Origin of the sequence: Nitrosospira lacus (genome assembly GCF_000355765.4) — a bacterium.
GTDB lineage: Bacteria > Pseudomonadota > Gammaproteobacteria > Burkholderiales > Nitrosomonadaceae > Nitrosospira > Nitrosospira lacus.
Window position 1 is genome coordinate 173,015 of the sequence record NZ_CP021106.3, and the last position, 57,671, is coordinate 230,685.

Here is a 57,671-nt window from a genome sequence, read left to right on the forward strand (position 1 = left end):
ACCGGCATAATGGAAGGAAGCATTTTTTTCTTGAGCCTGTCTTGCATCAACACGGAATCCAAGGCACCAAACTTGTCGGCCCGATCATCCAGAATGAGCGACAGTTCCTGGATTTTATTGCTGACTTCCAGAAGTGACATTTCCTGAGACGGTAAGGAAGAAGCGACTCCTCCCTGCCCCGGACGCTGGTTGAACAAAAATTCCTGCGGCTTGATTCCTGACAATTCCGCCAGACGGGCGCCCACCGAATCGAGCCGTAGCAGTTGAGCCTGCATCTGGCCCATTCTGACCGCCATCGCGTTGAGGCTATCACGCAAATACGATTGGGTCTTTTGCTGTTCTTCCGCCTGCACGCTCAAAACCAGCGATCGCAAGGTGGGGCTGTCGATCTTGTCAGCGTAACGCAGGGAAAGATAATTCAGCGCCATCGCCAATAACACAGCGCTTAACAGGAATGCTCCCGCGGCAAGGGCAAGATGCAAGCGGGTTAAGGTCAGTGTTCGCGCCTTTGCCAAATTATTGGAAACTAGAATAATATTCATCTTTATTCCCTGATTGTCATTCAGCCATGGCCGCACGCAAGATTACTTTTTACCTCGGCGCCCTCAGCACTATGTCCGATCATCAACGGTTATTCGGCTACCTGGACAAACTAACCGCGATGCAACGGGTATTCATGGATATCGCTCCGCCGCAATTGGCTCAACGCTGCACTCTGGGCGGGTTCTTCGAAGGGAACCTGACCCTGTGTGCGCACAACGGTGCGATCGCAGCGAAACTCAGGCAAATTTTGCCGTCGTTATTATTAAAATTCCGGGCGAGAGGTTATGAGGTTACTGCAATTCGGGTTACTGTGCAAGCAGATTACCGTTCTGTTACAGGGCATGGGCTATCCGCAAACGGGCCAGCTGGAAAGCAGAAAATAGGCCAGGCCGGTGTGAAAAGCCTGATCGGACTGGCTGCGGAATTGCCTCCATCGCCTCTGAAAACGGCGGTCGAATCGTTGCTGAAGAAGCAGAACGATTAAAAATATGCCGAAAAACCATATGGCGGAAATAATATGGAAAGGGGGAAACAGCGCATGAATTGTAACCGCTTGCCTGCCTGAGTATCGCCCCAGCTGACAAAACGTGAGCCAGGCATTACATACTGATTGTTTTCTACCGTTTCCGTACTGGCAGTATTGCCAATTTCCAACCCCAAGAAGTGCAGTATGATGTTGCTTAAATCGAATGCGTCGGGCGTGAATAACTCTGCGGGGTACTTGAAGTCTAGCGACTTTTGCGGTGTGGTTCAGTTACCAAGCGCGTTCGTCCAGTTCCTCTTGCGTGAAGCGATTCATGTCACTGCCCTTGGGCAGCTACTGCCGCAGCAAGCAGTTGACACTCTCGTTGGTGTCCGCTGCCATTTCTCGCTCCTGATTGTCTTCCACCTAGCTCCGATTGCGTACATGACCAAATCCCTCCCCCGCCGATTCCGCGCTGGCTTGCCTACCTTGACCAGCACCGCTAACAGAGTGATGTGTTCCAATAGCTTGCGTTGTGCCCCTTACATGAATATGATCCCGATCATTGAAAGATCTTCTCAATTTGGGTTTAATAGTCGACCAAGGAGGAATTGGATATGCTTAAATTCTCAGTGTTGACTGTCGCGCTATCGATGGCGATTACGCCAGATATGGCCTCTGCTTCGGTCATTGGTTTTTTGGGAAATTTTGACGTAATCAATGATACCGGTAAAACCGCGCATGGCTTTGAAATTGATCTCGAAGGCCTGCATAGCTCCGATATCACCGACACGTTTGGCGGAGCTGGCCGAGGCTTTCCAAGTGGTCGCGGCTTTGACCCTTTAACAAGCGTAGAACGTTATGGCGCCCCTACTATTTCTGAGTACGCGAATGGTGCGACGTTCGGTACAAAAGTAACCTATCGCGGTCTTTTCGATGGGGCGAGCTGGGATTTCGGTACGCCAAGCGGAACTTTCATTACACCTGGAGATAATTGCTGGTCTGGTGGCGGCGTCGGTTATGGTCCAGGTACGCCTTGCGATCACTTTGGTGTCGGTACGACCCATAACGCAACCAAGACCACCTATAGCTGGCTGGTCGAGACTGCAACGCCCGGTGTATTGACCAATGGGGTTGTCAATCTTCCTGCGCCAGTTTGGAATGTAACTCCCTCACCCGTCCCCGCTGCACCCCCTGTGGTGGCAGCCCACATTCAGGCCCCTGCCCCCGAAAATAATGTTGAGTTTGGAGATGCGCTATGGGTTAAGGTTTTTACAACAGAGTTTGATGCTCCGGTTGGTCTGGAAGAGCTGGTGGGCGACAATTCCAAAATCAAGGAGGTCGAAAACCATACCGAAGTCGAGTGGGCATTATTGCAGATAGATAACAAGAATCCCGATGTCGGCATATTGGATAATGGAGGGGATGCTCCGGTCGGAGTGAATGCAGAATCGGTGATTCGTCGTTATGAATTCTACAATTATATAGGTGCGTATGATCCGGAAACTCATGAAGCAAAATTTATTAGAGACCCGGTTTTGGGCTATGGTGACTCAAACCCCGCCCCGAGCGACATCGGCAACTACTTGGGCGCTCAGAATGCAGCGGTCAACTTGAATATAGCTGTCGTGCCTGAACCGGAAACCTATGCCATGCTGTTGGCCGGTTTGGGCTTGTTGGGCTTTATGACACTTCGTCGCAAGATTGCTTAAGCTAGGGCCGCTTCGTATGTGGCTTTTCGTTTTTAGCACCTGAGCGTCTCTTCCTGTCACATTTCCACCTGTGGCGAAAGTCTAAGACATTTAATTCGAGCCTCGCCCCGGTTAGCTTTAACCTTTATTTACACATCAACAGATATCATGTTGGTCTCTATCTCATCTTTTACAAATGGTGGCGGCACCTCAAGTGGGACAATACGCACCTTGGCGTAAACTTCTCCGTTCATCACCTCCGTGTTTACCACTTCCCACTTGAAAGCAAAATTAAAGCTGACATCCTTGTGAAGCCTGTTAGCAAGGAATGTTCGAGCATTTGAACCAATTTTATCATCCAAGAGATCGGCATTTTCCATGAACGTAACGTCTAAAAACCAATGTGTATTCATCTCATGAGGCAGAAAATCGATAGATGCCGCTATGTTGAAGTATACGAATGAATCGTCCTTTGAATACCCAAGGGTACAATTTTTGAATTGAGCCATTTTGGTTCTCCCCTGTGTCGAATTAGGCATGCGTTATGCATACATACGAATGGAAAAAGTCTTTGTCAGCCAAGATTCAGCCTGTTGCCGTACACGTGAAGACGGCTTTGAAGCTAACACTCGACCGCACCTGACGGCTGTCCGATCCAGCCGGAGCCAACTTGCAAAATCCTTAATCCGCTTGTTTCCTCAAAAACGCCGGAATATCCAGCATATCCACTCCCGACTGTTTCATGGCTTCCACGGTGGCATCGCGCCTCCTGTTCGAACGAATCGCGGCGGGAGCATCCAGTTCCTTCCAGTTCACGGTGTCCGAGAACATGATGTTGTCCGTCCCGGTGCGTGTGTGAATCACACTCAGCGGTTTGGGCTGCATGCGGTTACCCACGCCGCCAAGGCCTGTCGCCACCATGGTGACCCGCAGGTTGTCCTGCATGTTCTCGTCGATCACGGTACCGACAATCACGGTGGCATCGTCGGCGGTAAACCCCTTGATGGTATTCATGACTTCGTGGACTTCCCGCATTTTCATTCCCGAGCTGGCGGTAATGTTGACCAGTATGCCACGTGCGCCGGAGAGATTCACATCTTCCAGCAGGGGGCTGGCCACTGCCTGCTCCGCCGCTGCGCGCGCGCGTTCGACACCTGCAGCAGTTGCGGAACCCATCATTGCCATACCCATTTCCGACATGACGGTTTTCACGTCAGCAAAATCAACGTTTACCAAGCCCGGGCAATTGATCACTTCCGCGATTCCCGCGACGGCGCCATACAGCACATTATTGGCGGCCTTGAATGCATCCAGCATGCTGACATCGTCGCCCAGCACCACCATCAGTTTGTCATTGGGAATCACGATCAACGAATCGACATGCTGTGACAGCGCTTCCATACCGGCCTGCGCTGCTTTAAGGCGTCTTCCTTCGAAGGAAAAGGGTTTGGTAACCACCGCCACGGTAAGAATATCCAATTCCTTCGCCACCTGCGCCACCACCGGCGCGGCGCCGGTACCGGTACCGCCACCCATCCCGGCGGTGACAAAGAGCATATCGGCGCCTTCAATCAGTTCCGCGATGCGGTCGCGGTCTTCCATCGCGGCGTCGCGTCCGATTTCCGGATTGGCTCCCGCTCCCAGCCCCTTGGTGATCGCGGATCCCAATTGCAACTGGGTACGCGCTTGATTACGCTTCAGTGCCTGGGCATCGGTATTGGCGGAAATGAACTCGACACCTTGCACCCCATTCTGAATCATGTGGTCCACCGCATTGCCGCCGCAACCGCCGATGCCAATGACCTTGATAACGGCTTCCTGAGTTTGTGTATCCATTATTTCGAACATGGCGCTTCTCCTTTAAAAATTGTTAGTTAAACTTTATGCGGGCTCCTGTTTTTTACGCCGCTGTCAAAAATTCCCTTGAAACCAGCTCTTCATTCTTTCAAGAATCCGCTTGAATGAGTTGCCCTGCAGCCTGGTATGCTGATGCCGCTGAAACTGCTCCATGCCGGCCATGATCAGCCCCACGCCGGTAGAACAGCGCGGCGTGAGCACCACTTCCGCCAATCCGCCGCGATAGTGCGGCAATCCCAGCCGCACCGGCATGTGGAATATCTCCTCGCCCAGCTCCACCATGCCATGCAGGGAGCTGCTGCCGCCGGTGATGACGATCCCGGACGAAAGCAATTCCTCGAAACCGCTGCGGCGCAACTCCGCCTGCACAAGGGAATAGAGTTCTTCCACGCGCGGCTCGATCACTTCCGCCAGCGTCTGGCGGGAAAGCTGGCGCGCGGCCCGCTCGCCCACACCCGCGACTTCCACCATTCCGCGCGGGTCGGCCATGCCGCGCAACGCGCAGCCGTAGCGGCACTTGATATCCTCGGCATCCTTGGTCGGCGTACGCAACGCCATCGCGATGTCATTGGTAATCTGGTCACCGGCAATCGGGATTACGGCGGTATGACGAATCGCGCCATGCGTGAACACCGCGATATCAGTAGTACCCCCGCCGATGTCCACCAGACATACGCCCAGATCTTTCTCGTCTTCCGATAGGACGGCCATTGCCGAGGCCAGCGGTTGCAACACCAGATCACGCACTTCCAGGCCGCAGCGGCGCACGCATTTCATGATGTTCTGCGCCGCGGACACCGCACCGGTAACAATATGCACTTTCACCTCCAGCCGTACGCCGCTCATGCCGATAGGCTCACGCACATCCTCCTGCCCGTCGATAATAAATTCCTGATTGAGGACATGGAGAACTTGCTGATCGTTGAGAATATTCACGGCCTTGGCGGTTTCCATCACGCGCTCGACATCCAGCTGCGATACTTCCTTGTCCTTGATTGCGACCATTCCATGGGAATTGAAACTCTTGATATGACTGCCGGCAATGCCGGTATATACCTCGCGAATTTTGCAGTCGGCCATGAGCTCAGCCTCTTCCAGCGCACGCTGGATCGCGCTCACCGTGGTCTCGATGTTGACGACGACGCCTTTTTTCAAACCGCGCGAGGGATGGCTGCCCATGCCGATAACCTCGAATCCGCCCTCGGGCTTTACCTCCGCGACGATGGCAATGATCTTCGATGTGCCGATATCGAGGCCAACGATCAAGTTCTTGTTTTCATTGATTCTACTCATCTGCTTCATGACCTTAATTTCGTGGAGCTTTCTTCCCGCCTGGCTTTTCCGTCATCCCTTCGGCTCGCACAGCGAAACCGTTGGGGTAACGCAAATCCACATGGCTCAATTGCTGGTTTAGTCGCGCAATGCTGTAGTCATGCGCCCGGGCATACCGCGCCAGCCTCGATTCCATCTGCTCGCGCCCGAGTTCCAGTACGATTCCATTATCCAGGTGAAGCTGCCAGGCACGACGGGGCGAGAGATTCACCCGCTCGATGCGCTGTTGCAAGGGCCGCAGCAATTCAGTAAAGACGGCGTATTGCCGCGCCATGTCATGCGAGCTCCCGGGCGGCCCATCGAATACAGGCAGTATTTCGTCAGACGCGGCGTTGAATGTTTCGCCATGCGTGTTCACCAATGCGTCACCGCCCCAGCGGGCCAGCGCGATATGTTCCTCGAGCGTCACTTCCAGGCTCTGCGGCCAGTGCCGCCGCACGCGTGCAACACGCACCCAGGACAACTTCCCGAACGCATGACGCATGGCATTGAGGTCAAGGGTGAGGAAACTTCCAATGAATTCGCTGTGAACCGCGCTTTCGATCTGTTCCCGTGTCACATGCCTCAGTTTGCCGTCACCGCTGTCGCTACCGCTGACACTCAGCGCCTTCACCGGCAATACCGGCAGACTCAGCGCCCACTGGCTGGCGGTATAAGCCGCCATCAACGCAACTAGCACAAATAGTGAATTGGCCAGCAAGTCCAGCGCCTGATGGTTATCCCACATGGGCCAGCTCCAGTATTCGCAGCACCAGGTCATCAAACGATATTCCGACCGCTTTTGCCGCCATCGGCACGAGGCTGTGGTCGGTCATGCCGGGCGAAGTGTTGGTCTCAAGAAAATAGGGTTTACCGGATTTATCCAGTATCACATCCACCCTTCCCCATCCTTCACACCCCAACGTCTGATGCGCTCGCAGCGCCTGCGCCTGAATTGCCTGCTCATCCGCGGCGGATAAGCCGCTTGGGCAAAAATACCGGGTATCGTCGGAAAGATATTTAGCTTGATAATCGTATAAGCCACCCGCGGTCTCTATCCGTACCAGAGGCAGCGGGGTCTCCCCGAGTATGGCGGCAGTCAGTTCCATGCCTTCGATGAACTGCTCCGCCAGCACCATGGTGTCGTGCCTTGCCGCTGATTCATACGCAGCCGGCAAGTGCGCCACGGCCTTGACCTTGCTCAAGCCGATGGTTGATCCTTCCCGGGATGGCTTGACGATCAGCGGCAAGCCAAGCGTTTTTACCACCGCGTCAAAGTCACTTTGGGCGTTGAGCAGAATGTGGCGAGGGGTATCGATCCCCGCCGCCTGCCACAGCAGCTTGGTACGCCATTTATCCATGGCCAGCGCGCTCGCCATGACCCCGCTGCCGGTATAAGGCAAGCCCATAAGCTCCAGGGCACCCTGCACGGTACCATCTTCGCCATAGCGCCCATGCAGGGCAATATGCGCCCGGTCAAAACCTTGTTGCAGAAGCGCCTCCATGTGGTGTTCAGAGGGATCGAAAGGATAAGCATCCACATTCTGGCGTCGCAGCGCGGCAAGTACCGCGTTACCGCTTTTGAGTGAAATCTCACGCTCGGCGGAACGCCCTCCCAGCAAAACTGCAACTTTTCCAAAATCAGAGCGACTCATGATCGATCATCCCCGATGAGGTTGTCAGTGGCAGACTTTTGAATCTGGCTGGATTCATGAGACGAGCCGATGATTCGCACTTCCTGCACCAGCTCAATCCCGGCCTTTTCCTTCACGGTTTCGCGCACCGCAGCAATCACCGCTTCAATTTCAGCCGCCGTGGCGTCGCCGGTATTTACGATAAAATTCGCATGCTTGAACGAAACCATTGCGCCACCGGCACGAAAGCCCTTCAGTCCGCATGACTCGATCAGCCGCGCCGCGTGGTCTCCCGGCGGATTGCGAAATACTGACCCGGCGTTGGGCAGATTCAATGGCTGAGTGCTGATGCGCCGAGCGAGCAATTCCTTGATCTTTTTGCGCGACGCCGCGTCTTCACCCCGCAACAACCTGAATCCGCCCCCCACAAACCATTCCTCACCGGAGGGATTGCCCCCCTTCTGATCCCTGGTGACCGACTCCAGCTTCAACATGACGTGCCGATAACCAATCTCATAATCCCCCGGCAGGCGTTCGCGCAGTTGACCTGCACGGTTGAGTATCTGCACGTGTTCGACAACTCCCCAGGTTTCAGCGCCATAACAACCCGCATTCATCGCCAGCGCTCCGCCCACCGTCCCGGGTATGCCCGCCAGAAACTCCGCACCCGCCAGACTGTGCAATGCCGCGAAACGCGCGACCTTCGCGCAGGCCACGCCCGCTCCCGCAACTATCAATCCTTCATGTTCATCGTGCTGCTCCAGCCGCAGATCATTAAGCCGTGCATGCAGCACAACGACGGTGCCGCGCACCCCGCCGTCGCGCACCAGAAGATTGCTGCCGAGACCCACCATATAAACGGGCTCGTCCTCCGGCAGACCGCGTATGAATTGAGCCAGATCGGCCAGATCGGCCGGTATATAGAGACGCTCCGCCTCCCCGCCCGCGCGCCAGGAAGTGTATTTTTTCATCGATTCATTCATGCGTATCTCCCCGCGAAGGGCACGCAACCCATGAGTCAATCTAATTTCCGACATGTCCATTCATGCATCCAGATCCAGCGATATATATCTCTTGTGGAGAAAAACAGGACGCCCGTTATCCTTTTCCGCGATCGCGGACATCCTCAGGGTTGGGATCCTTTAACGAGATCAGGCGCCACCGCTCCCACCGATCCCGCTCCCATCACCAATACGACATCATTTTCCCGCGCCACGCCATGTATGGCGGCGGGCAGCTCATCCACCGTCTCGACAAATATCGGCTCAACCTTGCCCAGCACTCTCAGCGCACGCGCAAGCGACTTGCTGTCGGCCGCGACGATGGGCGCTTCGCCCGCCGGGTACACCTCTGTCAATAGCAGCACATCGGTGGTGGAGAGCACTTTGACGAAATCCTCGAACAAGTCGCGGGTGCGCGAATAGCGGTGCGGCTGGAATGCCAATACCAGCCTGCGGCCGGGGAAGGCACCACGTGCGGCCGCGATGGTGGCCGCCATTTCCACCGGGTGATGACCATAATCATCGACCAGCGTAAAACTCCCGCTCCCATTCGCTTCCCCGCTTGCCAGCCTGACTTCACCGTAGCGCTGAAATCGCCGGTCCACACCCCGAAAATTTGCCAGCGCCCTGATTATGGCGGCGTCTTTCACGCCGATCTCGTTACATACAGCAATTGCCGCAAGCGCGTTCTGGACATTATGCAACCCCGGCAAATTCAATACGATCTTGAGCTTGCGGGTCTTGCCATTCAAGCCTACCAGCGCGGTAAAGTGCATCTGTCCTTCACCATGGCGAATATCGGCAGCACGGATTTGCGCGGCATCCGATAAGCCGTAGGTAGTGATGGGCTTGGTCACATCGGGCAGAATTTCACGTACGTTGGCGTCGTCCACGCACAATACCGCCATACCGTAAAAAGGCAGGTGTTGCAGAAAATCAACAAATGCCTGCTTGAGTTTGCTGACATCGTGACCGTAGGTTTCCATATGATCGGCGTCTATATTGGTCACAACCGCCAGCACCGGTTGCAAATAGAGAAAGGAGGCATCGGATTCATCGGCCTCGACCACGATAAACTCGCCCCCGCCCAGCTTGGCATGAGAACCCGCGGCTTCCAGCCTGCCGCCGATAACGAACGTCGGATCCATTCCCGCTTCCGCGAGAATGCTGGCGACAAGGCTAGTGGTCGTGGTCTTCCCATGCGTGCCCGCGATGGCGATTCCCTGGCGCAATCTCAGCAGCTCTGCCAGCATGATGGCACGCGGTACCACCGGTACATTTCGCTCGCGTGCGGCAATCACTTCGGGGTTGTCCGCGCTGATCGCCGTGGATGTCACCACTGCATCCGCCGCTGCAACATGGCTGCTCGCATGGCCCGAATGAATAATCGCGCCCAGTTTCTTCAAGCGCCGGGTAATCGCGGTGCTGGACAAGTCCGAACCACTCACCTGGTAACCCAGATTGAGCAGCACTTCGGCGATTCCGCTCATGCCGGAACCGCCGATGCCTACAAAATGCACATGCTTGACTTTATGTTTCATACCCGGATCTTGTGAAATGTGAAATAAAAGGTAGTGATTAAAAGATGACGGTTTCCTTCATTTTCCACATTTAAGTTCTCATGTCCTTGCCATTCCCATACATGCTTCCGCAACCAGCCGGGTAGCATCCGGTTTCGCCAGCTGGCGAGCGTTCATCGCCATTTCCAGAAGCGTCTCGCGAGTCAACCCCATCAGCAATTCCGCCAATCCTTGCGGGGTCAGTTCACTTTGCGGCAACAGCACTGCAGCCTTCCTGTCACTCAGGAATTTTGCATTCGTCGTCTGGTGATCATCCACCGCATACGGAAAAGGCACCAGAATGCTTGCCACGCCGGAAGCGGTCAGTTCGGCGATGGTGAGCGCCCCAGCCCGGCAAACCACCACATCACTATCGGCGTAACGGGCGGCCATGTTTTCAATGAACGTGACCAGATCACCTTCCACTCCCGCGTCGGCGTAATTCTTTCTCAATATGTCCAGATGCCTTGTGCCTGCCTGATGCGTCACCAGCGGGCGCAGTTCTTCAGGAACCCGCTTCAATGCCTGCGGCACGATAGTATTCAGTGCTTGTGCGCCCAAGCTGCCGCCAATCACCAGCAATCTCAATTTCCCGCTGCGCATGGCGTATCGCTTGTCCGGCGATTCCAACTGGCTGATTTCGCTACGCACCGGGTTGCCGGAAAATATCACCTTCCCGTCGCCCCTCATCACACCGGGGAACCCCAGCAGGACTCTGTCGGCAAGTTTCGCCAATATCCTGTTGGCAAGGCCTGGAATCGAATTCTGCTCATGTATAAGCAATGGCTTATTCAGCAAAAAAGCCATCAATCCACCGGGAAATGCCGGATAACCACCCATGCCCAGCACCACATCGGGACGCACCCGGCCTATCACCCTGGCGCTTTGCCAACATGCACGCAACAGGCGTAATGGAAGCGTGAGCCAAGTCGCAATGTTCTTCCCGCGCAAGCCGGAGAAACGAATAGTCTCCATTTCGTAACCTCGCTGCGGCGCCAGCGTTATTTCCATGCCTCGCTCCGTTCCCAGCCACACCACACGCCAACCCGCCGTTTTCATGTAATCCGCCACCGCCAGCCCTGGAAACACATGCCCGCCGGTCCCTCCCGCCATGATGAGAATGGTGGGGATCAAGCTGAATTCTCCGCACCGGCCCGGCGCTGCGGCGTTATGCTCATATCGCATACCCTTTCATCAGTTGCCGGTTTTCCCAATCCACCCGCATCAGCACCGCCAGCGCGACACAATTGGCGACAATACTGCTGCCGCCAAAGCTCATCAGCGGCAGAGTCAATCCCTTTGTCGGCAATACCCCCATGTTTACACCCATGTTGATCAAGGCTTGTACTCCCAGCCATACGCCGATACCCTGTGCCACCAGCGCGGAGTAATGACGCTGCCGCACAGCGGCCTGACGGCCTATTACGAATGCCCGTATCACCAGCAACGCAAACAGCATCGTTACTGTCATGACCCCGATGAAGCCAAGCTCCTCCGCGATCACCGCGAGCAGAAAGTCAGTGTGTGCCTCAGGCAGATAGAAAAGTTTTTCCACGCTCCCGCCCAGGCCTACACCCAGCCATTCGCCGCGTCCGAATGCAATCAGGGCATGGCTCAACTGATAGCCCTTGCCATAGGGATCGTCCCACGGGTCCATGAATCCAAAAAACCGCTGCATGCGATAAGGCTCCATCCAGATCAGCGCCAGCAGGCAGACGGCTAGAAAGCCGGTCAATCCCGCGAATAGTTTCAGGTCCATGCCGCCCAGAAATAGTATCGCCATCATGATGACGGTGATGACAACGAATGCCCCCAGATCCGGTTCGAGCAGCAGAAGCGGACCCACCATCAGCATGACGATCAACATCGGAAAGAAACCTTTGCGGAAACTATCAAGGTAAGCAGCTTTGCGGACGGTATAGTTGGCGGCGTAAAACACCACGAACAGTTTCATGAACTCCGATGGCTGCAGGTTCACGAGCAGCAGTGGTATCCAGCGCCGGCTGCCATTGACTTCGCGGCCTACCCCGGGAATCAATACCAGCACCAGCAGCACCAGTCCCAGCAAAAACAGGTGCAACGAATACTTCTGCCATGCGGACGCCGGCACCTGGAAAGCAATCAGCCCTGCCAGCAAACCCACTCCCAAGTAAGCTCCATGCCGGACAAGAAAATAGGCAGGATGGCCATTGGTGCCCCGCCCCGCTTCGGCGATGGCGATAGAAGCGGAATAAACCATCACCAGCCCCAGGCTCAGCAACAATATCGCGGACCAGATCAAGGACTGATCAAAATTGGGCAGGCTTCTCTGGTAATTGATATCGCTCTGGTAGATCATCAGCTGGATACCGTGTTAATCATGTCTGAGGCGCCGGTCTGCAGACCTCTTACCGCCGCAACGAATACCTCCGCGCGGTGCACGTAATTCCTGAACATATCGAGGCTCGCACATGCCGGTGACATCAATACCGCATCCCCGTTTCGTGCCAGCGCAAAACTTCTCCGCACGGCTTCTTCCATCGTTGTCGCGTGATGCAGCGGCACCCCGCAGTCCTCAATCGCGGCGTAAATTTTTTTCGCATCGCGCCCGATCAACACCACGGCACGCGCGTGTTGCGTGACTGGCTGTGCCAATGGCGAAAAATCCTGCCCCTTGCCATCGCCGCCCGCGATCAGCACCACGCTTTGCGCCATACCTTCCAGCGCCGCGACCGTTGCGCCCACGTTGGTGCCCTTGGAATCATCGTAGAACGTGACGCCACCGAACGCCGCCACCTTTTCCATGCGATGCGGCAATCCCCTGAATTCACGCAGGGCTTGCAGCAATGGCGTGAATGGCAGGTCGATGGCGCGGCATAACGCCAATGCCGCCAGAGCGTTGGCCGCATTATGCAGGCCGGTGACACCCAGCTCGCCGGTTTTCATCAAGCGGGTTTTCCCCTGCGCCAACCAGATGTCTTCACCCTCGTGGAGCAAACCAAAATCATTATCGCCAACCGGCATATCCAGGCCGAAAGTCATCTGCCTTCTATCGGTCAATGCCATCGCGCGTACAAGAGGATCATCGCGGTTCAAAACCTGAACGCCGCCGCCCCCATGACCATTCCTTGTACCTCCCTGAAATATTCTCGCCTTCGCAGCAGCGTAGTCGTCCATTCCCGCATAGCGGTCGAAATGGTCTTCACTTAGATTCAGCACTGTCGCCGCATCAGGATCAAGATTCCGGGTGACTTCCAACTGAAAACTGGAAACCTCCAGTACCCATGCCTGCGGCTGCTTTCCCGAATCTTCCCGCCGCATCAGCGCATCCAGCACCGCCGGGCCGATGTTGCCTGCCACTTCGACGTCCCATCCCGCTTTCCTCATCATCGTCCCCGTCATGGCGGTTACCGTCGTCTTGCCGTTGGAACCGGTAATGGCCAGGATTCTTGGTTTTTCCACGCCCGGTTGCTTGATTGCCAAAGCGAAAAGCTCCATGTCCCCCATCACGGTCACACCGTCCCTCACCGCCGCCTGCACCAGCGGCTCCGCCACCGGCACGCCGGGACTGATGGCGACAAGGTCAAGACCGGCGAAGACCTCGGCCGCATAGGCGCCGGTGAATATCCGGGCGCGGGGGAGGATCTGTTTTACACTTTCAAGACAGGGGGGTGCTGCACGGCTGTCAGCCGCACGCACATTCGCGCCCATACGCGACAGCCAGTTGACCATGGAGAGTCCGGTTTCACCCATTCCGAGCACCAGCACGGTTTTACCTCGCAAATTCATGCACTGATCTTCTTTATCTCAATTTCAACGACGACAATCCAAACAGCACCAGCATCATGGTGATGATCCAGAAACGCACCACTACCTGGTTTTCCTTCCAGCCCTTCAATTCGTAGTGGTGATGCAGCGGCGCCATGCGAAAAATACGTTTGCCGACCAGCTTGAACGAAGCCACCTGCAGCATCACGGACAAGGTTTCCACCACGAAGACGCCACCCATGATGAGCAGCACAATTTCCTGGCGTACTATCACGGTCACAATCCCGAGTGCGGCGCCAAGAGCGAGCGCACCGACATCACCCATGAATACTTCCGCCGGATAGGCGTTGAACCACAGAAAAGCGAGCCCCGCGCCCGCGAGCGCGCCACAGAAGACCGCCAACTCACCCGCATGGGGGATATGAGGAATGCCGAGATACTTCGCGAATACCGCGTGGCCAGCTACGTAGGCAAAGATTGCCAGGGCGCTGCTGATCATGACGGTGGGCATGATCGCCAGGCCATCGAGCCCATCAGTCAAGTTGACCGCGTTGCTGGTTCCCACGATGACGAAATAGGCGAGTGTCACAAAGCCGGCCACGCCAAGCGGAATTGCCACTTGCTTGAAGAACGGCACAATCATGGTGGTCTGCGCGGGCAGATCGGCCGTCAAGGCAAGGTATAGGGCCACCAAAACGGCAATTGCCGACTGCCAGAAGAGCTTTGCCCTGGCGGATAATCCCTTCGGATTGCGATACACCACCTTGCGGTAATCATCCACCCAGCCGATTATGCCGAAACCCAGCGTAGTCACGAGCACCACCCATACATAACGATTGCTCAGGTCCGCCCAGAGTAAAGTGGAGATGGCAATGGATACCAGTATCAGCGCACCGCCCATCGTGGGCGTGCCCGCCTTGACAAGATGACTCTGCGGTCCGTCATCGCGTACCGATTGGCCTATTTTATAGGCGGTGAGCTTGCGTATCATGGCGGGGCCGATGATGAACGAAATCGCCAGGGAGGTAAGTGCCGCAAGAACCGTACGCAGGGTGATATAGTTAAACACGTTGAATACACGAATATCCTTCGCTAGCCATTGAGCGAGTTCTAGCAGCATGGCGGCCACCCCGATAAGACTTCGTTCCTCGAAACCCGCAAGGAATCGGGCTGGATCCGCTTACTCATGATTTCAACATGATTAGAATTCATAATTCCAACTCCTTGACCACCCGCTCCATTTGCATAAAGCGCGATCCCTTGATCAGAAATGTCACATTGGCTGCCAGATGACTTTTTGCCTCGGCCAGCAATTCCTCGATCTTTTCGAAATGCCTTGCTCCCGGACCAAATTTTGCCGCCGCACAGGCGCTCAATTCGCCCAGCGCAAATAATCTGTCAACTCCTGCGAGACGCGCTTCCTCACCGATGCGCTCATGAAAATCCCGCGCGCTTTCGCCCAGCTCACCCATGTCGCCAAGCACCAGCATTTTCTTACCCGGTGCCTTTGCCAGCACAGCCAGCGCGGCTTTAACCGACTCGGGGTTTGCGTTATAGCTGTCGTCTATCAATATCGCGTCATGCAAGCCACGTTTTTTCTGCAGCCGCCCTTTTACTCCGCGAAACCCGCCGAGTCCTGACGCGATCACTTTTGCATCAATTCCCATGGCTACCGCTACAGCCGCCGCCGCCAGCGCGTTGCGCACATTGTGTTCACCTGGCACCTGCAATTTCACCTCTTCGGCTCCGTCAGGCAGAATCAACGTCATGCTGCTGCCAAGAAAATCGGACTGGTAGCGCGCGCTCACCTTGGGTTCTCCGCCAAGACCAAAATCCACCACCGTTCTGTTACCCGCGAGTTTTCGCCACAGCGGAGCGCTCGGGTCATCGGCATTGATGATGGCTATCCCGTGTGGATCGAGTCCCTCAAAAATCTCACCCTTGGCGCGAGCGACCGCCTCCAATGAACCGAGCCCTTCAACATGCGCCACTCCCGCGTTCGTGATCAACGCTACGCCGGGCTTTGTCAGCCTGGCCAGATACCCAATCTCGCCCGCATGATTCATCCCCATTTCGATCACCGCATAAATATGCCGCTGGCGCAATCGCAATAGCATCACCGGCACGCCGATGTCATTGTTAAGATTGCCTTCCGTCGCCAGTACCCGGTCTGAGCCATCCGCCCCGTCCGCCGCTCGCCGCAATATGGATGCGATCATTTCTTTTACCGTGGTCTTGCCGTTGCTGCCGGTCACTGCAACCACCGGAATACTGAAGCCACTACGCCAATGCGCGGCCAGTTGCCCCAATCCCAGGCGAGTGTTCTCCACCAGGATCAGGGGGATTCCCGATGCCCGGCTTTCAGCTGCTGATTCCAGACAAACCATTGCGGCGGCTGCACCCTTTTTCGTCACGTCGGCTAGAAAATCATGGCCATCGAATTTCTCTCCAGTCAGCGCGACAAATAAATCGCCGCTTCCCACCGTACGGCTATCGGTACTAACGGCTGTGAAGCGCGCATCTTGACCACGCCATTCGCCATGCAACGCCTGCGCCGCTTGCCGCACCGTCATCATGTTTGCATCGTTGCTCTGATTAAGTCCCGCAGCGCCTGTCTTGCGACCTCGGCATCGCTGAACGGGAATTTTTTGCCGTCCACTTCCTGATACGTTTCATGTCCCTTTCCCGCGATTAACACGACATCATTTTTTTGCGCGCTCAGAATCGCCCGGTAGATAGCCGACCTCCGGTCTTCTTCGATGCGGTAACTGGCACCCGCACCCGCCGCGATCTGGCCGATAATGACACCAGGATCTTCTTTCCGCGGATTGTCGCTGGTGATGATGACTTCATCGGCGAGGCGAGTCGCCACAGCGCCCATTAAAGGGCGCTTGCCGCGGTCACGCTCGCCTCCGCAGCCAAATACACAGATCAATTTAGGGAGCGCGGTTCCCGGTTTTTCACTTGCACCTGAACCGGCATGGAGAATTTCGCGCAATGCCACCAGCACTTTTTCCAGGGCATCCGGCGTATGAGCATAATCCACCACTATCAGTGGCTGATCATCCCCCCCTATCTGCTCCATTCTGCCCGCCACCGGCCGTACTTGCCGCAAGACCTGCACAGCGTCGGCGAGCCTGATGCCGCTGGCCAGCAAGGTAGCCAGCACTCCCAGCAAATTTGAAGCGTTAAAGCTCCCCACCACGTTCGTTGCAAATCTCGAATACTCGGTTTCAAACCCCGTTTCAAACTCGATATCAAACTCCAGCCCTTGCGGGCTTAGTTTGAGATTCCGGCCCCGTACCACCCTGAATTTTTCCGAACTTCGAGGCTGAAGCGCCGGTTCGGTAAATCCATACCCGATCACCCTGGTCTCCAAGTCTGAAAGCTGTTGCGACAATTCGACACCGTACGCATCATCAAGGTTGAGTACGGCATATTTGAGTGCAGGCCAATGGAACAATCGTGCCTTTGCGGCGGCATATGCTTCCATGCTGCCGTGATAATCGAGATGATCACGCGAGAGATTGGTGAATACCGCGACCGCGAATGTCGATCCGCTGATACGCCCTTGCACTATCCCATGCGACGACACTTCCATTGCCACGCACTGCGCGCCGCGCAACAAATAGTCCGCCATCTCCCGGTGCAACAGAACCGCATCTGGCGTGGTGTTGGCGGTCGATTCGAGTTCCCCGGGAAAACCGGCTCCCAACGTGCCGATGATTGCCGTCTTTTTGCCCAGCGCGGTCATGGCCTGGGCAATCCAATGACTGCAGGAGGTCTTGCCATTCGTTCCGGTAATGCCTATAAGCCAGAGTTTTTGCGACGGGTGACCATAAACATGATCGGCAATGGCGCCCGCCTGGGCTCGCAATCCGGCTATCGGTAAATTGGGCACTTGCCACTCGGGATCCCATGCGAAACCACGGCGTTCCCACAGTACCGCGTTTGCCCCCGCCGCTATCGCTTGAGGGATGTACCTGCGTGCATCCAGTTGTTCTCCGGCATATGCCAGAAAAGTATCTCCTGTCTTCACCATACGGCTATCCGTAACCAGGCTGCCGATTCTGACACCCAGATGATCAAGAGCGCGGAAATCAAAATGCGCCTTTGATCTGGCCGTGAATTTCGAATCTCCAACTCCGGATTCTGGGTTCATACATCACCCTTCAACTCTGGCACCGCGGTAAACGACATGACGTTATTGGCGGGCGCGTCATACGGAACGTTCCGCATGCGCAAGGCGCCCTCCATGACCCGGCTGAATACGGGCGCCGCCACCGCGCCGCCAAAATACTGGCCCGCGGACGGTTCATCCAGCATCACCGCAATGACAAATCGCGGACTGGAAGCTGGTGCATAGCCGACAAACGTCGATAGGTAACGGTTTTTTGCGTAACCGTTACCCTCCAATTTATGCGCCGTGCCGGTTTTGCCCGCTACCCGGTAACCATTGATCTGGGCTTTCGGTGCAGTACCCCCCGGTTGTGCCACCATCTCCAGCATCCTGCTCACCGCGAGAGCGGTATCCCGCGATACCACCTGCTTACCCGCCACGGGTGCATCAAGCCTCAATAGCGACACGGGCTTCAATTCACCCTCGGCGGAGAATAAGGTATATGCACGCGCCAATTGCAGCAGACTCACGGCAATTCCGTGTCCATAGGACATGGTGGCCTGTTCGATGGGACGCCAGGTGTGGTATGGACGGAGCCTGCCGCTCACTTCTCCGGGAAATCCTGAACCGGTGGAAGCGCCAAACCCGGAATCGCTCAGCATTTCCCATAACGTTTGCGGCGGCAGCGACAAAGCAATCTTTGCGGAGCCGACGTTACTGGATTTTTGGATCACTTGTGCCACTGTCAACGGACCTTCCTTATGCGCGTCGCGTATCGTGGCCTTGCCTATGGAGAACGTCCCAGGTCCAGTCTCAAATATGGTGTCGGGCTTTATTCCTCCCGCCTCCAGCGCTGCCGCTATGGTGAATGGCTTCAGGGTTGAACCGGGTTCGAATACATCGGTCAAGGCTCTGTTGCGGGCTCGCCCGCCATTCATTCGCGCGCGGTTATTGGGGTTGTACGCCGGCAGATTGACGAGCGCCAGCAACTCGCCTGTCTGCGCATCCAGCACCACAATCCCCCCTGCCTTGGCTTTGTTGGCTTCAACCGCCTGTTTCAATTCCCGGAAAGCGAGATACTGAATTTTGCTGTCTATGGACAGCGCTATATTTTGACCCGAGCGCGGAGCCCGGATACTTTCCACATCCTCGACCACACGTCCTTTACGATCCTTGATGACACGTCGGCTTCCAGGTTTGCCCGCCAGTTCATCCTGCCACGCCAGCTCTACTCCTTCTTGTCCGTTATCGTCGATATCGGTAAAGCCAAGCATATGAGCCGTCAACTCGCCCGCCGGATAATACCGGCGATACTCACGTTTAAGAAATACACCCGGCAGATTGAGCTCGACCACCTTGGCTGCAACTTCTGGCGACAAGTGGCGCTTCAGGTACACGAAATCACGCCGCATGCCAGGTTGGGAGTCGTCCAGACGCCTGCGAATTTCCTTGGTATCCATCTCGATCAGGCTTGCCAGTTTTTTTAATTGTTCCGGGGTTGCATTCATATCCTGTGGACTCGACCATACCGATTCCACTGGTGTACTGATCGCCAGCGGTTCCCCATGCCGATCCGTGATTATTCCTCGATCCGCGCTCATTTCGAGTGTGCGGCTGTAGCGCGACTCGCCTTTCTGCTGCAAAAAGCCGTTGTGCATCCCCTGCAAATAGGCCGCGCGCCCCGCCAATCCCATCAGGCCCAGCAGCAAGCAAGCTGCCAGCAAGCGCGAGCGTCCGGCTGGCAAGATAAGGCGCGGTGCATGACGAGGCATCATGGTTTCAGTGCCTCCAAGGAATCGACGGATTTGGCGGAATCAGCCACACTCGTCAATGAGACAACCTGAACGCGTGAGGCATCGGGCACCTGCATGTGCAGTTGTCCCATGGCGATTTTTTCAATGCGCGTATGCATCGCCCACGTACTCTGTTCGAGTTGCAGTTGTCCCCATTCCACTGCCAGCCGCCCCGCCTGCTCCTGTTCCCTTTCCAGTTCCACAAAAAGCTTGCGCGCCTTGTGCTGTGAAGTCACAACACTCAGCGCGCAGGCGATGAGGATTAAAGTTAATAGAATATTTATCCTGATCACGTCGGTCTCTCATTAGCCGTGAACACCACGATAGCGAGCTTCCACTAGGTTGTATTGACTCGCTCCGCCACTCGCATTACTGCGCTTCTTGCCCTGGGATTGAGCGCCAATTCGGTTGCACCCGGTCGTATCGCCTTGCCTACTAAACGCAATTTGTGATGACCCAGAAGCTGCACCTCTTTTTCTCGTAGCGGCAGTCTGCGCGGCAGCTTGTCGGGATTTGCCGATTCACGCATAAAGCGTTTCACTAGCCGATCTTCCAGAGAGTGGAAACTGATGACTACGAGCCGTCCTCCGGGATTCAGTATCTCCACGCATTGCGGCAAGGCCAGCGACAGCTTGTCGAGCTCTTGGTTGAGATAAATCCGTATAGCCTGAAAAGTGCGCGTCGCCGGATTCTGTTTTTCCCGGGTATGCTCGTGCGAACGCACGGCCGCCGCCACAATCGCAGCAAGCTGAAGGGTGGTAGCAACAGGCTGTCGCGCTCTTGCCGCAACAATCGCTCTTGCAATCTGTTTAGCAAACCGTTCTTCGCCATAGTTTCTTATCACCTCTTCCAAATGTACTTCAGAAGCGCAAGCCAGCCATTCTGCGGCGGTCTGTCCCTGGCTTGTATCCATGCGCATATCGAGCGGCCCGTCCAGCCGAAAGCTGAATCCACGCGACGCTTCTTCAAGTTGCGGCGAAGATACGCCCAAGTCCAGCAACACTCCATCCACCCGGTCTACGCTCAGCTGCCGCAACGCCTGCTCGATCCGCGAGAAACTGCCATGAATCATGTGGAAACGGATATCGTTGATTGCCTGTCCCGCCGCCAGCGCAGCCAGATCTCTATCGAGCCCGATCAGTCTGCCGCTTTGCCCCAATCGTTCCAGTATCATCCGGCTGTGACCGCCACGCCCGAAAGTACCGTCGATATATATTCCATCCGGCTTGATGGCCAGCGCATCCACCGCTTCATGCGGCAAAACCGTAACATGTATGGACGTCTCGACCACGCCATTACAGTGAAAAACCGTCAAGTTCTGCCGGAATACCGTCTTTGAAGGCGAGAGCATTATCCATTTGCAGATTCCATTTCTCCTCGTCCCACAATTCGAATTTCGCACCCTGTCCCACCAGCACCACGTCTTTGCTCAGACCGGCAAACTGACGCAAGAGAGGGGGTACCAGTATGCGCCCGGCGCCATCCATATCCACATCACAGGCATTACCAATCAGAAGACGCTGCAGACCACGGATTTGTGGATTAAAACTGGAAAGACTGTTGAGCTTTTGCTCCAGAGGCTCCCATACGGGTTGCGGATATACCAGCAGGCACCGAGAGGGATCAGCGGTTACAACCAGACGGCCGGCACAAAAGGACATAAGTCCCTCACGGTATTTCGCGGGCACCGCGAGTCTACCCTTGTTATCCAGACTGATAGGTGTGCCGCCGCGAAACATCTTGTTCCCTTATTTTTTCGGAGGAAATAGATATTATAATTTCCCCACTTTCTCCCACTTCTACCCACTGTAATTAAAAACAATGGTGAAGTCAAGGGAATACAGGACTTTTTTGTTATGCGACAACGACTTAAATTCAAAATTGACGAAAACTCATCAATTAGCAAATAAGTCATGCAAATAAAGGAGATATACAAACATATTAATGTGGTTTTTCCTCATAAAACATTGCAGGACGCCACGACGAATACAGCGTGGTACTTCAAAAATCAACGCGGGGATTTGTTGACACATGGTGAGAGGGAGGGGCAACCGTCGTAATGCGCAGTGCCTTAACCCGGATATTTCACCAGACCGGCCCCAAGATTGTCGGAAGCGGGATGTAACGGTACTTGGCCGATAGTCAGGATTTATCCAGTTTGTACCGCCAGTCTTTCGGTGAGGTATCCAAGTTGCAAATCAGCAGCAGATTTGACCGGATTACAGTATCGAATTTTGATCATGCAAAAATCATATAAAGACAGAATGAACGAAAAATGGGAGCAAAACCACCTATCTCGCTGCCTGAGTTTGATCGCTATATAGTTAACATCCTACTGTTGTGGTGCTTTATTGTGAAGCATCGCTATCTCAGTTATCGCCTGTTCTAGGCACGTTTTTTCCATTTTAGCTTTTTCCGCTGAGGGAGTTCAATTTCAAGGATCTCTTGATTTTTGTATCTCAGAGCCTTGTAAACATTTCGTAAATCCCGAGCCATCCGACGTAAACCATCGGGCTCCAAAGAGGCTGAGTGGTCGGTTCCTTTCCAGGTGCGATCAAGGGTAAAATGCCTCTCGATGATCTGAGCACCCAGGGTATAAGCAGCAACGTCGATACAAATTCCATTGTGGTGGCCTGAAAATCCAATTCCACCAATACGGGACTGATAGGTTTTGATCAACCTCTGGATCTCAAGTAGGCAAACATCCTCTGGAGGAACGGGATAGCCCGAGGTGCAGGCATAGAGGACTAAGCTCTTGGCTCGGCCCTTCTTTTCGAATAATTCCACAATTGCATTTTCTTCCTGATGCGTTGTCATTCCAACCGAGATGTCAATCTGGCCGGAATAGTGGGCACAAATATAACTCAAAAGTTCCTGGTTCGTATTGGTGGCCGACGGGATCTTTAAATAAGCGGGATCCAACGACAAAATCTCTTTCGCCGCCGTGATATCCCAAACTGAGCAACCATAGCCGATTCCCAGTTCATCGCAATAACGCTTGAGCTCCCGGTGTTGATCGAGATCAAACTCTAGAAATTTACGGTGCTCCCCATAGGTATCACCGTAGGAATGCATTGGATTGGGATGTGGAGAATGATACTCTTCGTGAGTGAGAAGCTCATGGGTGGTCCGTTTTTGAAATTTAACAATATCGACGTTACAAAATTCTTTGGCAGTTCTGATAAATGTTTTTGCAATTTCAAAATCACCTTTATGGTTGCAGCCCACTTCGGCCACGACAACGGGTTTCTGATAAGACGTATTCATAATGCTGTCCATCCTCCATCAATGATTAGGTTTGCTCCAGTCATGTAACTGGAAGCGTCTGAGGCTAAAAAGATAACCGCTCCTTGGTATTCATTTTTGTTCGACATGCGACCAAGAATGGTTCGTGATGAATAATTTTTTATGAATTCATCGTCATGATGATTCCAAACCCCGCTGGGCGTGAGTAGATTTACCCGGATGGATGTATTCAGGTAATAGGCAGCCAAGAATTTTGTCAATCCCAGCAGGCCGGCTTTGCACACGGAATAAACGGCGGGCTTATAAGTTTGGTGGTCTTGGCCGGCTTTTTTATATATACGTTGATCGGGTCCCACGAGTCCATAATTGGACCCTAGAAAAATAACGGATCCCTTCCCTGATTTCTCCATTATTTTGCACGTAGCTTGGGAAAGTAAGAAGGCACCGGTTAAATTAACATCGAGAGACGACTGCCAAAGCTCTTCTGGGAATTCGGTAAATTTTGAGAAACGGCCAGTATTGGAAGCCTTGTCAAATTTCGGATCAATAGCGGCGCTATGGATGACTGCATCGATCCGATTGAACCGGATTTCACATAGTTCGGCCACGGATCGGCAAGAATCTGCGTCCGTCACGTCCAAGACTTGGATCCATGTTTTTGTAAGCGGATAGATGGAGGCAATTTCACTTTTGAGACATTCGAGGGTATCTTTATTTAAATCTCCAAGTACCAGATGAGCGCCAGCCGATGCAACCGCCAAAGCGAATTCTTTGCCAAGGAGACCGGTAGCGCCGCTGATGAGTACCACGCGACCGGTAAGATCAAAAGGGGTGCCGCTGTAGGCTTGATTCATAGCGTGACCACCTGATGGGTTCGGATGGATTTTTTTGCTGCCAGAGCCGTTTGTAGAACATCAATACCGTCCTGCAAGGTGACCCGGGGGAGTGATTCTCTGGAGAGGCCCTCAAGAAATTCCCGCATCATGGATAAAAATAAATCATTTCGATCCCAGGCGGGGGGTAATTCGATCTGATCCAGGATTTGCCCATTTTGTTTCAGGGTGGTGAGACGAGTAGGATAATCCCAGTCCACAATAGACTTTTCAGCAACGATATTCATATGGCGCACGGGTGGTTTTCGCCAATAGTCCATTCGGAGTTGAACACAGACGCCTTGCACAGTTTCAAAAGTGATGAGAGCCATGTCTTCCGCTGTCAGTTCGAGAGAAGTTCGGTGCCCTCCGATAGCGTAGATGGCCTTTGGTTTCCCAAAAAGCCAATGCAAATAATCCAACTCATGGATGAGAGTTAGAACAACACCCCCGCCCTGATCGGCGCGAGCTGCATAACTTTGCCGATAATCTTCCCAGGGGTGCCAGTCGGGCAAGTATTCGCCCAGATCCACCTGCACTGAATAAACCTTTCCAAGTTTATCCTGATTGATCCACTCATTGATTTTCTGCAGCCCGGGATGCATGCGGAGCTGGCATCCCACCAAAACCTTCGACACATGGGACGTTAAGTATGGGGCCAGTTCGTACACGCTTTGTTCTTCGTGGGCGATGGGCTTTTCAACATAAATATGAGCCCCCGTCTTGAGGGCTTTGATAAGGGTTTCCAAATGAAAAGAAGTGGGGTTGGCCACCACCACAAGATCGAATTTTTGAGTGAGTGCAAGATCGAGATCTTGGAAAACGGTAATGTTTTTTGGAATAATTTCCTTGGGGGGAGGATGATTCCGGGTTCGCACCACTCCGAGTTCGTGAACTCCGAGCGTATGCAGGTTATTGAGATGCCTGGCCCCAATAGACCCGAGGCCCACCACTAGGGCTCTCAAAGGGTATTCTCTCGTTGTTCGAGCAGGAGCTCAGCCCGTCGGAATGAAGATTCATCATCGATATCGATGGAATCTTTGCTCTCGATTCTCAAAGGTAAGATGAGAGTTCCTGTAAGGGAATTTTTTTCTAGAATAGTTCGGGTACGAATTAAGTCGAGATAGCCAATCTGCCAATAGACTTTGGGCAAACTTTGCCTGGGCTCGTTGAACGGCTCGCTGACTCCGGGGATACTCAATAGAGGACGCATAAAGCCATCTTCTGCGATGGTCCACATTTTGTAAGGATTCTGCTCGGGCTCGACGACGCCCCGAACTGAATCGGCCTCCGGATTTTTTCTCAGAAGCTCCACGGCTTCTTCTATTTTTGAAACGCTTCGGAAAGGAGAAGTGGGGCGAAACTGAAAAATGGCATCGGGAAGGGGAATTCGATTTTGCTTGAGCCATTCGAGGAAATGCTGAAATACAGGCAGATCCCTCGTGTCATCTTGGGCCAGCCTGCCGGGCCTTAAGAAGGGTACCTCGGCTCCAGCGTTTCTGGCGACGTCGGCAATGCGTTGCGAGTCGGTGCTAACGAAGGTTCTTTGAATGAAAGGACATTTGAGAGAGATTTCAATGGAATAGACAATCAGAGGGATTCCTCGCAAGGGGCGGATATTTTTATGCGGTACAGCTTTTGATCCTCCACGTGCAGGAATGAGTGAATAAATCAACATTAGTAAAGCATAAAGTAAATAATTACAATAAGTCAAAAACTGTAGCAGCACCGATTCCCGGTTAATTTTATCATCAGAAAGATAATTTATTAATCAATATCCTGCGAAATCAAGACGTACCTTAAGTTCCGAATTCTGGGGCAACTCCTATAACGGGGTTTTCTGTTATTTGATTTTGATCTATTTTGCTGAGAAGTGCTTCAGCTCTTGCGAGATCCATCGGAAAATCGATTTCACACCAGAGGTGTCCAGGCACCGCACACTTGCTGACAAGCTGCTTGTCGGCCAAAGCATCTATTACGGCAAGATACCAGGATTGAAGCTTGGCGGGTTGGCGAAGTGCCTCCTCGATCGCATTACGGAATAGTTGCGGGCCGTGTTCCCGGAAAAAAACAAGTCCGATAGACTCGCAGTCGATCTGATCTGGGCGCAAGTTCTTGTTTATATGTTTGACCCATCCTTTCTCATCCAACTGGACCTTCATGTCGTCCGCATCGTAGGTAGACTTGTAACTTACACTGAGAGTAATGGGTGCAGGGTCCGAATTCAGCACCCGTTTTAGCACCGCCTGATCAAAAACAGTGTCTCCATTCAGGAGCAGAAACTCACGATCCATCTCGGACCGTGCGAGCCAGCAACTGGCCAGATTATCCGCAACATCGAAGAAAGGATTAAAAACCGTATTAACGCGTACACAGTTTGCATAGCGTTGCTGCAACAGATATTCAACCAGGGTGGATTTAAAACCCGTAACTACGGTGACTTCGTCTATTCCAGCAGCGAGTAAGGCATCTATCTGCCACTCGATAACTGTCTTGCCTGAGATCGATAAGAGGCACTTGGGGACATTTTCGGTTAGCGAGAGCAGTCGCCGTCCTCGACCCGCACTCAGAATAATCGTTTTGATAGAAGTTTCCTCTTTTGGGTTATGCTTTAAAGCATAAAATGAAAAGGCGGTGTTGATAGTGGATCAAGATCATCTCCCCTTTTACTCGGGAACGAATATGCATCAGTAACGATAATACCGGCGACATGTAATTACAAGCTTTTGCGAGAGAAACAGAAGCAGAAACTTAATATCAATCGACCCGCCTCCAAAATCAGCACCGGTCTAAAATGAAAATTCCGGCTCCTTGGCCTTGCCGGACAAGGGGTTTTCCTTGCCTGGCGGGGGAATTCGGCAGATGCGTCCCAGTGCAATGCAGATCTGCTGTTCCATAAACCTGTTCTTCTTTACGTCACGACTCCTTCCGATCGGGGTGGAAGCTGCCTGAAATTTTCCACACCGGGGTACTAAAGCAATCTGGGGAATCTACGCGATTTCAGTCTCCCATGATAAAACGCTGATACCGCGGATACGTGCACAGCAAATAAATAATGTGGCCAGCGGATGCGGGGCATTGGGCAGGATCCATACTTCGCAGAAACGCTTATCCCAGCGCCAACTGCGAAACAGGAGCTCAGCAAGCGCCATTCCCGCAGACCGTTTACGCATCTGCAAACTGAGAAGTTGCCCCTTTGGCTCAGGGGCAAGCCAATCCACATAACCTCCTTCCTGAAAAACATTCTCGACCGCATAAAGAAGACTTGAGGGAAAGTGCGTCAGCGGAAAATTGCCGGAGAGAAGCAGGACATTACGCCGGGCGTTGGGGTAACGTAAGAAGTAAATGTTGCGATTGCGTCGCACCAACTCCCTGAAAGACCGGCCGCGTCCGAATGATCCGCCCCCCTTGTGTTCTATATGAGCACAAGTATAAACACCGAGCCGCCAGCCGCGCAGATCGAGCCGACGACCAAGGTCTACATCCTCATAATAGCCGCGGCCAAATGCCGGGTCAAAACCCCCAACCTCCTGGAAAACGTCGCGGCGAATCAGGAACGCATAACCCCGCAGGCGATGTGTCTGAATGTAGCCCCCGGGACGATGCAGATATTGGGCCTCATCGTACCTCGCATATTCATTGCCTCCGGGGATGATTACAGCCAGCTGCGGGTCAGCCGCAAACACCTGGCACAACGTCGGCAGAAAATCCTCGCTCGTCACAGTATCCGAGTTGAGTATCAACACATAGGTTGCGTCGGAGCGGGCGACCGCCTCATTTACAGATCCGCCAAAACCTTGATTTTTTGCTGCGTGGTGGACATGAATATGTTCATACGGCAATTGATCGAGCATCTGGCGTGTCTCGGCATCAGATGCATCATCTTGAATATGAATATCTCTTATGGATGGGCTAAGGCAGTAAACAACGGAATCAATGCAACGCCGCGTTAGCTCAGGAGCATTATAAACCGGGATCACCACATCAATGGGTGGTATGGCTGACATAAGGGCTCAGTAATCTCCGTGATGCTGCCCGTAAAGCCAGCTCATGTGCCTGGACCTGGACTTGCCGCGTTTATGCCGGTGAACCTGATCCAGCTCAACTTTTGGTCGTCCCTGCCCCCCTAGCAGGACGACATAAAGGAATAGTATATCCGGATCTCCGATATCGATCATCTTCAGGAAGCGCTGACGACGCTGCTCAACATTGAAAGAATCACGGCCGCGAACGGAAAATTATACTTATCTACACGTCCCGAAATTAACTCAGCCAACACTTGCCGTCCGCAATACGGGCACTCGGTTGCTATTGGGAGAGCATACAAAATTGAGAATGAATTCAAGCAGTATAAAGTACATCATTACAATAACTTAAAAAAATTTCCGGAACTAGTCCCGGTTTAATAAAAAAGCGGCTTAAAAGGAGCTCCGTCGTTCAAACCGTCACTTGTTACACTGAAAACGATGTCGACGATACGCCATTGAATCCTTATCCTGAATTCAACATTGACTTGCCTGAGTACGAAGGACTAGGACTGCATGAGATCATGCGCATGGATCTAAGCTGGGATTTTGACCTGACAATCAATATAGTAATGCCGGACAGGATTCAGCTTACCGTTAAGTTCGTATACCAGCGGCCGCCCTGTGGCTATGGACGACATCATCAGGTGGGTAATGGATGAACTGTCCAGCTCCATCATCAACGTGCGCAAGATATGCTGATGAGATACGATGAGCAGACGTTTTCCCTGCCGGATCTCCGGCAGGATTGTTTCCTGCCAATAGGGCAACACTCGCAGAAGGGTCTGGCGCATGCTCTCCGCGAGTGGCAGCTCTTTCTTATCGACGTCAGAATAGCACAGCTGATTTCCCGGGAAACGCGAGTCATCTGGATCGAGCGGCGGAGGTTGGGCGTTAAATCGTAACTGCGTGCCAAGGATGGGCCAGATGCCGAATTTCCTGATAGCACTCAAGCGGTTGATTCCTTCCAACATGCCGTAGTGGCGTTCGTTCAGACGCCAACTCCGACGTATTGGTATTTCATTAGCTCCCATTACCGATAACACAATACGCAGCGTGTCAGTAGCTCGCTTGAGTTCAGAAGTAAAACACATATCGAACTCATACCCGGCCTTCTTAAGCAGACGACCAGCCCGTACCGCCTCCTGTTCGCCCCGCTGACTTAATGCAACATCATTCCATCCGGTAAAATGTCCATCCCGGTTTGAGATACTTTCTCCATGTCGTAAAAGCACAAGCTGTACCATAATTGACTCATCGATGGGGTTCGAGTGGCAAGCGGACATGTATACCCTGGTCCGTTTGTGGTGCTCATTATGTATCCCATAATAGTAGATTGGCGTGAAAAAGCTAACTTAGCGTGGAAATTAATTAAGAACACTGAAATCCGGGGAGCTGACCTTATCCGACGACTGACAAGCTCGTACCTTTCCCCCACGAACTATAGTCGTCTTTTCTTGAAATATCACAATATGCCGTGCTGTTTATGCCCAACAGGACATAATATGATTGATGATTTGCTGATTTGTTTCAGCATCGGTTTTATTTGGGCGATTGAAGTCAGGGACTCCAGGCCAGCCGAAATCAATAAATTCCCCCTGATTAAAGTGCCTTGCTGTTGCGTAACGAGGGACGATGTGAAAGTGCACATCTGGATCCACCATCATTAGCATCAGGTAGTTTAATTTATCGTAATTGAATGCTTTTGCCAAAGCGGATTCTAGCTGCGCCGTTACCACGTGAAGCTCGGTAAAACTTGCCTGACTAAGTCCCGCGAATGCGTGAGCCTTCTCATGAGCAGCCAGAACCAGGGAACCCAGCGTTATCTGGATTGGACGCAACATCACACTCCAGTATCCATATTGATGAATTATAGTTTGCGGTGCACCGAACTTCCGCATGGTTGCATTCAAAATTGATGCATCCATTGACGGAATATTGATCATCTGAAAATCCATGAGAGGTTTCGAACAATGCGTTTCGCCCTGAACAAATATTGGGAAATCAGCTTACGATGACATCAAGCCTTACCCTGTAGGATACTCGATGGAAGAACCCTGCACAACCACAACCATCCAGAAGGATTATAGCTATATTAATCAATATATTATTGAATAATAACACACTTTGGATTTCGAATTCTTCATGCCTCCAGATTGAACGGAAACTCGACGTTGAACGCCATGCGCGCTGGGGTCGCCCACAAGCCTGGCGCACAAGCCGAAACACAGGACAAATGGACTGACAGCATGATCAAGTACTGGCTCATGGTGGCAGGAATCTCGGCGTATTAACGCTACCGCCTTTGGGGCGGCTCGTTATTTCATTGCCCCTAGCCCCGGCTTAACGCAAATGATGCTTGGTTTCAACGGTTCGCTTCAGGTTGAATGCGAGCAACTCTCCGAGCCGCTCATTGCCTACCGGGCCACTACCGATCCGTTGGATGATGTCCAGATCCGGTGCTTTATTGACTTCGATCAGGCATGGCCCGCTATCGAGCAATGCGATGTCCCAACCAATTACCACTTGATCGGAAAAGGCGCTGCCATGAGCATATTGGGCCAGATTGATCAGCTCGGACCAGCATGGAAGCTTGCGGTGCAGGATCTGCACGCCCGTTTCGGGATGCCGCTCATACCACCCGTCCACCGTAGACCCCCAAGCTCCGCGGGTGCCCCTTCCCAGTTCGCCGGTATGAATATCGACGTTGGCCGCAATTCCCCCCGCGTGATAGTTGTCGACAACGACTGCACTGCTTCGCGCCATGCGAAAGACCGCGTTGGTGACTTCGAAGTCACCTTGCTCATTCCGACAGCTCATCACGCGGACTGTCGCCAGGGTGCCATTGCCCAAATCGGCGATTTCCCGGTGGTTCGCGAGCCGTGGCTGCACCAGGAAAGTCCTGCGCTGCGACGCCTGGCGCAGGTCTTCCAGCACCTGGTCCGGGGTAGCCAGTTTCCCATCGTTGCGCCGGTATTGTCCCGAACCCAGATAATCCCAGCGCGTAATATTTCTACCACCCTGACCATTCAATGGCTTTACAAAGAGATCGGTTTCCGGCAAGCCTGGCTCGCTCCAATCGACCGGGATGACCTCCCCGTTAGCCACGCGCAGAAGAATAGGCGCCGTGGCAATGCCAAATTTACGACAGCGGGACATGAAGCACGCCTTGTCCTTGATGCATGCCGTGCTGCGCTCCGCAGGAATGGGAAGGCCACCGTTATAATCACGCAGGAAGCGGTAGAGCCCGCTTTTCATTTCGAAGCGGTTCATGTATTCGGAGGCATGCAGGCGCTTATCATCGTCGTGCAGTTCGAAAATATAGTACCAGGGAGGCAAAATCGCGCATCGAAGCGCGACCTCGATCTGCTCACGGACTTGCTTGACAATCCCCTTCCCGGTCCGCTTCTTTATCGCTGGGCCGTTGACGGTAGTGAAGACTGCTGCCAGCACCAAAGTCACGAGCGGCGCAAGCGGCAGGGCCAAGCATATTATGATGCGTTCGCGGAGCTTGACCTCGTGCCAGATCTCTCGCTGGAAGCATCGGTGGACAAAAGTTGCTGCCGAGCGATCGTCAGGCAAGTGGGAAAACGTCCACATCGCGCCGCTCAATTCCCGCGTGATCCTGTCAATGCCCCAGTCGCTCACGATCTTCATGATGACTCTCCAAATTACATCGTCAGTATTCCTCAATGGCCGACGCGGTTAGGGGCAACAGGATAGCGTAGCGGTCGACTGTTCTATCGTGTTATCCACCTTTATGCCCCTTGCCGCCAATGCAGCACCAGCATTTATTTGGGTCAGATCCCTCAGCACAGCACCAGAATATCGGACAGTATGCTGAATCCGCATGCATTATGGCACAATTCGATCATGGCAAGCAGCGGGAAAACATGCCAGACTGGAGCATTGACGAGTTGTACCTGAAAATTCGTTCATGGTATTAATGGTAGTGCGCATGCTGCGCGACCGGCTCAATCGGGAAGGGCTCGCTGCTGAAACGGATAGGTATTGAAGCGCACAAGTTCATGCAGAACGTCAAGGATCGGGGCGTTACCCCGGTATGGAGGGCGCGGGGCCTGGGGGGATAATATGCTCGTTGAATGTTGGTGAAAAATCAGTGAAGTATGGGAAGGTGTATTTGATCCCTATCAATTACTGAAGCCAGAGGACCAATCATCATACAATACATGGATTGGTACAACCGGTCCAGGCCACATCGAGCCTGAGCAAGTACACCTGATGAGGGTCGGCCGTGATATCTGCCGATGGTCAGACTGGCAGCGTGAGAATCATCAGAGATTCCAATTAACACATTCAGGTCGCTGTTCAAACACCGGGGCCGTCCTACTGCCAGGCTAAACACTCAACTTTCAGAGATATCCTTGATACGATTTTCCGTAGTAATTCCAACGCTTAATGAAGCCAACAACATCGATTCGTTACTGGCTTGCCTATTTGCGGTGGATCTACCGCCGGGCAGTTTTGAAGTCATTTTTGTTGACGATGGCTCTTTGGATGGTACCCCTGAAAAGATACGCGCATGGGAAGGGCGAGCGAATGTACGGCTCATCGAACGCAAGTCGAGACCGGATCTGCAAGCTTCGATTCTGGCGGGTGTAGCAGTCGCGCGAAGCGATGTTGTCGTGGCGATGGCTGCTAACCTGAGTTATCCATCAGAGCAATTGCCTGCAATTGTGGCGCCGGTACTGGACGGCAGTTACGATGTTGCCATCGGCAGCCGTTACGCCTCGGGTGGGAGTACCGAGGGCGGGCCGCTGCATCGGCGGTGGCTGTCGCGTATCGGTAATTGGCTCGCGCGTCTCATTTTTGATGTGGATGATGTAACTTCTGAGTTTTTCGCATTTCGCCGCGAGTTGGCATCGACAATTGCGGGACAGGGGCAGGAAAATAAAATTTTACTCGAGTTGCTGATGGCCGGACTGGGCAAACTCAAGGTAGTGGAAGTACCCATCCATTTTCGCGGCCGGAAGCGCGGAATCTCGGAATTGCCGTTTTCCCATCCGTGGTCTTATTTGCAACGGTTGATGACGCTGGCCGGTGGTTCGGTTACTACCGGCACAGCCAACCGGTTTGCGGCGACCACATTGCTATGTGTCATTATCGACGCCGGGTTGTTCCAGTTGTTGATGAGCAGCGGGACCGGGCTTGCGTTGGCGCATATGATGAGCTTTCTTGCCGCCGCCATGGTGAATTACACACTTGATTCAAAATGGTCGTTCTGGTTGCGTCACCCACGCCCCTTAAGGTGGCATCAAACTGGCCGTTTTCTGATGGTGGGGGGCATGGCATTGCTGATACGTGGGGGGGTTTTGGCCTTGCTGATCCATGGCTGGCATGTGCCGCCCATACTGGCTATTTTCCCGGCTATTGCCACAACAGCGGCTATCAACTATCTGGGTGCCGCTTTTTATGTATTTCCAGCCAAGCAAAACTCATGTTCTTCGGACATACGCTGGCGTGTGGCGTCGATCGGAATCGTAGTGCTTATCATATTACTGCGTCTGATCTATGTCGGCGAAGGGCAATTAATTCCCGATGAGGCATATTATTGGAATTACGCCCAACACATGGATTTAAGCTTTTACGATCATCCACCGATGGTTGCGTGGCTGATATGGTTGGGTACTGCAATCGCGGGCAATAATGAGTTTGGGGTACGGATCGGCGCATTCGTCAGTGGCTTGGTGACAATGGGTTATCTCTATGCCCTGGCACGGAACCTGTATGACAAATCAACTGGAATGCGCACCGTGCTGTTGCTGGCCATCCTGCCGTTTAGTTTTGCTACCGGTATGTTGATGACGGCGGATGCGCCAGTGATCGCTGCCTGGGCTGCTACGCTCTATTACATGGAACGAGCGCTGATAGCGGGCCGCAGCTCTGCCTGGCTGGGAATGGGAATCGCGTTCGGCTTGGGGCTCCTGTCCAAATATACACTGGGCCTGTTGGGTATTGCCGCTTTATTGTTTGTGATCCTGGATCCAACTGCGCGTCGTTGGATGCGCCGCCCCCATCCCTATCTTGCGGCGATGCTAGCCTTGTTGCTGTTTTCACCCGTCATTATCTGGAATATGGAGCATCAGTGGGCATCGCTCTCGTTTCAGTCGTCGCGCATCAAGGGAGTTGGCGATGATCAATTCTCGACACATCTTCTATTTCTTAACCTTCTGGTCCTGTTGACCCCTGTGGGGTTGCTCGCTGCGGTGTTGGCATTGCTACCACACGATGGTCACGATAAAAGCCAATCTGCGCGCAGGCGCCGTCTGTTTGTATGGGTATTCACTGGCACACCGCTGGCGATATTTTTTGTGCTCAGCATGTTTGATTCGTTGCGCTTTCATTGGACTGCACCGTTGTGGCTTGCCGTGCTGCCGTCAATTGCATGGATGATGGGAGCGACCGGTGACCTGCGCGGTATCACACGCAGTTTGCAGGCAGCCTGGAAACCGACAATCGCTATTTGCATATTTCTCTACGCACTCATACTGCACTATGCGGTACTTGGAATACCCGGGGTTCCATATCCAACATACCTGAACCATTATTTCTGGCGTGAAGCAACGGGCGAGGTTGAAAAAATCGTCGAAGAGGTACAACACCAATCCGGGCAGAAACCGCTTGTTGTAGGTATGAGCAAATGGCCGATTGCAAGCTCTTTGTCTTTCTATAATCGAAAAGAACCCATGGATATTCGCTCGCGTAACATGTTTGGCGATAGCGGAGCCATGTATCAGTTCTGGTATCCATCGGAGCCGCCGACAACTCGGCCGATCATATTGGTCAGTATTGAGAAAAAACATCTCGAGTGCGACCGTTGGGGCAACGATATTACCCGAATGCTTGACCGGCCTGGTCCAATAGAGAGCCTGTTAATACTGCGTGAGAACAAACCACTGCGATGGGTATATTACAGGGTTGCCCATGGATATCTGGGGATCATTCATCATGGTTGTTGAGATTGTTCGAGGGGCTCAGCGGAGTGCCATTAAAAAAGTTAACCAAAATAGGAATGCATTGAAGCATGATTAATATATCATATATATATCAATTACTTAACAAGTACATTCTATTGCAACATCCAGTACTTGAGCAGGTGAGTCAGGGCTTAAGTCGAGAGATTGGCACGGTCTCCACTCCCGATGCCTGCCCGGGGAGGAAGCCAGGCAACGCGCAGCCGCAGAGATTATCTTAATGGCCCGGGGCGATCCAGCTTCTTCGTCTTGTCGTCCAGCAGGAAGATGCTGGCGCGCAGGAGGACACCTCTCACGCTCAAACCAGGACCTCGCCGGTCAGTCTCTCCAAGATGCGCAGCGACGAATGCGACGGATCGTTCATCGCCTCCACCGGCAGGTAGAACGTCTGATCGAGGCTGTGCTGCCCCGATATGGCGCCGTGCAGCACCAGATCCGTGATCGCAATCCAGCTCGCGCCGGTCGGAAATTCCATGACTTTGCGCGGGGCGGTCCGCTGGTAATCCTTGTCGCGCATGCCGAGGGCACGCAGCGCCGCAATGTACTGATCATACTTGGTCTTGGTTCCGTCAACAATACCGAGGCGGGCCAGAATGGAGGAAAACCAGGCCGGCTTGCTGAGGTGCACGGAAGGCAGGAAGCGACGCACGAAGGGCTCGAACGGCTCACCGAGCTGCCAGATACGCGGTCGATTGGCGGGATTGATGTTGGAGAAAATGCGCAGCATGCTGCGCCCCTGGGTGGGATAGCCGTAGCTCGAGTCGATATGAAGCGACTGGGTGCTATTGCGCGAAAAAGGCCGATAGGTGACCCGTTTGCGGTCCAGCGGCCCCTGGTAGCTGGGGAACAGCTGGGTGATGATATCCTCTGCCCACTTGCCATAGCGCGCCATGATCGCCTCGATATCCGGACGCGCCGTATCTCTGACCTGGGCCCGCATCATCTTTCCGCGCACTTGCGCGTAGTGGTACTTCTTGATGCGGCCGCGCGCCGGATCAAAAATGATTGTCGGGCGGCCGTCCTCGACGTCGGGCACTCGGGTCAGGATCTTCGCCGTGTCTGAGATCAGCTCTCGCTCCCGCTCCGACAGCTCGAAACCGCTTCTGGGCAGGTAGATGACCCCGCCTCCTTCCAACATTTCGATGGCCGCACGCCGCATCTCCGGTGCCGATAAATTGGCGCCAGGCTCGATTGTCAATATCTTTACGGTTTCAGCTTCTTCGCCCACGGAAATATTTTCTTTATTTACCATGATATGTCCTTGATTTATCTATAAATAAAAATAATCTTCTAAAATAACACCCTATCATCACTCTTTTGTTCAAATAGTAATTGTCTTGACGCCGTTTCCCATACGGGAGCCAGGATCGAACCGCTGAAATCCGGCTTCTCTCGCTGCTCAGGCAGCCACACATTCACGTGGCCCTCCCGGGTGCGTACCCTGCGGAAGTTCCCTCTCACGAGCCGTCGTCAACAAGGATGACTTCCAGACTACCCGCCCAATCCAGATCGAGCAGACGTATAAACGGATCGATATTGTCTGCTTCATCAAGCGTGGGAACTCCTACGGGAGGTTGTGGTAGATTGCTGGATTCTCCGAAGGAAAGACGACCGGAATCCAGGGGTTATGGAAAACATGGATCAGTCAAGCTGATGTTTATGCGCAGAAATTTGGAAAACCAGAAAGCGGATTAGCGACGAAACCATCGATTCGATAATGGCAAAGTTGAATTAACCAGCGTGTACTCTTATTAATTTATATAACCTAGCACAATTTATGTCATATGTAAAAAATATTATGGTAGGCTGGAAACATTCAGTGTCGATGGGGCGCAAACACGGTTTTAGATATGCAGACAGATGCGCAGAGAGGCTCCATTGCATGATGTTTATACACTACAGGACTTTTCGCGGTTCAGTCGGAAATACCCATTTTTTATCACCACGCATAAGCTAAACAGGCATACCCTGGTTTCCAGGGTCACGCATGACCTTCTGGAAGCTTCTTGGGTAAAACGGCGCGGATTAAGCAAGCTTTTTATAGTCAAAAATGCATGCGCTCTCACCTAGATAACTGGCCTATGCAACAGCCCGTGATTGAGTTGGGTAAAAGATCAAGAGTTTCCTCAATCGTCATTTGAAGCCGCAGGTAGTTGTTGAAATCTACTCAAACAAAAAAGGGATTAGAAAACGGGCAATTCCTCAGTGACCCGCCAGGAATTGCTTGGTACAAAAATCGCAGCGGTATCCGAAGCGATAACAGGTTCGAAAACTCAAGCGGTGCAAAACTGCTTCATTGAGAAGCGATAGGAACATTCGGTGAAAATAATTGAACGATATATCGCGCGCGAGTTGATGAAACCATTTCTCGTGGTGAGTGCAGTCTTCACGGGATTATATGGAAGTTTCATTACCGCCCGTTTACTGGCAGAAGGGGTGACGAAAACGCTTGGACTGGCCGCCATGCTAAAGCTGTTAATGCTAAAGACCGTGATTGCCCTGGAAGTAGTCATGCCGATCACCTTATACATCGCCGTGGTCATCGCTCTCAGCCGGCTACATAGGGATCAGGAAATCAATGTATTACGTGCCATGGGGGTCAGCGAGCTCCGCATTGTATATGCTGTACTTTTAATCATCATCCCTGCCGGCATTGTAAGTGGAGTGCTATCGATTTATGTACGCCCTTCTGCTTATAACGCAAGCTACAGCTTGAATTCGCAGCTGGAAGGTGAATTAAATATAGATCGATTCCAGGCAGGGCGCTTCTACGGAAACGAGGGGAGTGGCCGCGTGGTTTATATTGAGGCCAAGGATGATACCGGCAAGCAGATGAATCATGTATTTCATTTCATCCACCAAGAGAACAGAAGCGAAATCCTTGTAGCCAAGGAGGCTCACCAGCCACCATCGGTGGCCGGACAGCGTCCCCAGATACATTTATATGATGGTTATATATATCAGCTTGGCCACTCGGCAATGCAAGAAAAGAAGGATGTTACCGTCAAGTTCGAGAAACTGGTTTATTTTATCGACAGTGCTTCAATTTCTGAACTCAATCGCAAGGCGACCCCTACTGCGGTATTATCCAACTCCGATCGCCCGCGTGACATTGCCGAGTATCAATGGCGGCTGGCACGCCCCATCGCTACTATTTTGTTGGCGTTGATAGCTGTCCCGTTAAGCCGTGCCTCTCCCAGACAGGACAAGAGCACGAGAACCTATTTAATCGCAGCCGCGGTTTCGGCGATCTACTATGCCTTAAGCATACTTGCCCAAAACTGGGTAATGCGAGGCACCGTTGGTAGCATGCCGGGTGTTTGGTGGCTACATGGGCTAATGTTTCTGATTGTGCTTCTTATGCTGTTTCCACGCTCTGGCCGAGGTTATTTACGCAAATAAGAGGCGCTATGTCCTGAAACCGGGTAACTGGTGTACCAATGGACTTATGACATGTAAACGAAAAGGAAGGGGCAATTGACAGGACAAGGCAAAAGGGTTCAAACCAAAACAGCTCGCACAGTCAACCAGATGATATAGGGCCAACTTGCATATTATCGGGAGGTCGAGATAGCTTTTTCTGCATCTGGCACAGAGGACGCTTCTGCATCATCCTCGGTCCCCAGAAAACGGTGTACTCGTTCCGCTTTACCTTTTGAAAGTGTAAAAATGTGGTCGGCGGCATTAATAAGCGCAGGTTGATGAGACACTGCGACGATGGTGAGACTTCGCGCCAGTCTCTGCAAGGTTTCACAGACTATCCGTTCACTCTCTGGATCAAGAGCGCTGGTTGGTTCATCAAGCAGAAGAAAAAGCGGTTGGTGAGCTAGGGCTCTGGCAATTGCTATACGCTGACGTTGCCCGCCGGAAAGAAGGCCGCCTCGCTCGCCCACAACGGTTTGCAGGCCATCCGGAAGTGCGTTGACGAAATCCCATGCACCAGCCTGGCGCAGGGCTCTTTCTGCATCTGCATAACCCAATGTTGGTGCACCGACAAGAATATTGCTGATAATGGTGTCATGGAGCAGCACCGTTTCCTGGGATACATAGCCTATCATGTGCCGCCAGTCACGCGGATCGATTTCTCGCAGAGATACCCCGTCAATAAGGATTTCGCCTGACTTTGGGTCAGCCAGCGCGCATAGCAGGTCTAGCAAGGTACTCTTGCCAACGCCCGATGTTCCCGAAACTGTGGTAAATGATCTTACGGGGATTTCAAGATTCAGATCTTGGAATATCGACTTGACACCGTAATCAAAATATATATGACGCAAGCTGATACCTTTCTGCAGTGTGGGCTGCCGCGTACCTGCGGTCCTTTCAGCTGCTGCACGGGCCGCATCAATGGCAGTCCGCAAGGCCCAATAGGCACTTTCCTGCGCTATCAGATGCTGGTATCGGCGCTGGATTTTATTAAGCAAATTTAGAATACGGATCAGCAGAAAGGCCGTGACCATCACGGAGGACATGGAAAGCCCCCAAATAATCACGGCGAGATATAAACCCACGGCCATCAGGGTCGCATGTATGGGTTCCTGCAAAGCCGTTAAAGCTTCCCTGCTCATGACTTCACGTCGAGTGGCTTTCTCAAGCTGCTTGGTTTGATCGCGGAGGATGGCATCGGCGACATTGTCCCGTGCCATGGCCTTCAGTGACTTTACCGAGCCAAGGATGTCAGAAAGATAAGTCAAAAGTTCGCGAAGCAGATGTGTCTGTTTTGCTCCCGCTCGCCGGGTAATGCGTATCAATTGATGCAGCGCCCTCAGCATGACTATGCCGATAAGAAAGGAAATAAGGGTAGCCTCCCATGAAATAAACATGGCAACCGTACCATAAACCAATACTTGCACCGACAAGGCGAGTACGACAGCGGCGTGCTCGAAACCATCCGCTGCCCGATTTGCTTCTGTGGCAACTGAATTGGTAAGTGAGCCCATGGGTTGCCGTAAATAATATTGCCAGCGGCTGGTGAGCAGCGCCCCGATGAATTCCAGGCGTAAAGAGGTCGCAACATGTGCCACGGTATAGCCAACCTGTCTGTGGGCAATCAGCAATATCAGACTTTTAAGAATCATGCCGCCGACGATGATCAGCAACATTGCCTCGATCGTTGGTTCAATCCCCATGTTTTGAAGGACCTGTACTATTCGCTGGCCGATATCCGAGTTCCCGGTATCGCCTACGGCGATTGTAAGTAGAGGAAGAAGGGCAGTGAGGCTGAGCCCCTCGGCAATGCCGGCGGCCAATAGCGCGATCAGCACATACGCAGTACGCCGTGGGAAAAGCGTGCAATAGGTAATTAGGGTTCGCATAGTCTGGATTGGTGGATATTCTTTATCATATCCCAAATTACCCCGGTATTCTTAATGTGTAGCTTCTCAGATGCTGTTCACAGGGAAGCCGAAGCTGGAAACATGCGGATAACGCTCGATAATGGAACAACGAAGATAGAAATTATAATATTTGGTTCAGAACGGCAATTCGCGCGCATATATATCTGAATCAGACCGGGCACATAGCTGCCGGCTGCCAACCACGTCTTGACTACCATCCAGCACCGGCGCAGCCAGCTCGGGCCGATGGGCCGACCCCGCATCCATCACGACACTCACATCACCCCGCGCCAGTGCCGCGCCCACCAGAATTGAACCTGAGACAGCCGGCTTCTCCCGGCGCTCGGCAGCCGCATATTCATGCGGCCCTTCCGGGTCCGTGCCCTGTCGGGAAATCCATCGCGCGACCCATCGTCAACAAGGATGACTTCAATACCCGGCGCCAGATCCCAATCAAGCAGACATATAAATAACGGACGCATATTGTCTGCTTCATTATGCACGGGAAACCGCTACGGAAAAGTGCGACAGATCTTGATTCTTCGGAGGAACGACGATCGGAATCCAGAGTTATGGAAAATGGACCAGTCAAGCTGATTATTGATAAGGGAAGGGAGGTAAGCGGAAAACAGATATGGGATAAATCGTCTTCTCGATTAAGGTGAGGATTAATTCAATCGGATTGTATTTTTTATAAGCAAAATGCAACGTAACACAATACTTGTGAAAAAAATATCAACGTAATAAAAGAAAATTGTGAAGTTCTTTTTCTTTCAAATTTTTCCGGGATTCGCCAAAGTTTATGCTATACATAACTGCCGCTCATTTCGATAGCTCAGAATTACGATACACGATGATGAGCAATCTTTGCGGTCAGGGCACGTATGACATATGAAATCTTTGTCACCATTCGTTTATTGTGGAAGAGATGATGAAAACGTTCGGACTCACTGTCATGCTAAAGTTGTTACTGATCAGGACTCTTGCTGCCCTGGACAAGCAGGAGCCGGTATAGCGGCGACAGATGGAAGTGCGGCGACAGTATGGCCTGGACTAATCAAACCGTCCTTAGAAATGGGGTAAAAACCGTCCGCAGCAAAACATTAGGATCGTTCGATGGAAATCAGGATTATTCAGCCGCCGCGTTGAATTACCGTAGAGTTGAGGTCAAAACCCAATGCCACTGGCACAACGCGAACATAACCACACAAACGCAGCTACACTTCACCACATCGCTCGCAATATGCCAATGACAATTTATATCCATATTATTGGTGAAAGTGAGATCCATATTTGGGGCCTGAGCGGTCGCGAGCGCCTCCAGCGTATGTTAAAGGTATTTGCTCAGGGTAAACTCGTCGATAATTCCGAGCAGATTCCGGCACATGCATCAGTATTACTTTTAAGGGCAGATCATCTGTACGACTCCAGAGTTCTGACGGCGTTGATCAATGCGCGAACGAACCTGGTGCTTAGCAACGATGAAGGCCAGCCGGTCGCCGTCCGGATTACCGATGGAGATGTAGCCGATGTACTTGCGGACTTCAAGAGCCGGGGGAAAGGGCCGGCTATCTCCGTCCTGCCCCATTACGCATTGAAAGATCTAAATTTGTTGGGCGTCCAGCAAAGCCTCAAGAAAAGAGATAAACCCTATGTATTACCTATCACCAAAGATAACCGCCAAAGCCTGGAGTCGGAACTATTTGCCCGATCATACAAAGGTGTGACTGACCTCGTCACGAAATGGCTCTGGCCCCTACCTGCATTCTGGGCCGCACACCTTTGCGTGCGTCTTGGTCTGCGCCCAAATCACGTCACCTTGCTTAGTCTTGTGTTTACCGTGCTGGCCGGAGTTGCCTTTTGGCATGCCCACTACGGCATCGGTCTAGTAATGGGATGGTTGATGACGTTTCTTGATACCGTTGATGGAAAATTGGCGCGAATAACAGTCACCTCCAGCCGTCTTGGAGATGTCCTCGATCACGGTCTGGATATCATTCACCCACCGCTATGGTATATGGCATGGGGTTTGGGACTGGCTTCAGCATCAACGCAAATGCCTGACTTACTGATGTTGTTCTCATGGATACTTGTCGGTTACATTGGCGGCCGGTTATGTGAAGGGATATTCCAATTCTGGATCGCCTCATTTGATATTTTCATTTGGCGCCCGTTAGATTCCTTTAACCGGCTGATCACTGCCCGGCGCAATCCTAACCTGATCCTGTTGACATTCGGCTGGCTCATGGGCAGGCCCGACATAGCGCTCTGGTCAGTGGTTACCTGGCATCTTCTCTCAACTGTGTTTCTTGCTGTCCGGGTAATAATGGGCTGGCGAGCACGGCGATCCCACGGCCCTTTACGCTCCTGGTTTGAGGAAGTTGTTCCTGGTCAGGATGAACGAAAACTCGCTGTTCGAATTTTTACCCCTTTAAGAGTCCATAGTAAAGTGAAGAATTGATAGATCGAGGTCCACGGTGATCAGAATTTGTCTTCCAGTGGTTGAGGATGCTGAACCATAACGGCTCGTGTGCCATTCCCGATCATGCATGGATGGAAATGAGACCGAAGTTACTGCGCTACTTTAAGAATGAGATCACAGACTTCGCGAACCGCACCCTTTCCTCCATGGTGTTTACAAACATAATGAGCCTGTCGCAAGATTTCTGGAACGGAATCTGCCGGGCAGAAAGCAGTCCCCACACGACTCAGGCATTCTAAATCACTCAGATCATCGCCGATATATGCGATGTCTTGCAACGCAAGATTCCAGCGCTCCGCCAATTCCAGGAGAAGCAGGAATTTGTCCTGTACGCCCGGGTGATACTCATCAATATTCAATTTTCTCATTCTTGCTTCGACGGCAGGACTGCTCTCGGTGCTAATAACACAAACCCTGATGCCATTCTCACGCAGTAATTGCAAGCCATGGGCATCACGCGTATTAAATTTCTTCAGCGCTTCGCCAGAAGGCCCGTAATACATGCCACCGTCGGTGAGCGTACCGTCTACATCGAGCACCAGCACTTTAATCTGCGAAGCTCCAGCCTTGGCTAGCCTTAATTTTTGCCTTAATAATAGTCGCTCCACAACAATCCAGTCTGTTCTTTCATCTATTCCAATTGCGGTCTCAGCGGCCATTTCGTGGATGCCAGTACGTCCGCCGACGTAGCAGCCATAATCCTCAAGCAAGTTAGCGCGGGTTAGATAAAAGGCGCCATTCTCCATGAAATATCCTTCAAAATCCTGGTGCCCGGGATATATTGTCGGATCGTGGTTAATGGGTATGCCTGCCATCGTCCAGGCAAAACGTTTTGATTGCACAACTGTTACCAGAGAATCCAGATTTTCAGCAAAAAACTTATGTTTAGCTGCGCGGAAATCTTCTGCGCGTGTTAGCGGAGAGGTTGCCTGAATCAGACATACAACATCGAAAAGAATGCGCTGTTGAAACTCACGCATGGCGCTCTCTATGCTTGTCTCTGCATGAATTGCAGCGGAGCGATCCAGAACCGTAACCGTTGACGAGAATTCATCAGACACCTTTTTGCAAATTTCTGACGAGTCCGTGACAACGTAGATCTCGTCGAAGCACTTTGATGCGATGGCCTGTTCCAGACTCCAGGTGAATAATGGTCGCCCGGCTATGCAACGCACATTATTATTGGCAGTTGATCCAGAATCTGCGCGCAAGGGCATGAAAGCTACCCAACGCATCAGTTGAAGTAAATCCCATGGATTATATGTTTGAGCTTATTGCTTAACAGAATTCCGGTTTCCCTTATTGACTGCTTTTTTTAGAATCAATATCCCGGACGCAGCACGGAGATCTCTAGCCAGTCTGCGTCAACTATCTCGACCCCGGCTACTGTAACTGCTGATGGCAGTCGCTAGTCGACAAGTGCCGCCATAGCTGTTCTGGGGATTTGAATGAGTGTAGGGTATTCTCCAGCGACAAGCAATTTTCTACTCGGACGTTTTTGACCAAATCTTCTGTGGCTCCGATGATTAAGTTTCGATAAGAACGTTCTACCTCAAAACCTCAATCATCGAGAACGGCCGGGCATTTAACCTTGTTATTGATCTTGAACAGATGCTTCGAGTATTGCTCGACCTGGATGTGGTCGAAGCGGTTCAATAGCCGGCCAAGACGTGCAATTTTCTGCTCAATCTCTCCCACCGAAATTTCAGGGAAGCGGTGGTCATGGTATGCCAGTCTGTTGGGACCGGGTCGACGCATGTTCAATTTCGTCACCGAGGCCTTTAGTTTGGTGAATATCCATCCCTGAACGTATGTTCCGATCGGTTTTGCAGGCGGCGGCTGTTCACCATATCCGCTTTCCTCCAGGACATCGACGATCCGCTCACAAGCCAAACGGCCATTTTGCGCTGCCAGATAGTAATCAATGAGAGTTTTGCATTCCTCACTATCCGCAACACCAAGTTCGCCGGCCAGGATCCGGGTCAAGGTCCTCTTTAATTCCTCGAAATTGAAGCATTGATGGCTTAGTTTGGTAGGAAGGCCCTGAAACTCAAAGTCATAATACTCATTCAGTGTTGCCAGATAGGATATGGCGGGCACGCCAAGAACATAAGCCTCCAGTCCAGTCGTACAACCGTTGTGCACCATGGCCTTGGCAGCCAGAAGCCAAGGGATAACATTGCCTTCATTGCTTACTTTTACCCGATCGCACTTCGCTGCAATATCATTATAAATCTTAAAATTTTCACTTGGGTGCGGTCGAACGACGATAGTAAGATCGGGAAACGCCTGTTCAAGTGCCGGAATGAGCTGCCTGAAGTCCTCCAGTATTGCTTGTTTATGATCCCGCAATCCCTCGGCAAACTGAGAGCTCATTCCAATCCCGGACTGGCCGCGCCGGGCTTTCTCCCCGGGACCTTTCGCCGGCAGAAATAGGCCAATGCTTGGAATAAACGGGTTTACTTCAGTGAAATTGGTGTTAATCAGGATGAAATTTCCATAGAGATTACGCAGTCTTTCCACCTCTTTATCAAAGTAGGGGCGCATCTCGGGTCGCAGTATATCCCCACGAGGGTTTCCGGTAATGTGGATCGGCATATTTCCGGGCAGTTCCGGATACTGCCGGAGTAAATCGACGTTTTCCTGACCCCAGGCAAATATATGAGACACGTTACTGATGGTTGTTGGAGAGAGCCGGAGTGTGAAGTAGGTATCAGGCGGCGGGTGAACCAGTGCCTCTTCTTCCCATGCAACAATCTCATGACCAAGCTGACGTAGAATTTTGAACATGGAGTTGCTCAGGCTACGCATACTCTTTGCCAGGTAAACACCACGTGGAATGGAGGCCACCTCGAAATGAACAAAGGCACGAGAACCCATTATGACCGGGAAACCCCGCTCGGCTGCAACACAGGCCAACAGAATCTTCGCGTCCAATTCGCGAACTTGATTTTCTACGGGAATAATAAGAGTTGAGGCGGAATTTCTCATATCTTTTCCAAAATTTCAAATCAATACATTCTAGATCATAGGCGCGATTAAGCCTCTTCAATTTTCCAATACATCACACCGATCGGCGAATGCCTTAAAAAGCATGGGATTGCTTGAGATGGCGGCGATCTCATGGTTAAGCCAGAATGACGGCTTCGTCCAATTGAAACTACCAAAAATGGACCATACTTTATCATTATCCTCCACTAAGACGAACTTGAGGTGCATTGGAAGATCCTCAGGGTCTCTAACTCGCCTGAACTGGATGTTGGCGGCGGAGAACCGTTGTTCCACCTTTTCAGTCACGCGCCTTGATGTTGCATCTGCGAATATCTCCAGCGCCACACCTCGACGGGCGAGTCCAAGCATCACATCGACAGCACTCTCGGTTCTAATGTGGGATGCCACGACACGGACACGAGCATTGTCGCCAATGTGGTTCAAAAATTGCACTACTGGATGCGGGCGCACCCGGGGCCAAAAGTATATAGAGGTATCGGCGCCATTGACCGTCCGATTTGCCTCTGCAGAGAACCGGTACGTGAGTCCCGGCCGCATCCGCTGCAACTGCCGGGCATGTTTTACCAGTTGCTCACTCAGTATCGGGTCGGTAAGCCCGACGAGTACATTGTGGCCCCTGTCCTGATCGCCTATCTCCCGGATGATCTCCCGATTCTCTTCTGGCATGTTTCCGGATGGATTGAATGAGCCGATGAACGCGATGGGTTTGGGGTGCGAGAAGCAGTAGAGTTTTTCATGTAACTGCGGTTTCCACGATCTGCCTCGCGGTGCCGGTATACCCGGCAAAGTTACTACGCGAAGTCCTTCACCCAGACCCTCAGGCCCGGAGAGCATTGCGATTACCGCGTCATTAGCATTGGGAACGCGTGGCTTGCCAGCCAGACTCAAGCCGACCCTGACCCCTCGTTTGTGAGCTTGTACAAGCGCGTCAGCCAACCGTAGATCACGAAAATAATACGTGACCCAATCGATGGAGCCGCCACATGGAACAGCAGCGATATGCTCCGCCAATATATCGCGCAGGTAACCTGCGGGCTTGTCGGGACCGCCGAAATATATCTCGAAAGACGGCCTCTTCTCCACAATCAACCCTGAAGGCACCTGCCCACTTTACCGGATGGGATCATGCAGCCTCGGAGTTGATCCGTATCCTGCCTGCCTGTACTTCAAGCAAAGCCACGTAACGAGGTAATACGTCAGGCCCTCCGGCATGCAGCATCTCATTGATGAAGTGTTGCCGGTGTTTCTCCACATAGAAGAAATCGCAGCCATCGGAGAGAAACTCCTTAATTCTTCTGTACACGTCATCCCGGCATCGCAATTCTGTCTCGGGCATGTAATGAGCCAGTGCGGAACGGCCGGCATGCAGGTAATCGGCTGCCAGCACCGGTTTTTTCGCCTTAACTGCTTCAAACGCTACCGAGGTGGCAAGATCAATTATGACGTCCGCCCAATTCATGAGATGCATAGAGTGAACGTCGTCGCCCGCCACACTTACGTTCGGCAGGCGACGCAGGGAGGCGTTCCTGGTCAGGGATTGTTTCCAGCCACCGCGTGTGTGCGGCTTAATCACCAACTCCACTCCGGGAAAAGCAGCAATCATACATACCACCTCGACAACTTCCTCCCAGAACGTCGTAAAATTAGCCTTTCTTAAGAAAATTACTACTTTGAGCTGACTGCCAGAGCAAGTCAGCACCGGGACTGGCGACAATTTTGCCAACTTTTCCAACCACTCATCACAGTAACGCGGTGAACCCAGCACGGCAATTGACTGATCATCCAAGAATGGCCGGAAGCGCGCGGCACACAATTCATTGGGTACCACAAGCTTATCAAATATCCGTGCGGCAGAAAATGAGGTGTCCGGCTCGAGGCTCCATTCGTGGTGCCGTATCAGTCGATTGACATGGGGACTGTCCCCATGCGGCAACGATGCGGTGCCCAAACCCATGGCACGCGCGCTGGACACAACTATCTCGACCCATTCAATACAAACAGGCGAATTTCTTGTAATCCAGTCAAATACGACTACACCTCCGTCACTTCCCTCGAAACTCCGTTCCAACAAACGATTCGCGGTACTCCGCCAGATTGGCTCACGCCGCCGGGCATTATAAAACCGGGTCAATGTATCGATAAGCGAGCCCGTCAAAAAATGCCGCAAGCTGCTAGTCAGGAGGAACACTTGCAAACGCCATCTTAAAAACTCGAACGGTGGCAGCAGATCCCGGACATGGGCAACCCGTGCTCCATCAAGCTTCTTCAGAAATTCAATACGGTAGTCATTGAGAAACTTCGGGTTGCCGATCAGGATGATATCGCAGACATGGCCCGACTCGATCCACTTTGCGATGACCGGCGTGATGTGATCTATATCATTATAGTGGCGCAGAAAGAAAAGGGCTTTCATTTGAACCACTGTAAAATGTACGCCGACGGCATTATTCTCGCCTGATCAGGAAACGGATTATCGGTACGCTATTACTCACAAGATTTAAAATGAAAGACTACATCAACGAGAAAATGAATATCAAGAGGGCATGCGGAAATATTGCAACCATATCGGTAGTCGAAATTCCCTCGTTTCAGTGTAATAAATAGCGCATGGAAATTCCACCAGCCAAGAAAGGTTGTGCGTGGCTTGAGTCAAAACGACTCTCTGTTCGCGGCCCTATCGCCCAAAAATCCGCATGGATTCCTGGATGACATCCTATATTCCATTCTGACAGCGAAAACCAATCACATGTTGGCGCGACTTGCCGGACGGTTAGGAACGCTCACCCCCAATCTCAAACCGTCACCCATTACACTGAAAAAAGTCGGTCCCGATCGCGCCCGATGCGCACGGCACGCGTGCGTACCCTCAAAAGTACCAAAGCCAATGAGCGCATGTAAGCATCCTTGCTGCATCGTACTGCTCGTCTTCCGCTTCCCGTTTGCGAATGTACGCTTAAACAATATTCTCGTCCAATCCAACCGCAATACGCGCGAGTCCATAAATACTCTTTTATCGCCCACCAAATTGACAGGCAGTCGCGCTCTTCCCTTTTAAATACCTGCAATATTTGAAAACTGCGGACTTCAGTACTCTGTTCAAACATATACGGACGGGCTCCATCACGTGCCTTTCCACAATTCTTGACTTCTTGCGCAACGCCAACTCCTGAAATATCTTGATCTCGCTGAGTCACCCCCGCGTCATTCCCGGCTTTGCGTACCGTCAGCTATTGCATTGAAAACGAAGGGATTCCAGAGTTTATTCAGAAATTCTCTGACTGATTCATCACTTTCGCGAGGCTGACATGACGCCGGGCACATTCTGTATCAACCCAAGTACGCGGCGCAACTGCGCCAGACCAGTAATTTTCAGCGTGAATTGCATAGCCGCGGTAACACCCCGGCTTTGGGTGTGGGTGGCTGTTACATTTATTTTTTCGCGCAAAAGAATGGTGGAAATGTCGCTTAGCAGCCCTTGCCTGTCCAGTGCCTCGATCTCGACATCGACCGGATAACTTGCTCCTCTCGCCGATGCATCCCAGTCCGCTGCCACCAGACGTTCCGCACCATCCGCGGTGAGCCGTGACAAATTGGCGCAGCCCTTACGGTGTATCGTGATACCACGTCCGCGCGTGACAAAACCGATGATGGGATCTGGTGGCGCCGGTTTGCAACATTTGGCTAACGCCGTGAGCAACTTGTCAACACCGACGATGAGTACGCCGCCATCCGGTTGCGGGGCGGCTTTCCTGCTGACTAGCAACTCCGGCCCGGTAGCGGCTGTACCAACGGACCCGACTGAACCAGTTGTGATGGCTGGCTCGGTCTTGCCGCTTAAAAACGTTCCTAACTGATGGCTGTTGATGTCGCCCCGGGCGACCGCGGCAAGGAAAGCATCGAGCTTGACGAACTTGAATCCGGCTGCCAGTTTGTCCAGTCCCAGTGCGGTCATGCCGTGGCGCTGCAACTCCTTTTCCACTATTGTCCGGCCTTGTGTTAACGAATCCTCGCGTTGCAGCGCACTGAACCACTGTTTGACTTTCGATCGCGCACGCTGACTTCTGAGGTAACCCAAGGCGGGATTGAGCCAATCACGGCTTGGTCCTCCCTGTTTGGCCGAGATAATTTCCACCCGCTGCGCATTCTGTAGCGGGTAGTCAAGCGGCACCATGAGGTCATCAACCTTCGCGCCGCGGCAATGGTGACCGAGATCGGTGTGCACATGGTAGGCGAAATCCACTGGTGTAGACCCTTTGGGCAAGGAAATCACCCTGCCCTGCGGGGTCAGAACATAAACCGAATCCTGGAATAGCGCGGTCTTGAAATGCTCCGCCAGTTCCCCGGCATCGTCCACATCGTTTTTCCATTCCAGGATCTGCCTCAACCAGGCGATTTTCTCCTCATACCGGGCGTCGCGCCTGGCCCCTTCCTTATAACGCCAGTGCGCGGCGACACCCATTTCAGAATGTCGATGCATCTCGTGCGTGCGTATCTGGATCTCGACCACCTTGTCTTCCGGACCAATGACGGCGGTATGCAATGACCGGTAATCATTACCTTTCGGTCTCGCGATATAATCGTCAAATTCCTTGGGAATCGGTACCCACAGATTATGTACCATCCCCAACGCAGCATAGCAATCCCTTACATCGTTCACAAGAATCCGCACCGCGCGGGCATCGTGAATTTCCTTGAAGTCCACATCCTTGCGTTTCATCTTTTTGTGGATACTGTAAATGTGCTTCGGACGCCCCGTAACTTCGGCCTTGATGCCGGCCTGCTGTAATTCGCGCTGCAATTTATCCACCACACGGTTGATATACTGTTCCCGGTTGATGCGGGTATCTTCGAGCAATCTGGCGATTTTTCTATAACGTTCCGGTTCAAGAATCCGGAATGACAAATCTTCCAATTCCCACTTTATCTGCCAGAGTCCCAGACGATTGGCCAGCGGCGCAAATATATCCAGCGTTTCATGCGCAATCTCCCCCCTTTCCGGAATGCTGTTGGCAGCGATATATCGCATCGTTTGCGTCCGATCCGCCAAGGCGATGATGACGACACGAATATCTTCCGCCATCGCCAGCAGCATTTTCCGTAGTGCCTCGATTTGCGCACTGCGGTCCGTACTGTTTCCCTCGCCTCCCGCACCCAGCGTCCGGATGCGGCCCATGCGCGCCACCCCCTCCACCAGGTGAGTCACCGCCGGGCCGAAGGTGGTTTGCAGTTTTTCCGTGTACCCGTCCAGATAACCCGGCACTGCATGAAGCAAACCTGCTATCAGGGTGTCGCTATCGACCCGCAACGATGCAAGAACCGATCCCGTACCGAACACATGCTGAATAACCGGCTCGCTAGTGTACAGGCACTTGCCGGAATACAGCGGTTGGGAGAATTCCAGCGCATGCCGGAGTATGTCGACATCGCCGGGAGATAATATGGATAGCGTGGGTAACGTGGATTCAAGCCAGGAAAGCCCATCCCGTCCGCCAGCGGCTGGGGAAGGCACCGTGGATGAATGCTCAGGCGAAGCTATTGAAGCTGAATCGGGTAATTCATCGCTCATTTTTTATGCTGCCTTGATTTCATCGGTATTCAGGTATCCTGCCAGTAACGGCGGCGCAACGCGCGCAAAGTTTCGACGGCAACCTTGCTATCCGCAAAGCGCAGCAGTACCGCTCCATCGTTATCGCTGCGCAGTAATGTGCTGCCGAGTGCCCGATAGCGCTCCATTACCTCTTCCCGGGGATGCCCGAAACGATTGCGATAGCCTACGGTGAATATTACCAGCCGCGGATTCACTTGGCGCACAAACTCGCCGGTGGAGGACGTTTTGCTACCATGATGGGGTGCCACCAGCACCGTTGAGGAAAGTGCGTTGCCATCGTTCTCGATTAGCTGATACTCGGAGCTCTTTTCGATGTCGGCCGGCAGCAGCACACTGCCGTGGATTGTCGTGATTTTCAGCACGCAGCTCAAAGCGTTGGTTCCGCGCTTGGGATTACTATAGCTCTGTTCGGTTGGGTGTAACATATCAAAGCGCACTCCATCCCATTGCCACGACTGTCCCGCACGGCATTGGCGTTTATTGGAAGCGGCTAGCTGAATCGGGTGATCGGCATGCAAAGATGAAACCAGCCATTCCACCGGCACTGCCTCCAGTACTGACAATGCGCCGCCGCTATGATCCGAGTCGGCGTGCGTGACAATCATTGCATCCAGATGCCTGATGCCTTCCCCGCGCAAGAAAGGAACGATGGCACGGTTACCGCTATCAGCCTCGGTACTGAAAGCAGGCCCCGTATCGAAGAGCAGCGCGTGATTTTCTGTGCGAGCCACTACTGCCAATCCCTGACCGACATCCAGTACAGTGAGCCATAATTCTCCCGGTGCCGGTTTTGGGGGCAATACCAGAAATATTGGCAGCAGCGCAACCGCCCCCAGCCAGCGAGCCGGAAAACCTGTGGCCAGCCCCGGCCCGCCCCTCAAACCCAGCCCTAATCCACCGGGCAACAGCATCCAGACAATGCCCGCCATGCCGGCGGCCACCGCCCATGCAGGGGGCGCATGCTGGCTCCATACCGCCTGCGGTACATCGCTCATCCACCGCAACATCTCCATGCAACCGCTGAGTACCACGTGTGCAGGCAGCAACATGAAGTCAAGCAGCGGCAATGTTGCCAACAACGTCAAGGGAACCACCACCAGGCTCACCAGCGGAACGGCGATTGCATTGGCAAAGGGCGAAACCAGCGATACCTGCTGGAACATCGCCAATAGCAGCGGTATCAGGCTAAGGGTTATCGCCCACTGCACGCGCGCCCAGCCGCTTAACCAATGCATTTTACCAATCCGCCCGGCCGTTACGAGCATGATGAACGCCATCGCGCCGAACGACAGCCAGAAGCCAGGCGAAAGTACGGCCCAGGGATCAAGCACCACCACTATCAGCAGTGCCCATGCCAGCACCGCTGTTGCGGAAGCGAAACGCCCCAGCCATAAAGCGAGGGCTATCGCCGCCAGCATGTAAACCGTGCGCTGCGCTGGTACCGCAAAGCCGGCGAGCAGCGCATAACCGAAAGCCGCCGCCAGTCCCGCAATGACCGCGGCCTTGCGCGCGGGCAGCCACAGCGCCAGACGATGGCTTCTGCGCCATAACCCATACACCAGCGCAAATATCAGGCCTGAAACCATCGTCACATGCAAGCCCGAAATACTCATAAGATGGTTTACGCCCGTGCGCGTAAATATTTGCCATTGCCCGCCTAGAATCGCGCGCTGATCGCCCACCGCCAGCGCAATCAGAACACCGGTATAGGCATGATCCGGCAATGCCTGAATAAAATGCTCGCGAATTTCCTGGCGCAAACGCTCGACCCGATACGAAGGCTGATTAACCATTGCATCCAGACGCAAATTATCGTCAGCTTTCCGCACGTAGCCGGTCGCCCGAATATTGCGCTCCAGCGCCCATTCCTCAAAATCGAAACCGTGCGGATTGACACTGCCGCGCGGACGCTTGAGGCGCACCGTGATCCGCCAGCGTTCGCCCGCATTGATCCGGGGTAGCACGGACACGGAATTCTCCGCGTACTTGCGGCGCTCGTTATACCAGGCAAGGGAAATTCGCCGGGGAACAATCGCGCCTTCCGTTAGCACTTGCTCCACGTCAAAAGCAAAACGCAAGCCGTTTTCATTGGCTTGCGGCAGCTCCGCCACCACTCCCGCCAACTGAATATCGCGTCCCTCCCATTCATGCGGGAGCGCATCCGCCAGACGCCACTGGGCAAACGCTGCTGCCCAGAAAAGCCCCGCACCCAAGAAAATCAGAGCAAGCAGAATCTTTGCGGTGATGGAAAAAATGGCGACCCGGCAACGCCAGAGTAAAAAAGCACCCACCGAACCAGGCACGAGGAGCCATGCCCACAGCAAGTCCGGCAATTCGGCCTGTTGCTGCAACAGCCCCACCCCAAAGGCAAACGCAAGAATATAGGCTCGCATCAGGTTCTCGTGGTCTACCGGGATGATATGGACATGGGGGAAGTTACTGAAGCAGAACGGGGAGATTGTTCCTCTACGGCGCACTGAACCACCGCATTAAGATATTTATCGATAAAGTAAAGGGCTATCGAGTGCTTGAATCCCATACGGCCGCTCTCTCTTGCCGGGCGGATACCGGTATGACGGCTGCTGACGGCCAGCTTATTATGTTTGCATGAAGCGCCGATATTTCCGTACACTCTTCCCGTGCCGCGAAAATTCTTCAAAAAATATCTGCCCTCTCACGAAACCGTCCGTCAGAACCGGTTTGTCGGGCTGTTCGGCAAACATCTGCAACATCACAATTTGTGGCATCTGCATCGGCGATCAGTAGCAGGTGGCGTTGCGGCCGGGTTATTTGCCGGACTGATCCCAGGCAGCAATCCGGTACAGTTCTTTTTTGCCGCTTTATTTGCCATCGCTTTCAAGGTAAATCTCCCCGTGGCGGTGGCTACCACGCTTTATTCCAATCCTTTCACCATCGTGCCGATCTATATCGTTGCCTACGCCATTGGCGAGTTTGTCATGGGTAACGGCACAGGTCATATGCCCCAGACTGATTTGCACCTGATGGATAAGAATATCAGCGAATGGGTTCCCGCACTGATAGGCTGGGTAATGTCGCTCGGCAAGCCATTACTGGTAGGGATATTGCTGTTGGCGCTGCTGCTTTCCGTGACCGGATATTTTGCCGTGCGTGTAACGTGGCGGCTCTATACGATTTATGAGTGGCGAAAACGGGCAAAACGGCGCCACTGATATATAAGCCACCCGTATCCGGCAGTTGACCGCCGCAAGGAAATCGCGATAACTCCGGCAACCTGTTCTTATTCGATCAGCATGCCATCCACCAGCTGTAATATCCGCCCGGCCTTTTTGGCCAACTCCGGATCGTGGGTGACAATGATGAGACTCGCACCCACGTTGCGATTGAGTTCAAGCATCAATTCGAATACGCCCCCCGCGGTGTGCCGGTCGAGATTACCCGTGGGCTCATCCGCAAGGACACAGGCGGGTTGAGTCACCAGCGCCCGTGCCACTGCCGCACGCTGCCGCTCGCCCCCCGAGAGTTCTCCGGGAGTATGGGTAAGCCGATGGCCAAGGCCTACCTGCTTCAATAATTCCGCCGCGCGCTCATACGCTTCACTGTTACTGATGCGCCGGATCAATAGTGGCATGGCGACGTTCTCCAATGCGCTGAATTCCGGCAGCAAATGATGAAACTGATAGATGAAACCCAGCGATCTGTTGCGCAGCTTGCATCTCTCTTCTTCATTGATGGTCGCTATATTCTGTCCCATGATGCGGACATCGCCACCTGTAGGGGTATCCAGTCCTCCCAGCACATGCAGCAGCGTACTTTTTCCGGAACCCGAGGCACCGACAATAGCAAGAGTATGACCTGCCAGGATATCGAGATCTATGCCCATGAGTACAGGCACTTCCAGCTTTCCCTGGAAATAACTCTTGCGCAGCTCGCGGCAGGAAATAATGGTTTTATTCATACCGCAGCGCCTCTGCGGGATTGACCCTGGAGGCCCGGTAACTGGGATAAATCGTTGCCAGCAGTGTCAACACGAACGATACCGCCGCCACGGCGATTACGTCGGCGGCATGGGGATCGGACGGAATCTCGCTGATGTAATAAACCTCCCGCGAGAGAAACTGGACGCTGAACAGGCGCTCAATCAATGCGATCACCGACTCTACATTGTATGCCAGCAGCACGCCCCCAATCACGCCCAGCGTCGTACCGAGGACGCCGATCAGCGTACCCTGCACAATGAAGATTTTCATGATACTGCGCGGACTTGCGCCCAAGGTGCGCAGAATAGCGATATCGGGCTGCTTATCTGTCACCGCCATCACCAGGGTCGAGACGATGTTGAATGCTGCCACCGCGATAATCAAAGCGAGAATCAGTGAGAGCATGCGCTTCTCGATCTGTATCGCACGAAAATAATTGGCATGCTGGCGGCTCCAGTCGCTGATATGAACCTCCGTGGAAATCATCGGTGCAAGCTCTCGCGCCACTTGCGGCGCCTCAAAGAGATCATGCAGCTTCAGCCGTACACCCGATACCTGGTCGTCCTCCATGCGATAGAGCTTTTGCGCGTCCGACAAATTGATCAGTACCAGGCTCGAGTCATACTCGAAATGCCCCGCCTCGAAAATACCGGTAATGGTGAATTGCTTGAGGCGTGGCAATATGCCCGCCGGCGTTACCTGTCCCTGCGGCGAGATCAGTACAATTTTGTCGCCCGTAAATACGCCCAGGGCGCGTGCCAGTTCCGAGCCGATAACGATGCCGAACCTGCCTGGCACGAGATCATCTAGGCTGCCATCGATCATCATTTGGGCCAGGTCGGCCACTTTATCCTCCAAGGCCGGCTCAATGCCTCTTACGGCGACACCACTGACAACCTGGTCGAATGAAACCATGCCTTGCGCACCGACATAGGGCGCGGCACCCTCCACCAGCGGATGCCGCAGCGCTTCTTCCGCAACCCTGCGCCAGTCCGTCAACTTGCCGTCAATACCGCTGATCTGGATGTGGGCCGCAACGCCCAGGATACGTGACCGTACTTCTTTCTGGAATCCATTCATCACCGACATCACCGTGATGAGCGCTGTCATGCCAAGGGTAATTCCCAGCAGGGAAATCAGGGAGATGAAAGAAATGAAGTGATTGCGGCGCTTTGCACGCGTGTAACGCAGACCAATGAAAAGTTCGTAGGGGGACACGGATCGACTACCGGGAATATTAAGAATGCCGAAGTTTGCCACATTCCGCCGGGGCTTAATAGGCGGACGGACATTGAAACCTTGCCGAAGCCTTATTTAAGGCACTGAATATTTGTTTTCCAGCGTTGAACGAATGCGTTTGGCACAATGATGTTAAAATTCGCCTTTCAACCCAATTACCGCAGCTATTCCGGGCAATGGCGCAAAGTTCTTCAGGAAAGAAGTATGCACGCGCACCTCTTCGTTCAGCAGGTTCTTGCCCTGAAGAAAAATCTTGATGCCATTCGACTTGGTTTCCTTGATACGATAACTCAGATCGACATTTACCAACGTGTAACCCGGCGTGCTGGTTTCAAGTTCCGCTACCCGGTTTTGGCGCGTCACATGAAATGCATTCACGTTAGCTGTCCAGGAGCCTACCTTATGATTGAGTTCCAGCCCGAACCTCTGTGGTGTGATGCGCGGGACATTACTACCTGTATCCAGTTTTCCACGTACGTAATCGGTAAACAGCCGTAATTCGGTGGCATCGGGCTTCAAGGCTAAGATCACTTCGGCTTCGGCACCAAAAAATCTTGCTCCCGTCTGCGCAAAATTCTGTACCAGGAATTCGCCGCCCGGATCCAATGTGCCCGTATCGTCCCCACGATCCGCCACACCGTCACCATTGATGTCGGCACTACGCACGAAGATATAGTTGTCGATCCAGTTATGGAATACATTGATTTTCCATTTTATGAGACCGGTGTTTTTGCGCAATGCAAGATCGATATTGCTGGTTGTCTCGCTGGCCAGGGTACCATCACCCGTCTGAAAGGTGGCGGTGCCGCGGTGTGCGCCTTTTATGTACAATTCTTCCGTAGACGGTGCGCGCTGCCCCCTTGTTGCTGACAAACCAAGTCCGTAGCCCTCCATGATTTTCCATAAAGTGCCCGCTGAAACGTTATAGAGATTGAATGCACGCGCTGGATTGGTGTTGTTCTGCGGGTCTTGCGTGGCACGCTCGATGCGTCCGCCGAGTTCCAGGCGCCAGCGGTCCCAGTTGCGCTCTTCGACCAGGAATATGCCGGTCGAACGAGATTTCGTGACCGGTATCACAGCCTCTTCGCCCAAAGCCGAAAAATTACGGTCCTGAAACTGGATGCCGAATACTCCCTTCCAGTTTGCGATGGGTGCATGCAAAAGCTCGGCGCGGCTTTCCA

Annotated in this window: 46 protein-coding genes (2 of these 46 running past the window's edge); 6 read left to right on the top strand and 40 right to left on the bottom strand. The window is 52.9% G+C overall.

The window, feature by feature from the left end; translation table 11 throughout:
* Nucleotides 1-542 carry the 5' portion of a M23 family metallopeptidase gene (locus tag EBAPG3_RS00770; protein WP_004180676.1) on the bottom strand. 376 nt of this gene lie to the left of the window's left edge, so 542 of the gene's 918 nt are visible here — the first part of the coding sequence; it begins with the start codon at nucleotides 540-542; the stop codon falls past the left edge of the window.
* Between the two features lie 26 nt (nucleotides 543-568).
* On the opposite strand from EBAPG3_RS00770, the gene EBAPG3_RS00775 reads away from it, so the two are divergent.
* On the top strand, nucleotides 569-1,027 hold the full coding sequence (locus EBAPG3_RS00775; RefSeq protein WP_004180678.1) for a DciA family protein: 459 nt from the start codon (nucleotides 569-571) through the stop codon (nucleotides 1,025-1,027).
* 596 nt (nucleotides 1,028-1,623) lie between these two features.
* Nucleotides 1,624-2,718, top strand: a complete 1,095-nt coding sequence (locus EBAPG3_RS00785) for a PEP-CTERM sorting domain-containing protein (RefSeq protein ID WP_004180682.1) — start codon at nucleotides 1,624-1,626, stop codon at nucleotides 2,716-2,718.
* Nucleotides 2,719-2,846: 128 nt separating this feature from the next.
* Here EBAPG3_RS00785 and EBAPG3_RS00790 read toward each other — a convergent pair whose 3' ends face one another.
* From EBAPG3_RS00790 to EBAPG3_RS00915, 26 genes are all read right to left on the bottom strand, one after another.
* A complete protein-coding gene (locus EBAPG3_RS00790) occupies nucleotides 2,847-3,206 on the bottom strand; it encodes a hypothetical protein (RefSeq protein ID WP_004180684.1) in 360 nt (119 codons plus the stop codon).
* 172 nt (nucleotides 3,207-3,378) lie between these two features.
* Entirely contained in the window at nucleotides 3,379-4,545 is a 1,167-nt protein-coding gene (gene ftsZ / locus EBAPG3_RS00795) for a cell division protein FtsZ (RefSeq protein ID WP_004180686.1), read from the bottom strand.
* Between the two features lie 63 nt (nucleotides 4,546-4,608).
* The gene (ftsA, locus tag EBAPG3_RS00800; protein ID WP_040853198.1) at nucleotides 4,609-5,847 is read right to left on the bottom strand and encodes a cell division protein FtsA; all 1,239 of its coding nucleotides are present in this window, start codon (nucleotides 5,845-5,847) and stop codon (nucleotides 4,609-4,611) included.
* Between the two features lie 13 nt (nucleotides 5,848-5,860).
* Nucleotides 5,861-6,613 carry a cell division protein FtsQ/DivIB gene (locus EBAPG3_RS00805; RefSeq protein WP_004180691.1) on the bottom strand — a complete coding sequence of 251 codons (753 nt, stop codon included), beginning with the start codon at nucleotides 6,611-6,613 and terminating at the stop codon, nucleotides 5,861-5,863.
* Nucleotides 6,603-7,520 carry a D-alanine--D-alanine ligase gene (locus tag EBAPG3_RS00810; RefSeq protein WP_004180693.1) on the bottom strand — a complete coding sequence of 306 codons (918 nt, stop codon included), beginning with the start codon at nucleotides 7,518-7,520 and terminating at the stop codon, nucleotides 6,603-6,605. The genes EBAPG3_RS00805 and EBAPG3_RS00810 overlap by 11 nt, the downstream gene beginning before the upstream one ends.
* Entirely contained in the window at nucleotides 7,517-8,542 is a 1,026-nt protein-coding gene (gene murB, locus EBAPG3_RS00815; protein WP_004180701.1) for a UDP-N-acetylmuramate dehydrogenase, read from the bottom strand. Before murB ends, EBAPG3_RS00810 begins: the two co-directional genes overlap by 4 nt.
* An 83-nt stretch (nucleotides 8,543-8,625) precedes the next feature.
* A complete protein-coding gene (murC, locus tag EBAPG3_RS00820) occupies nucleotides 8,626-10,041 on the bottom strand; it encodes a UDP-N-acetylmuramate--L-alanine ligase (RefSeq protein WP_004180703.1) in 1,416 nt (471 codons plus the stop codon).
* A 78-nt stretch (nucleotides 10,042-10,119) separates the two neighbouring features.
* Nucleotides 10,120-11,244 carry an undecaprenyldiphospho-muramoylpentapeptide beta-N-acetylglucosaminyltransferase gene (murG, locus tag EBAPG3_RS00825; RefSeq protein WP_004180706.1) on the bottom strand — a complete coding sequence of 375 codons (1,125 nt, stop codon included), beginning with the start codon at nucleotides 11,242-11,244 and terminating at the stop codon, nucleotides 10,120-10,122.
* Complete coding sequence (gene ftsW, locus EBAPG3_RS00830) at nucleotides 11,234-12,397, bottom strand: putative lipid II flippase FtsW (protein WP_004180707.1); 1,164 nt, start codon at nucleotides 12,395-12,397, stop codon at nucleotides 11,234-11,236. The genes murG and ftsW overlap by 11 nt, the downstream gene beginning before the upstream one ends.
* The gene (murD, locus tag EBAPG3_RS00835) at nucleotides 12,397-13,827 is read right to left on the bottom strand and encodes a UDP-N-acetylmuramoyl-L-alanine--D-glutamate ligase (RefSeq protein WP_004180709.1); all 1,431 of its coding nucleotides are present in this window, start codon (nucleotides 13,825-13,827) and stop codon (nucleotides 12,397-12,399) included. The genes ftsW and murD overlap by 1 nt, the downstream gene beginning before the upstream one ends.
* Nucleotides 13,828-13,840: 13 nt before the next feature.
* Nucleotides 13,841-14,926 carry a phospho-N-acetylmuramoyl-pentapeptide-transferase gene (gene mraY / locus EBAPG3_RS00840; RefSeq protein WP_040853135.1) on the bottom strand — a complete coding sequence of 362 codons (1,086 nt, stop codon included), beginning with the start codon at nucleotides 14,924-14,926 and terminating at the stop codon, nucleotides 13,841-13,843.
* An 88-nt stretch (nucleotides 14,927-15,014) separates the two neighbouring features.
* Nucleotides 15,015-16,382: a UDP-N-acetylmuramoyl-tripeptide--D-alanyl-D-alanine ligase gene (locus tag EBAPG3_RS00845; RefSeq protein ID WP_040853137.1), complete on the bottom strand. Its 1,368-nt coding sequence runs from the start codon at nucleotides 16,380-16,382 to the stop codon at nucleotides 15,015-15,017.
* On the bottom strand, nucleotides 16,379-17,968 hold the full coding sequence (locus EBAPG3_RS00850; protein ID WP_004180715.1) for a UDP-N-acetylmuramoyl-L-alanyl-D-glutamate--2,6-diaminopimelate ligase: 1,590 nt from the start codon (nucleotides 17,966-17,968) through the stop codon (nucleotides 16,379-16,381). The genes EBAPG3_RS00845 and EBAPG3_RS00850 overlap by 4 nt, the downstream gene beginning before the upstream one ends.
* Nucleotides 17,965-19,701, bottom strand: a complete 1,737-nt coding sequence (locus EBAPG3_RS00855; protein ID WP_004180716.1) for a peptidoglycan D,D-transpeptidase FtsI family protein — start codon at nucleotides 19,699-19,701, stop codon at nucleotides 17,965-17,967. Before EBAPG3_RS00855 ends, EBAPG3_RS00850 begins: the two co-directional genes overlap by 4 nt.
* Entirely contained in the window at nucleotides 19,698-20,012 is a 315-nt protein-coding gene (ftsL, locus tag EBAPG3_RS00860) for a cell division protein FtsL (RefSeq protein ID WP_004180718.1), read from the bottom strand. Before ftsL ends, EBAPG3_RS00855 begins: the two co-directional genes overlap by 4 nt.
* 44 nt (nucleotides 20,013-20,056) lie before the next feature.
* A complete protein-coding gene (gene rsmH, locus EBAPG3_RS00865; RefSeq protein WP_227869311.1) occupies nucleotides 20,057-20,995 on the bottom strand; it encodes a 16S rRNA (cytosine(1402)-N(4))-methyltransferase RsmH in 939 nt (312 codons plus the stop codon).
* Between the two features lie 19 nt (nucleotides 20,996-21,014).
* Nucleotides 21,015-21,458 carry a division/cell wall cluster transcriptional repressor MraZ gene (gene mraZ, locus EBAPG3_RS00870; protein ID WP_004180722.1) on the bottom strand — a complete coding sequence of 148 codons (444 nt, stop codon included), beginning with the start codon at nucleotides 21,456-21,458 and terminating at the stop codon, nucleotides 21,015-21,017.
* A 646-nt stretch (nucleotides 21,459-22,104) separates the two neighbouring features.
* Complete coding sequence (locus EBAPG3_RS00875) at nucleotides 22,105-22,986, bottom strand: N-acetylneuraminate synthase family protein (protein ID WP_004180728.1); 882 nt, start codon at nucleotides 22,984-22,986, stop codon at nucleotides 22,105-22,107.
* Complete coding sequence (locus tag EBAPG3_RS00880) at nucleotides 22,983-23,819, bottom strand: SDR family oxidoreductase (RefSeq protein WP_004180730.1); 837 nt, start codon at nucleotides 23,817-23,819, stop codon at nucleotides 22,983-22,985. The genes EBAPG3_RS00875 and EBAPG3_RS00880 overlap by 4 nt, the downstream gene beginning before the upstream one ends.
* A complete protein-coding gene (locus EBAPG3_RS00885) occupies nucleotides 23,816-24,802 on the bottom strand; it encodes a Gfo/Idh/MocA family protein (protein WP_040853141.1) in 987 nt (328 codons plus the stop codon). The genes EBAPG3_RS00880 and EBAPG3_RS00885 overlap by 4 nt, the downstream gene beginning before the upstream one ends.
* Nucleotides 24,799-25,566: an acylneuraminate cytidylyltransferase family protein gene (locus tag EBAPG3_RS00890; protein ID WP_227869245.1), complete on the bottom strand. Its 768-nt coding sequence runs from the start codon at nucleotides 25,564-25,566 to the stop codon at nucleotides 24,799-24,801. The genes EBAPG3_RS00885 and EBAPG3_RS00890 overlap by 4 nt, the downstream gene beginning before the upstream one ends.
* 70 nt (nucleotides 25,567-25,636) lie before the next feature.
* On the bottom strand, nucleotides 25,637-26,479 hold the full coding sequence (locus EBAPG3_RS00895) for a phosphocholine cytidylyltransferase family protein (RefSeq protein WP_051049108.1): 843 nt from the start codon (nucleotides 26,477-26,479) through the stop codon (nucleotides 25,637-25,639).
* Between the two features lie 348 nt (nucleotides 26,480-26,827).
* Nucleotides 26,828-27,844, bottom strand: a complete 1,017-nt coding sequence (locus EBAPG3_RS00900; protein WP_004180737.1) for a glycosyltransferase family 2 protein — start codon at nucleotides 27,842-27,844, stop codon at nucleotides 26,828-26,830.
* Between the two features lie 554 nt (nucleotides 27,845-28,398).
* Nucleotides 28,399-29,109 (bottom strand): 2,3-bisphosphoglycerate-dependent phosphoglycerate mutase, encoded by a 711-nt coding sequence (locus EBAPG3_RS00905; protein ID WP_004180740.1) that lies wholly within the window; start codon nucleotides 29,107-29,109, stop codon nucleotides 28,399-28,401.
* A gap of 237 nt (nucleotides 29,110-29,346) precedes the next feature.
* Complete coding sequence (locus EBAPG3_RS00910; RefSeq protein ID WP_004180742.1) at nucleotides 29,347-29,808, bottom strand: hypothetical protein; 462 nt, start codon at nucleotides 29,806-29,808, stop codon at nucleotides 29,347-29,349.
* Nucleotides 29,809-30,205: 397 nt separating this feature from the next.
* Nucleotides 30,206-31,519 (bottom strand): sugar-transfer associated ATP-grasp domain-containing protein, encoded by a 1,314-nt coding sequence (locus EBAPG3_RS00915; RefSeq protein ID WP_040853145.1) that lies wholly within the window; start codon nucleotides 31,517-31,519, stop codon nucleotides 30,206-30,208.
* A 728-nt stretch (nucleotides 31,520-32,247) separates the two neighbouring features.
* Between EBAPG3_RS00915 and EBAPG3_RS00920 the strand changes: the two genes are divergently transcribed.
* Complete coding sequence (locus tag EBAPG3_RS00920; protein ID WP_004180751.1) at nucleotides 32,248-34,842, top strand: glycosyltransferase family 39 protein; 2,595 nt, start codon at nucleotides 32,248-32,250, stop codon at nucleotides 34,840-34,842.
* 313 nt (nucleotides 34,843-35,155) lie between these two features.
* Here EBAPG3_RS00920 and EBAPG3_RS00925 read toward each other — a convergent pair whose 3' ends face one another.
* Nucleotides 35,156-36,109, bottom strand: a complete 954-nt coding sequence (locus tag EBAPG3_RS00925; RefSeq protein ID WP_004180752.1) for a Kdo hydroxylase family protein — start codon at nucleotides 36,107-36,109, stop codon at nucleotides 35,156-35,158.
* A 1,067-nt stretch (nucleotides 36,110-37,176) separates the two neighbouring features.
* On the opposite strand from EBAPG3_RS00925, the gene lptF reads away from it, so the two are divergent.
* Nucleotides 37,177-38,259, top strand: coding sequence for an LPS export ABC transporter permease LptF (lptF, locus tag EBAPG3_RS00930; protein WP_004180757.1), 1,083 nt, complete (start codon nucleotides 37,177-37,179; stop codon nucleotides 38,257-38,259).
* Between the two features lie 152 nt (nucleotides 38,260-38,411).
* Here the strand turns inward: lptF and EBAPG3_RS00935 are convergent, their stop codons facing one another.
* The 3 genes from EBAPG3_RS00935 to EBAPG3_RS15335 form a co-directional block, all read right to left on the bottom strand.
* A complete protein-coding gene (locus EBAPG3_RS00935) occupies nucleotides 38,412-40,169 on the bottom strand; it encodes an ABC transporter ATP-binding protein (protein WP_040853146.1) in 1,758 nt (585 codons plus the stop codon).
* A gap of 156 nt (nucleotides 40,170-40,325) precedes the next feature.
* Nucleotides 40,326-40,496, bottom strand: a complete 171-nt coding sequence (locus tag EBAPG3_RS15330; RefSeq protein ID WP_227869313.1) for a hypothetical protein — start codon at nucleotides 40,494-40,496, stop codon at nucleotides 40,326-40,328.
* Nucleotides 40,466-40,693: a glycosyltransferase gene (locus tag EBAPG3_RS15335; RefSeq protein WP_227869246.1), complete on the bottom strand. Its 228-nt coding sequence runs from the start codon at nucleotides 40,691-40,693 to the stop codon at nucleotides 40,466-40,468. The genes EBAPG3_RS15330 and EBAPG3_RS15335 overlap by 31 nt, the downstream gene beginning before the upstream one ends.
* 674 nt (nucleotides 40,694-41,367) lie before the next feature.
* On the opposite strand from EBAPG3_RS15335, the gene EBAPG3_RS00945 reads away from it, so the two are divergent.
* A complete protein-coding gene (locus EBAPG3_RS00945) occupies nucleotides 41,368-42,651 on the top strand; it encodes a CDP-alcohol phosphatidyltransferase family protein (protein WP_004180764.1) in 1,284 nt (427 codons plus the stop codon).
* Between the two features lie 110 nt (nucleotides 42,652-42,761).
* Here EBAPG3_RS00945 and EBAPG3_RS00950 read toward each other — a convergent pair whose 3' ends face one another.
* From EBAPG3_RS00950 to EBAPG3_RS00975, 6 genes are all read right to left on the bottom strand, one after another.
* Nucleotides 42,762-43,889 (bottom strand): acylneuraminate cytidylyltransferase, encoded by a 1,128-nt coding sequence (locus tag EBAPG3_RS00950; RefSeq protein ID WP_227869247.1) that lies wholly within the window; start codon nucleotides 43,887-43,889, stop codon nucleotides 42,762-42,764.
* 343 nt (nucleotides 43,890-44,232) lie between these two features.
* Nucleotides 44,233-45,663: a surface carbohydrate biosynthesis protein gene (locus EBAPG3_RS00955; protein ID WP_004180766.1), complete on the bottom strand. Its 1,431-nt coding sequence runs from the start codon at nucleotides 45,661-45,663 to the stop codon at nucleotides 44,233-44,235.
* A gap of 57 nt (nucleotides 45,664-45,720) precedes the next feature.
* Nucleotides 45,721-46,767, bottom strand: a complete 1,047-nt coding sequence (locus tag EBAPG3_RS00960) for a phospholipase D-like domain-containing protein (protein ID WP_227869248.1) — start codon at nucleotides 46,765-46,767, stop codon at nucleotides 45,721-45,723.
* Nucleotides 46,768-46,807: 40 nt separating this feature from the next.
* Nucleotides 46,808-48,097, bottom strand: coding sequence for a hypothetical protein (locus tag EBAPG3_RS00965; protein WP_040853150.1), 1,290 nt, complete (start codon nucleotides 48,095-48,097; stop codon nucleotides 46,808-46,810).
* Between the two features lie 873 nt (nucleotides 48,098-48,970).
* Nucleotides 48,971-51,250, bottom strand: a complete 2,280-nt coding sequence (locus EBAPG3_RS00970) for a RelA/SpoT family protein (protein WP_004180770.1) — start codon at nucleotides 51,248-51,250, stop codon at nucleotides 48,971-48,973.
* A gap of 29 nt (nucleotides 51,251-51,279) precedes the next feature.
* Nucleotides 51,280-53,685 carry a ComEC/Rec2 family competence protein gene (locus EBAPG3_RS00975; protein WP_004180771.1) on the bottom strand — a complete coding sequence of 802 codons (2,406 nt, stop codon included), beginning with the start codon at nucleotides 53,683-53,685 and terminating at the stop codon, nucleotides 51,280-51,282.
* A gap of 246 nt (nucleotides 53,686-53,931) precedes the next feature.
* Here EBAPG3_RS00975 and EBAPG3_RS00980 point away from each other — a divergent pair, with 246 nt between their 5' ends.
* Nucleotides 53,932-54,483: a DUF2062 domain-containing protein gene (locus EBAPG3_RS00980; protein WP_040853152.1), complete on the top strand. Its 552-nt coding sequence runs from the start codon at nucleotides 53,932-53,934 to the stop codon at nucleotides 54,481-54,483.
* A 68-nt stretch (nucleotides 54,484-54,551) separates the two neighbouring features.
* On the opposite strand, the gene lolD is transcribed toward EBAPG3_RS00980, so the two are convergent.
* The 3 genes from lolD to EBAPG3_RS00995 all read right to left on the bottom strand — a co-directional run.
* Nucleotides 54,552-55,229 carry a lipoprotein-releasing ABC transporter ATP-binding protein LolD gene (gene lolD, locus EBAPG3_RS00985; RefSeq protein ID WP_040853153.1) on the bottom strand — a complete coding sequence of 226 codons (678 nt, stop codon included), beginning with the start codon at nucleotides 55,227-55,229 and terminating at the stop codon, nucleotides 54,552-54,554.
* Complete coding sequence (locus tag EBAPG3_RS00990) at nucleotides 55,222-56,469, bottom strand: lipoprotein-releasing ABC transporter permease subunit (protein ID WP_004180779.1); 1,248 nt, start codon at nucleotides 56,467-56,469, stop codon at nucleotides 55,222-55,224. Before EBAPG3_RS00990 ends, lolD begins: the two co-directional genes overlap by 8 nt.
* Before the next feature lie 153 nt (nucleotides 56,470-56,622).
* Nucleotides 56,623-57,671, bottom strand: partial view of a TonB-dependent receptor gene (locus EBAPG3_RS00995; protein ID WP_227869249.1) — the 3' portion only. 1,126 nt of this gene lie beyond the right edge of the window; the window shows 1,049 of its 2,175 coding nt (coding positions 1,127-2,175); its start codon lies beyond the right edge, outside the window — the gene reads right to left on this strand; its stop codon occupies nucleotides 56,623-56,625.

Excerpts from the sequence above, each read along its gene's own strand:
- EBAPG3_RS00905 (WP_004180740.1), bottom strand. The coding sequence starts at position 29,109 with ATGGTACAGCTTGTGCTTTTACGACATGGAGAAAGTATCTCAAACCGG.
- EBAPG3_RS00850 (WP_004180715.1), bottom strand. The coding sequence starts at position 17,968 with ATGAACCCAGAATCCGGAGTTGGAGATTCGAAATTCACGGCCAGATCA.
- EBAPG3_RS00945 (WP_004180764.1), top strand. The coding sequence starts at position 41,368 with ATGCCACTGGCACAACGCGAACATAACCACACAAACGCAGCTACACTT.
- EBAPG3_RS00810 (WP_004180693.1), bottom strand. The coding sequence starts at position 7,520 with ATGAGTCGCTCTGATTTTGGAAAAGTTGCAGTTTTGCTGGGAGGGCGT.
- EBAPG3_RS00775 (WP_004180678.1), top strand. The coding sequence starts at position 569 with ATGGCCGCACGCAAGATTACTTTTTACCTCGGCGCCCTCAGCACTATG.
- ftsZ (WP_004180686.1), bottom strand. The coding sequence starts at position 4,545 with ATGTTCGAAATAATGGATACACAAACTCAGGAAGCCGTTATCAAGGTC.
- EBAPG3_RS00790 (WP_004180684.1), bottom strand. The coding sequence starts at position 3,206 with ATGGCTCAATTCAAAAATTGTACCCTTGGGTATTCAAAGGACGATTCA.
- EBAPG3_RS00950 (WP_227869247.1), bottom strand. The coding sequence starts at position 43,889 with ATGCCCTTGCGCGCAGATTCTGGATCAACTGCCAATAATAATGTGCGT.
- EBAPG3_RS00910 (WP_004180742.1), bottom strand. The coding sequence starts at position 29,808 with ATGATCAATATTCCGTCAATGGATGCATCAATTTTGAATGCAACCATG.
- murB (WP_004180701.1), bottom strand. The coding sequence starts at position 8,542 with ATGGACATGTCGGAAATTAGATTGACTCATGGGTTGCGTGCCCTTCGC.
- EBAPG3_RS00965 (WP_040853150.1), bottom strand. The coding sequence starts at position 48,097 with ATGAAAGCCCTTTTCTTTCTGCGCCACTATAATGATATAGATCACATC.
- EBAPG3_RS00915 (WP_040853145.1), bottom strand. The coding sequence starts at position 31,519 with ATGAAGATCGTGAGCGACTGGGGCATTGACAGGATCACGCGGGAATTG.
- EBAPG3_RS00970 (WP_004180770.1), bottom strand. The coding sequence starts at position 51,250 with ATGAGCGATGAATTACCCGATTCAGCTTCAATAGCTTCGCCTGAGCAT.
- EBAPG3_RS00785 (WP_004180682.1), top strand. The coding sequence starts at position 1,624 with ATGCTTAAATTCTCAGTGTTGACTGTCGCGCTATCGATGGCGATTACG.
- EBAPG3_RS00875 (WP_004180728.1), bottom strand. The coding sequence starts at position 22,986 with ATGAATACGTCTTATCAGAAACCCGTTGTCGTGGCCGAAGTGGGCTGC.
- mraZ (WP_004180722.1), bottom strand. The coding sequence starts at position 21,458 with ATGTTTCGCGGCGGCACACCTATCAGTCTGGATAACAAGGGTAGACTC.
- ftsA (WP_040853198.1), bottom strand. The coding sequence starts at position 5,847 with ATGAGTAGAATCAATGAAAACAAGAACTTGATCGTTGGCCTCGATATC.
- EBAPG3_RS00845 (WP_040853137.1), bottom strand. The coding sequence starts at position 16,382 with ATGATGACGGTGCGGCAAGCGGCGCAGGCGTTGCATGGCGAATGGCGT.
- murG (WP_004180706.1), bottom strand. The coding sequence starts at position 11,244 with ATGCGATATGAGCATAACGCCGCAGCGCCGGGCCGGTGCGGAGAATTC.
- lolD (WP_040853153.1), bottom strand. The coding sequence starts at position 55,229 with ATGAATAAAACCATTATTTCCTGCCGCGAGCTGCGCAAGAGTTATTTC.
- EBAPG3_RS00880 (WP_004180730.1), bottom strand. The coding sequence starts at position 23,819 with ATGAATCAAGCCTACAGCGGCACCCCTTTTGATCTTACCGGTCGCGTG.
- EBAPG3_RS00925 (WP_004180752.1), bottom strand. The coding sequence starts at position 36,109 with ATGGTAAATAAAGAAAATATTTCCGTGGGCGAAGAAGCTGAAACCGTA.
- EBAPG3_RS00900 (WP_004180737.1), bottom strand. The coding sequence starts at position 27,844 with ATGTCAGCCATACCACCCATTGATGTGGTGATCCCGGTTTATAATGCT.
- murD (WP_004180709.1), bottom strand. The coding sequence starts at position 13,827 with ATGAATTTGCGAGGTAAAACCGTGCTGGTGCTCGGAATGGGTGAAACC.
- EBAPG3_RS00805 (WP_004180691.1), bottom strand. The coding sequence starts at position 6,613 with ATGTGGGATAACCATCAGGCGCTGGACTTGCTGGCCAATTCACTATTT.
- EBAPG3_RS00855 (WP_004180716.1), bottom strand. The coding sequence starts at position 19,701 with ATGATGCCTCGTCATGCACCGCGCCTTATCTTGCCAGCCGGACGCTCG.
- mraY (WP_040853135.1), bottom strand. The coding sequence starts at position 14,926 with ATGCTGCTAGAACTCGCTCAATGGCTAGCGAAGGATATTCGTGTATTC.
- EBAPG3_RS00975 (WP_004180771.1), bottom strand. The coding sequence starts at position 53,685 with ATGCGAGCCTATATTCTTGCGTTTGCCTTTGGGGTGGGGCTGTTGCAG.
- murC (WP_004180703.1), bottom strand. The coding sequence starts at position 10,041 with ATGAAACATAAAGTCAAGCATGTGCATTTTGTAGGCATCGGCGGTTCC.
- EBAPG3_RS00935 (WP_040853146.1), bottom strand. The coding sequence starts at position 40,169 with ATGCGAACCCTAATTACCTATTGCACGCTTTTCCCACGGCGTACTGCG.
- ftsW (WP_004180707.1), bottom strand. The coding sequence starts at position 12,397 with ATGATCTACCAGAGCGATATCAATTACCAGAGAAGCCTGCCCAATTTT.
- EBAPG3_RS00955 (WP_004180766.1), bottom strand. The coding sequence starts at position 45,663 with ATGAGAAATTCCGCCTCAACTCTTATTATTCCCGTAGAAAATCAAGTT.